Here is a 55,653-nt window from a genome sequence, read left to right on the forward strand (position 1 = left end):
GATGCAGCATTACAATTACCCGAAGGCAAACATCCCCAGACACTCGCTCTGGCAAAACAATGGCAACAACAGACCGATACACCTCAGCAGTACATCAACACTGCGTTAGCATTTTTTAAAAACGATGGGTTTGTGTATTCATTAAGCCCGCCAAGATTAAATGGCGACACTGTCGATCAGTTTTTATTCAACACCAAAGAGGGTTTCTGCGAACACTACGCTGCCAGTTTTACTGTGCTAATGCGAGCAGCAGGCATTCCGGCACGTATTGTCACGGGTTATCAGGGTGGAGATATTAACCCGGTTGATAATATTCTCACTGTGAGACAACGTGATGCCCATGCCTGGAGCGAAGTCTGGCTACCCGAGCGAGGCTGGGTAAGAATTGATCCAACGGCCGCTGTGTCACACCAACGTATTGAACAAGGCATCGAACAGCTATTACCGCCTGGCAGACAATCACCTGCAATGCTTGGCAATCACAGTCAACTCGTCGCGGCATGGAACAGTCTCAAAAATAACTGGAACGCATTTAACACCGCCTGGGACATGTGGGTTGTGTCTTTCGGGCCTGAACGCCAGCTTGAGTTGTTATCCAAATTGGGCATGAACAATCCCAACTGGAAGAAAATGACGCTGGTCTTGACGATCTTATTCGTTTTCACCGGACTCATTATGATGTTGGGTGTCTGGTTTAAACGTTCACCTGATGATCCAGCTGTTGCCTTGTATCAGCAATTTTGTAAGAAATTAGCTAGAACGGGCATAACAAAAGCCGACTACGAAGGCCCACAAGATTTTGCCCAACGCGCTCAAGTCGCCTTACCCAAGTATCAGCAGCAAATTGAGAGCATTACCACCCAATTTACAACTTGGCGCTATCGCCAACAAGACGATCAAACACTGGCCTCATTACGTGAAGAAGTAAAGGCATTTAACCCCAAGCACTAACTGTCTTTGCCAAGCTGCATGAATTTACGGAAAATAGACAACCTTAATTTGTTGGTTTCAAGGAACACGCATGGCACATTCCAATCCCCTGTTCGAACGCACGCATATTCTGATTGGTGATGAAGGCATCGAAAAGCTGCAAAACAGTCATATTTTTCTGGCGGGCATTGGTGGTGTCGGTTCCTATACAGCCGAAGCCTTAGCTAGAATGGGTGTAGGTAAAATGACACTGGTTGACCATGACGTAGTTTCCGGCTCGAACATGAACCGCCAACTTGTTGCGCTACGTTCGACTGTGGATGTATTAAAAGCTGACGTCATCGCTGATCGTATTAAAGATATTAACCCGGACTGTCAGGTCACCTTAATCACCGACTTTTTAACACCAGAGTCGATCCCCACCGTATTATCACAAGGCTATGACGTGGTGATAGATGCAATTGATAGCTTAAGCAGTAAAGCTGCTTTATTAGAGACCGCATGGCGTAATGAGATGACGGTTTTTGCCAGCATGGGTGCCGGTGGTAAGCTCGATCCTACTCAGGTTAAAACCGGTGATTTAATGGATACATCCATTTGTAAACTTGCCAAACATCTGCGTGGGCAATTACGTAAACGTGGTGTTGGCAGAGGCATTCAGACGGTGTATTCATTAGAAGCCCCTCTTCCTCCGCTACCACCAGAACCTGTCAGCCGTGGTCGGGCCCGCGCGGTAAATGGGACGGTCAGTTATATGCCATCTATCTTTGGCTTAACCTTAGCAGGCCTTGTTATCAATCATATTATCGGTGACTCACGACGTGTCTGATCCGACGGATGTTATTAACTGCAATGACTTTATGTTGCAGCAACTACACACCCTACTCAGCAAATACGGCTTGGAAATAGAGAAAGTCTCAGCAGATGAAGCCATTCCAGGCAGTTTTTTTGGTGAACGTGAAGCCGGTTTAATTGGCAATAAACTCATCGTCCGTTCTGACACCCCGGTTCATTCTGTCTTACACGAAGCTGGTCACTATATCTGTATGGACCCAGAACGTCGTGCCAACTTACACACTGATGCCGAAGGTGATTACGATGAAGAAAACGGCGTCTGTTATCTGCAAATTCTATTAGCGGGTCATATGCAACAAATGGGCCAAGCCCGTATGCTCAGAGATATGGATCGCTGGGGTTATACCTTTCGTCTAGGCAGTGCCAAGGCCTGGTTTGAACAAGATGCCGACGACGCTCGTCAATGGTTGGAAGACTTCAATATTATCGATTCAGCACAACAGCCCACATGGCAGGTTCGTAGCACATAATCATTCACGCTCTTACCTGTTTCTCTTTTTATATCAGTACTTTTAATAAGATTGTAGAGTTGAACAACTTTCTGTACAGGTATTGAATTTTTATCTATACTTGTACAATAAATTGTACATATTAAGGTGTGATATGAAAGTTGTTTCTTTTACAGAAGCGCGTAATAGTTTGAAGGCTGTTTTAGATCGAGTTATCAATGATGCCGACACCACAGTTATTTCACGTCGAGACTCTCAGGATGCGGTGGTAATGTCATTAGATTATTACAATAGTCTAATGGAAACCGTTCATTTACTTCGTTCCCCCGCAAACGTTGAGCATCTGAATAAATCCATTGCTCAGTATAAACAAGGAAAAGTTGCAGAACGGAAATTACTGGATGAGTAAACGACTGCTGACATGGACAGATGAAGCATGGAATAGCTATTTATATTGGCAGACACAAGACAAAAAAACGCTCAAACGAATCAATAAGTTGATTGCTGATGTTAAACGCTCCCCATTTGAAGGCATAGGAAAACCAGAGGCCTTAAAAGAAAACTTGTCTGGCTTTTGGTCACGGAGAATCGATGACATCAATAGATTAGTCTATGCCGTCGATAACAGTGCTATAACTATTATTTCCTGCCGCTATCATTATTAACGGCTATACCGAAAAGAAAATCATCAATCGTTGGGTTTCGCTAACGCTTTACCCAACCTACACAATAAAAAAACTCTCTTTCGTAGGTTGGGTTGAAGCATGAAACCCAACAAATACAACCACTTCAAAAATCTGATTTTCACTGTACACTGACTAATATCCAAACTTAACTATGGCACTTACAGGAGGCACAATGAGTACGCCGATTTCTTCACCCGTCACTGATTTACTTGAAGCTCAAGGCATTGCGTTTGAGGTGATTGAAATCCCCTTAACCGAAGACAAAAAACCGGTGCGTAATCTGGAAGAGCTGTTAAGCAGTCAGGGTCATGATCCGAAGTCTGTGGTGCGTAGTCTGCTGTTTAAAACCGGCTCTGATAATTATGTGCTGCTGGCTGTCGCCGGAGGTGGTCGTGCTGATTGGGGCATTTTAAGAAAGCATCTAGAAGAGCGAAAACTGCGTATGGCCGAGTTTGATGAAGTGCCAGAAGCGACTGGTTACGTAGTAGGTGCTGTGCCACCGATTGCTTTGCCTGACAGCGTCACTGTGTTACTCGATGAGAGTGTGACAAAATTTGATAATGTCGTGATTGGCAGTGGCGTCTTAGGTTACGCCTTGGGCTTAACCTCAGCTGACTTACAAAAAGTGATGGCTGATGTCGACCGCGGCACATTTGTGAAAGAGTAAAGACTCGCTATATAAAAAGGCTGACATCATGATGATGTCAGCCTTTTTTGTATGATGGCATCTACTCCCCGTCGTCGAAGTCACCTTTATATTTCGGGTTAGGTTTAGCTGACTTCGAACGCTTATCTCCTTTTTCCTGATGTGAATGAGAGTCTGGCTGCTCTTCTTGTTCAGTTTCACCATGTGATAACTCTTTCACTTCAAGTTCATTCACCATGCGCAAAGGTGCCGCTGGCGCTTTACCCTCTTTGTCCTCACCAAAGTAAAGAGTGAGGTGTGGGAATGGAATTTCGATACCCGCAGCATCCAGATGGCGTTTAACCAGACGGTTATAGGCTCGACCAATACTCCACTGACTACCAGGTAGCGTTTTGATTCTGACTCGAATATTCACCGAGCTATCTGCTAGAGCTGTTACCCCATGTACTTCCAGCTCATCATCAAGAATTTGAGAGCGTAATTCATCATCAGACATCAATTCTGCAAAAGCTTCACGTAATTTGATGATGACTTGATCAGTATCTTCCCTATAAGCCACACCATACTCACCGAGATGATATGCAAACTCTCGCATATAGTTGGATACCGTCCCCACTGATGAGAATGGAATAATATGGAATGTACCAGACAAATCACGTAAGCCCAGCGAACGAATAGTCAGCTTTTCGGCTACGCCAGTAATACCATCTGCTGTGACCACATCACCTGTATTAATCGCATTTTCTAGCTGGATAAATATACCGGTAATCACATCTTGAACCAGTTTCTGTGCACCAAAGCCAATGGCTAAGCCCATTACACCTGCACCAGCAATCAGCGGTCCAATATTGATACCCACTTCAGATAAAACGATCATAACGGTCATCACCGTAATGGTGATAGCAACCGCATTCCTGAAAATAGTTAACAGCGTTTTCTCTCTAGCACTGGGCATATGACCGCTATCTTCAGGATTGAGACGATGCTCAATCCAGCTGGCCAGCACAATCCATGTCAGCATTGCAGCTGACACAATTAAGAAAATCGAAATGGCTGAGGTGATGACGTGCATTCCCGTCGCAGAACTCATCCAGTTCGCTAAATTCACAATGCCCCAGGCATCCAGAATGGCACTGATAACCAGCACAACAACTATCAACTTGAAGACTTTAAATACACGAGGCAGCTGCTCATTAATACGATTCTCGGCATTTGCCAGGTGCTGCTTAAAGGCTTTTGGCAGAGTAATGCCATGTTCAGAGGCCATATCCAACAAAGCAATCACCCCGATACCGACCAGAACAGCTACAACTGTTTTTATCGTCGCTAACAGAATAATCGGCAAGGCCTCTTCTGATTTAACTAAAAGCCCTGTACCCAATACCAGAAAATAGATAGATGCAAACCAATGCCAAGTCTTGGCTAAGACCCGTAAGGTGACATCATTCACACTAAAATGGCTATGTTTGGCTGTAGCGATTAACTGCTCTTTCACCGTATTTTTCTTTTTAAAGACCACGCTTAGAGCAAAAATAATGGTAAAGAGAACAATAAGAAGATTGGCTAATTGACTCAGACTTTCTGAAATCGACATAGCCAGAAATGGCACAATAAACAACGTGCCGTAACCAACTAATGACACGATGATAGAAAAGAAGCTCGACCAGTAACGAGCGGTTTCCGTGGAAATAGAGAGTAAGCGCAAGCCTTCATTTCTTGCTGCAAATATAGCTCTAATCAGTACTTTGGTAAGCTCAACTGCCAGGAAGATATTTAAAAACAGCGTTTCTGAAACAGCAATATCACCTACTTTTCCTACCGCTAACAAAGCAACGCCATACCCCGCCAGCCAAGCTAATGCCACTACAGCAATATCTACAATTGTTGCAATGATGACCGCGGTTACTTTAATGATAACAGCATGTGTACTATGCTCACGCATAGCGAAATTGTTGGTACTGCGAAAAATAAACCGAGCCAGTATTCTGAATATAATAAAACTCAGAATAGTTGCTGCAGCAACAATCGCTGTAGTGATGAGATCCTTAAACCAACCTTGAGTCGTTTTATCAGATCCTGTCCAGATAGAGGTAATCGCATCCCAACTACCTTTAAGGGTGGACATCATGGTTTGAACAACCGACTGACTTTGCTCTGCAATAGCCGCGGCAAGGGAATCCTCAGACTTTTTATCTTCCGCTTTTTTTCGCTATTCGATGACTCTTTGTCATTTTGCTTATCAGCATTGTCTGACAAATTGTTTAATTCTTCGATTAACTTATCACGCGTTTCAGGATTCTCAATTAAGTTGGCTAAACTTCGGTAAACATCGGCTTGTGATTCACCCGATTTTGGATTCTGCAAGCTTGTAGAAGATGGAGCAGCATTCGCCATCGATTGCGTTGGTGAAGCCAAACCCAGCAAAAATACAGTGAGAAGTAATACCTGGGGCAATAAAAAATACGTTCGGACGTTTGGCACAAAGTTCTCCTGAAGTTAAGCCAAATTATATATTGCGAAAAAGATAATGGCTGGCAACCATAACAACTCAGCACATCAGACACAAATTAGAACACACTCATGACTATCAATAAATGTGGTGATTGAATTGAATGTCAGGCTGGTAGAATAGAATCAAAAATAATCTATCCTCTATTTTCTATCAAAGATTCTTTTCAGACAGGACTTCTTATGGACTCTGATATCCGACTCAGTTATGCCGGGTTGTTAAAAAATCATTTTGGTCTGATTGCTGCTGCTTATCTGGCAGTGTTTACCGGTAATCTTGGACAAAGCTTTTTTATTGGTTTATTTCGGACTGATATCAGCGAATATCTTAATATATCTGCCGGTGAGTTTGGCTCTATCTACGCGGTGATTACGATGATCAGTGGCTTTTTGGTCATGCACTTTGGTCCAAAAATCGACTGGATAGCGCCGCGTCGTTATGTACTTAGCGTGCTTATTGTTTTAACGATTGGCGTATTAATGCTCACCTTATCCCCTTGGTGGGGCTTATGTGTGTTTGGCTTAGGCTTGCAGCGCTTATGTGGACAGGGATTGATGACTCATTTTGGCAGCACACTTGCCGGACGTGAATTCTCTACTAATCGAGGTAAAGCACTGGGGCTTGTCACGCTGGGCATGCCAACAGGTGAAATTATATTACCGCCTATTATTGCTTTAATGGCTGTCAGTTTTAGCTGGCAGCAGGTGTGGTGGAGTATTCTTGCCGTGCTTATTGGGCTCTGGGCTTTACTGATTTTATTTGTTGACTGGCCTCCTGCACCACGTCAAAAGAACGAGCATAAACAACATAAAGACGCAGGACCCAGCCCTACCCGTGATCTACGTTTCTGGTTATTACTGCCAATGCTGATGGTATTACCCATTACCCTGACAGGCATTTTTATCTATCAAGCTCAGATGACAAAAGATTTACTCGCCAGCCCGACGACATATGCTTTGGCCTTAACAGGATTAGGTATCGCTCGTTTTCCCGGAGCGTTATTAGGGGGCGTTGGATTGATGAATACGGTGCCACCACGTTGGCAAAACTTTACCTGATTCCATTTGCTTTAGCCTTATTAATTGCCGCTACCGTTGGTGGAGATATGGGTATCTGGATTTTAATGCTTGGGGCTGGCACAGCATTAGGTATGTCTTCGCCGATTGGGGATACGTTATTGGTTCGACTATGGGGCCGAGATCACTTAGGTCAGGTGCGTTCGTTGAAGTCGGCTTTTTTAGTGTTTTCTACTGGTATCGCACCGGCATTTTTGGGTTTTATGATCGATGCTGGCGTGACTTTCCAAAGTATCTTGTTAGGCATGCTGACTTTCCTGATCATGGCCTGGATATTGGCACAAGGGCCGATAAAGGAAGCACATCAAAGTTCGGAGATATAATTTTTTCATTCTACAGTTTTTCCGTTATTATCAAATCAACCTTAAATGACCTTGCGTAAATTAAGGTTTATTGTTCCCATTTAAATTTAAAAACAAGGAAAGTAGATGAAAAAAGTATTATTTGCTGCTGTTTTGATAGCAGTAACATTCCTATCTGGTTGCGCTTCTGTTCCAATGGAAAGCAAAGAAAACAGCGATCTGGCAAAACAATTCAAGTCTCCCTCAGAAGGTAATTCAGGCTTGTATGTTTATCGCTCAGGTAGTTTTGGAGGCGCACTCAAAAAAGACGTATGGGTTGATGGAGATTGCCTGGGTGAAACTGCTCCAGACATGTTCTTTTACAAAGAAGTAAAAGGTGATGAGCAGCATAAAATTGCTACCGAATCAGAGTTCTCACCTAACGACTTATTGTTGAATACCGAAACTGGCAAAAACTATTTCATTAGACAGTATATGAAAATAGGTGTTTTTGTGGGTGGTGCCGGTGTAGAACTTGTTGATGAAGAAAAAGGCAAAAAAGACATTAGCTCTTTAAACATGGCAAAAACTGGAACATGCAGTAAATAATCTTAAAAACCAATGAGAGATATTCTTTCTCTCATTGGCTTCACTATTAACCCGTTCTAAGGACAGGTATAACCACCATCTATCACCAAATCTGTGCCAGTCATAAACGAAGACTCATCAGACGCCAGAAAAATCGTACCGTAGGCAATTTCATGAGGTTTACCAAAGCGTTTCATCGGCACCATTGAGATAAGAGCGTCCCATTCTTCTTTTGGCACACTGCTTTCAAATAAATTGGTATCGAACATACCGGGACAAATGGCATTAACTCGAATATTGTCGCCAACAAATTCCAACGCCGCTGACTTGGTCATTAATCTGACAGCAGCGTTCGTACTCTGATAAGCCGTCGATACACCTGCTCCCGCAATGCCATAGATAGATGAAAAGTTAACAATAGAACCACCGCCTGCGCGTTTCATGGCCGGCACGGCCGCTTTCATTCCTAATAAAACGCCGAGTTGGTTTATATTGACTATCTGGTAAAACTTTTCGACAGTATGCTCAAGTAAGCCTGCGTGATAATAAATGCCAGCATTATTAACCAATACATCCAGACGACCAAAATGCTTTTCGGTTTCTGCAACAGCATCTTCCCAGTCTTGTTCCTTGGTCACGTTGAGGGCTACGGCAATCGCTTCTCCCCCGCTCTGTTTGATTTCCTCAACCAGCTTAAGCGTTTTGTTCCACAGAGCATCGGCAGCTTGTCCATCGGCAATGATCGGATCCTGCTTTAAATTAGCTGCCACAATTTTGGCACCTTCTTTTGCCATCATCCGAACCTGCTCACTACCGAGTCCGCCGCCAGCCCCTGTTATTAAAATGACTTTATTGTCTAATCTGCCCGCCATGATTGTTTCCTCTACTCTTTTGAAAGAATGAAAAGCAATGAAATACCTTGCTTGTTAGAAACATCGTAGAAAGGATAAAAAAGTGCCGCAAGACGGCACTTTTCAGAGACTTAGTTACTTAAAAGTAACCTTTGCTAGGCAATATCGATGAGGAAAAAGTACTAACCCCAGACCGGGCAATAGCTAGAGCTGATCTCAGCTCTCATCAAGAACGCTGACTAATAATTGGCGAATTGCTTCAGGCTCAAACGGTTTATCACAGATAGCGGTCACACCTGCGGCTTTGACTTCACCTAAACGGGCAGCATCGTCATCGCTGGTGACCATGATGATAGGTAAAAATGCATTATTGAGCTCTTGACGGACATATTCGACTAATTGCTTGCCATCCATATTCGGCATATTCAGGTCGGTAAAAATCAAATCAAACTCATTATTTTTAATGACTTCTGCTGCCGCTGCACCGTCATTCGCTTTGGATATAATCGCCATTCCTAGGTTTTTCAGTACACGGGTAATATGGTTTCGGGCAGTCAGACTATCATCAACCACCAGCACTTTCAGTTCCTGGATATCATAGTTTTCCAGTTCCAGTCTGGCAGGTTCCATAAAGTCGATAGTGGTTGCCAGGGCTTTTTCTAAATCCTGGCTATTAAATGGCTTCGGTAGCATCGCCACAATACCAGCCTGACGGACATCATCCAGCTCTTCAAAACGCGTTTCGCTTGATACCAGCATGAAGTATGTAGTGGTTTCATTTTTGAACTTGCGAGCGAGGGCAATCAGCTTTGCAGCCTCCATATCAGGTAAATGCAAAGCACTGATAACTAAATCAGGCGGATATTGCATCATGATTTTTAATGCTTCCATCCCCGTTGCAACACCTTCAATGTTATACACACCTGCCTGCTGAAGATGGCTAACAATAATTTTGCGTTGAGTGGCAGAAGGCTCCACCAGCACAATAGATAAATCCGACAAACTCACTGAAGCCATATGCTCAACTCCGTTGTTTAAAGACTGGCTATGGCTAAAATATACCAAGAAGTGCCGAGTAGTGCTCGATAGATGACTTATTTCCATAAGTTATCACTGACATTATCAAATTTTTTTCACACTGGCTTTTATATTATCAATCACTCGCCTATGCTGTATGCGTCAACTGATAAAGGAATGTTATGCCTGAAGATCTGCACATCAAGATTCGTAATTTGGAAAAATCTGATTACCCTCAGCTCAAACTATTGATGGATAAAATTTACGATGATATTGGTGGCGCCTGGCCGGAACATACTATTTTCAAACTGATTGATGACCTACCTGAAGGTCAGATTTGTATCATTGATCATGACACTATCATTGGGGTCGCTCTGTCAGTACAGGTGAATTACCAACGCTTTAGTAACCCACATACCTATGATGATTTAATCAGCAAAAAAGAAACCATTCTGAATAATAAAAATGGTGATGCTTTGTATGGGCTGGATGTCTTGATTCATCCTGATTACCGAGGCTATCGTCTGGGAAGGCGTTTATACGAAGCGCGCAAAGAGTTATGCAGACAACATAACCTGAGAGCAATTCTGGCCGGTGGTCGTATTCCAAACTATCATCAATATGCTGAAGAAATGACGCCCGCTGAGTATTTTGAAGCGGTTAAAAACAAACGTATTTATGACCCCATTCTGACCTTTCAATTATCGAATGACTTTCAGGTCACGCGCCTATTAAAACAATACCTGCCTGAAGATGAAAAGTCTCAGGGTTACGCGACTTTGCTGGAGTGGCGCAATATTTTTTATGAACCTGAAAGCACGGTGATTGAAACCCGTAAAACTCAGGTTCGCATTGGTGCCATTCAATGGCAGATGCGTGAAGTTGAGTCTGTTGAAGAATTGTTAAGTCAGGTCGAATATTTTATTGATGCCTTATCGAGTTATAAAAGTGACTTTGCCCTGTTTCCTGAGTTCTTTAATTCCCCGTTGATGGGACTTAGTCCCGACCAACGCAATCAGACCGAAGCGATTCGTTTTTTAGCGAGCTTTACTGAACGCTTTAAAACAGAAATGTCGCAAATGGCGGTCAGTTACAACATCAATGTGATTACAGGTTCCATGCCGTTATTAGAAGACGATGTGCTCTATAACGTCAGTTATCTCTGCCGTCGTGATGGCACGATTGAGAGACAAACTAAGGTGCATATCACCCCTCATGAACGGCGCGACTGGGTAATTGAAGGTGGCGACCAGTTACAGGTCTTTGAAACAGATGCAGGGCGTGTTGGCATATTGATTTGTTATGACGTCGAATTTCCTGAACTGGCTCGTTTGTTGGCACAACAGGATATGGATATTCTTTTTGTACCCTACTGGACTGATACCAAAAATGGTTATCTACGTGTTCGTCATTGTGCCCAGGCACGTGCCATTGAAAATGAATGTTATGTGGTGATTTGTGGTAGTTGCGGTAACTTACCTCAGGTAGAAAATCTGGATGTCCAATATTCTCAGGCGGCCGTGTTCTCCCCTTCTGATTTCTCCTATCCACACGATGCCGTGATGGCAGAAACCACACCGAATACCGAAATGATCATGTTTTCAGATTTGGACTTGGATAAACTCAAGTTGACTCGAAGTGAAGGCTCGGTGAATAACCTAAAAGACAGACGGACTGAACTCTATACGCTCAATTGGAATGGGAAAACCAAATGAAGGAACATCCCATCATCAGACAGATCAAAGCAGCAGACCAAGCCATCATGGCGGAAGACTTTGATAGATTATTAGATATTTACACTGGCGATGCGGTGTTAGTAGTACAACCCGGCATGAATGCGGTGGGCAAAGCTCAGATTTGTCAGGCATTTGAAAAAATTGCTGTTTACTTTCTGCATGGCTTACAGGTCACACAGGAAGCGTTAGAGATTTTAGAAACTGGCGATACCGCCCTCGTATTGGCGAACACCATTATCTCTGCGCCTGATGCTGAACCGACCACAAGACAAGCCACATATGTATTTGTCAAAAACAGCGATGATATCTGGCGATGCGCCATTGATAATTCATACGGACATGCCATTCTTCAGAGCAAATAACAGCGTTTTATTTTATTAATACGAGGCTAAAATGGAATTAGAAACACAAACACCTCAAACCGTTATGGAAACGGATAGCAACCCTGCTGCAGGGGATCAAGCTTATTTTTCGGTATCCACAACTAAGCTAAAGTGGCTTTATCTCGCCACATTCGGTTTATATGGTATCTACTGGTTTTATAAAAACTGGAAACTTCAGCAGCCTTATATCGATGACAAAATCATGCCTGTCATGCGTGGCATATTCTCTATTTTTTGCTCATGCATTAACGAAACGCATCAAGCAAAGTATGTTACGTCAGGATATTCCCGAGAATAAACACCTCTTGCAACCATGTTTGTTTTACTGGTCGTTCTTGGCAACCTGGCAAGCACCTTGGCTGATAACCAAGTCGTGCCGCCATATTTCAATATTATCTGGTTGATAATGTTCTACCTCAGTGCTTATCCGCTGATAGAGCTACAAGATAAAATCAATATGCTGAAAGACGATCCTATTGGCAGTATCAACTCACGCTATGACTGGAGAGGATACGGTGCCTTACTTATCGGTGGCGTGCTATGGCTGCTGGCTATACTTGGTGCGGTTGCCCTGATTGCCCAAAACTAAACGGAGACATCATGACATTAGAGAACATCTACCATTTAGCCTTTACCGGTTTATTTATCATTTTATTAACTCTGTTAATCCAGTGGTTTATAGCCAGTAAATCCAAAGCCTCTCAACCCGGTGCTGTGCCTGGGAAAATTGATGACAACCTAAGTCACTCCTCTTTTGTTTTCCGTGCTCATCGAACCTTTATGAACTCACTCGAAAACCTGCCTTTGATGCTCGGGACGTCTTTTATGGCGATTCTTATCGGCGCTAATGCCCTATGGACAGGTATTTTTATTTGGGTATTTGCCATCGCCCGAATTTTTCATATGGCGTTATATTACAAAATTGCCACTGAAAAAAATCCAAGCCCAAGAACACTCTTTTTCATGATTGGTCTATTGGCGAACGTTGCATTGCTGGGCTTATGCGCTATAACGCTTATCTAGCCTAAAGTTATTGAGGCCTTCAAATTAATCCTTGTTAAAACCTTGAGACTCGACAAAATATAAAATATTGGTAAATATGCAATGAAACGATAATTTCAAGCCCATACGTAGACGAGTTTTATGATAATGAGAGACACCATCCTCCAAGGCTTAGAAACTGAAATAGCCCTGTCAGAAGCGTCAGAAATTACTAGCAACCTCAGCTATATTTTGTCTGTTATCCGTAAACATCTGGACATGGACGTCGCGTTCATATCAGAAATTACTGATGATATGAGAAAAATCGAAATCGTTGATACTGCTTATCCTGATTCACCGCTCACCCCTGGGCACGCCGATCCAACCGAACACACTTATTGCCAGAGAATTATTGAAGGTGAACTGAACGAAGTTATCCAAGACACATCAAAAAACCATATAACTAAAGTGATGCCTATTACTGAAGAGTTGCAAATTGGTAGCTACCTAGGCGCCCCTATTGTGCTGAATGATGGTGAGGTTTACGGCACGTTTTGCTGCTTCAGCCATACACCAAACGATAGTCTGAATGAACGAGATCTGGCGCTCATGAAAATATTTGCTGATATTGCTGCACGCCATATTGACAAGCAATTGCACAAGAAACAAGAAGACAACCAAATAAAAAAACGCATCACCGAAGTATTAAATAATCATGAGGTAAAAACCGTCTTCCAGCCTGTATTTCATGTGGACCAACAAAAAGTCATCGGCTATGAATGTTTATCGCGTTTTACCAGTACACCCTATCTCACTCCAGATATCTGGTTTCAGCAAGCAGAATCGGTTGGCTTAGGGGAAGAACTTGAAATCATGGCTATTGAGGCTGCCATTGATAAGATGAGTGCTTTCTCTAACGACACCAGTTTCTCATTAAATATTTCACCTGAATACGTGATAAATGGTGCTGTTGAGCGCGCATTAACTCAACATATTCTGGACAAAAAAATTGTCCTTGAAGTCACAGAACATGCTCAGATAACAGACTATCGCGCATTCAGAAATGCTGTCGAGTCATTACGTAATCAAGGTGTACGTCTTGCCATTGACGATGTCGGGGCAGGCTATTCCAACTTCCAGCACATACTTGAGTTGGGTGCAGATATCATCAAATTAGATATCAGCCTGATCAGAAATATTGATACCGATACGTCCAGAAAAGCACTTACCGCCGCATTAATTGCTTATGCCAAAGAAACTGCCTGTGAAGTGTTAGCCGAAGGAGTAGAAACTGAAGAGGAATTCCATGAACTGGTGCGGCTTGGCATTAAAAAAATACAAGGCTATTTCATCAGTCAGCCGTTAGATTTAGAACAAGCGATTCATTTTCAATGCCCTGAGTTTAATTAAAAGACACAGTACATACGATGTCTTTTACTTTTAGATGATACATTTCATACCAACCAATCTCGTAAAGAGTGATACTCATTTCAATCTCTGAAAGCTTGTTTTGTTTTCAATGCCAGAGCGACCAGAGATAGCATTACCGGTACTTCGACCAACACGCCAACAACTGTCGCCAAGGCTGCACCAGAATGCAGGCCGAATAAGCTAATCGCCACGGCCACCGCCAGCTCGAAGAAATTGGACGTGCCTATCAAAGCCGCTGGTGCGGCCACATTAAACGGCACTTTCCATAAATAAGCCCAGCCATATGCAATAGCAAAAATACCGTAGCTTTGAATCAACAACGGAATAGCAATCAAAGCAATAACTAAGGGTTTGTCCAGAATAGTTTCAGCCTGAAAACCAAATAGTAAAACCACCATCGCCAATAAACCCATGATTGAATAAGGTTTTATGGTTTGTGTGAAACGCGCTATTTCATGATGTTCCTGACTACTATCAAGAAGTTTACGCGTGAGATAACCTGCGATTAATGGTATGACCACATACAAGACCACGGATAAAAATAAAGTTTGCCACGGCACAATTATATTGGTCATATCCAATAAAAATGCAGCAATGGGTGCAAAGGCAAAGACCATAATCAAATCATTGATGGAGACTTGTACTAAGGTGTAATTCGCATCCCCTTTGACCAGTTGGCTCCAGACAAACACCATTGCGGTACATGGGGCTACACCCAACAAAATCATCCCAGCGATGTATTCTTTTGCTGATTGCGGATCAACCCAACCTGCAAATAAAATCTCAAAAAATAAAATACCGAGTCCGGCCATGGTGAAGGGTTTAATGAGCCAATTCACCACCAGCGTCAGACATAATCCTTTTGGTTTTTTGCCAACATCTTTAATCGACGCAAAATCGACATTGACCATCATTGGATAAATCATTAACCAGATAAACACAGCCACGGCTAGGTTTACATTGGCATATTGCCATGCAGCTACTGTTTGAAAGACGCCTGGAAATAACGACCCAAGGCCCACACCTGCCACAATACAAAGGCCCACCCAAACGGACAGGTAGCGTTCAAAAAAGCCTATCGCTGAAGTCGACTCCTGCTTCATACCCATTCCTTCTTGATACATGTTTTTAATAATTGAAAAGCCTCATCAAAAGCCGCGTCTAGCGCCGCGGAAGTGCCTTGTACTTTTGCCGGATCTGGCGTGCTCCAATGTAGTTTCCGGTACTCACCATAAAAAATTGGACATATTTCATCAGCGGCCTGATCACAAACGGTGATAACGTAATCAAAAGACTGACCAGCAAACTCATCCAAGGATTTACTGACAGGACTTCCCGGGGCAATGCCATGTTTTCTTAGTGTCTCAATCGATTTGGGGTGAACATACCCTGCGGGCTGACTGCCCGCACTCATAGCATGATATTCCTCACCTTTGAGATGGTTAATCAATGCTTCCGCCATGATGGACCGACATGAGTTTGCTGTGCATAAAACCAATATCCTTTTCATTTCAACTCTCTGTTTTATCGGATTGAGGTTTACAACAATCAACCAGTTCCACAACGGCACAGTCAATATTGTCAGCCTGATGTAATCGGGCCATATCACTGCTGCAACAATCTTGAACCATAAAGGCGATCAACTCTCTCATCTGTTCAAAATTAGCGAGGTAAATGATCGAACGGCCTTGTTTACGTGACGAAACTAATTTAGCTTGGCTCAGGTGAGTCAGATGGAATGATAAGGTGTTGTGTGGAATACCCAGTGCATTACTGATAGCACCGGCAGCCATTCCCTGCGGACCAGCTTCAACAAGTAATCTGAAAGCTTGGAGGCGTGTTTCCTGTGACAGGGCATCAAAAGCGCTAAGTGCATTTTCTATTTTCATATGTCGATAGTATTCGACATATATTTTTTACGTCAACACTTATGGACATATTAGTAAAACAGGTGGCCATGTTAGAGTAATAGTTATATTGACGTTAAGACTTCAGGAGGAAAGCGATGAGTAAAACATTAGTTATTGGTGCGAATGGCCAGATTGGAAAACAACTGGTCAAATTACTCTGCGCTGAGAATAGTCCTGTTAAAGCCATGATTCGACATTCACAGCAAGCCCCTTTTTTCAAGACTTGGGGGCTGAAACAATGATTACTGATCTGGAAGCACCGCTACCTGATGATGCCTTTGCTGACTGCGATAAAGTCGTTTTCACAGCGGGCTCAGGAGGAAAAACTGGAGCAGATAAGACCATCTTGATTGATCTATGGGGCGCCGTAAAAGCTATCGACATGGCAAAGAAACATAATATAAAACAATTTGTTATGGTAAGTGCCAGAGATGCCGGTAATCCTGAAGCAGGCACCGAAGCGATAAAACACTACAATATCTGCAAACACTTTGCTGATGAGTATTTATTAACCAGTGGTGTCCCCTACACCATCTTGCGACCAGGCAAACTGATTGATGATAAGGCGACTGGCCATATTTCCACACAACGAACAGGTCATGCTGATAAAGACGTGATTACTCGAGCTGACGTAGCCGCCTGTATTCAGTTTTGCCTGAAGCATACTGAATCCATCAATCAGATTGATGAACTCTATAATGGTGATGAAACGATCCAGGATGCCTTTATCAATAGTGTGTCAGGGCGACTAGGATAATCTTACCAACCCGTTAAAAAGCGACTGTATGTACCGATACATCGCTTAATAACATAAGCTAATGTCAGGCTAATCAATATTGTGAGCGGAAAGGTAATAATAAATTGAACCAATCCGCTCATCTGTTCCAGATGGGGTAACCTCTGATACCCGACTAAGGCAATCAATACCCAAGGATGAATAAAATAAATGGCAAAGCTAGCATCAGCTAATAACCTCAACAAAGGATTCTGAGGCTGATGTTCGCTCAGTTTTTCTAGCAAAGATAAAAAGAAAAAACATAAAACTATCTTCTGCAAAATCAGGATATCTAAGCCATCAAAGGTAAATGGATGTAATTTATGCAGATTGCCAAAGCCGGGATAAACCATCGCTTGAAGTATCGCCAACGATACCACTGTGATTCCGAGAATGAATGCCTTGTTATGTAGATATCGCTGCACAGATTCGCAATGCATCGAGACCAGAATGCCTAATAAATACATCGGTAAAAAATACATAACGGCATGCCACGGAGACAAATTACCTGCTGGACGATGGACAATCATTGCCAATATTAAAGCGATAATGAATATTACCAAACGCGTTTTTAGACTCTGGCGAATGTAACTGATAAACAAAGGCGACATCAAAAATATCAGCATAATAAAAGGAATATACCAATAAGCAAATGACGTTCTGCCTGTCCAAAGGTACAAGCTAATCATGCCTATATAATCTTGCCAGTCCGTCAGGGATGACACGCCTAACTCTTTTGCATCCGGTAGAGAAATACCTGAACTTAAATAATAAATGAGTGCTAGGGAGGATAAGAACAGATAAGGCGACAAGACATTTTTAACTTTCTTCAGCATGAACGAGCTATATTCAAACTGCCTGTAAAAAATATGATGAAAGAAAAAACCAGAGATAAAGACAAACAGTGGTGAGCCGCCCTGAATTAAATTCGCTATGACTCTTTCATCAAAACTGGTGATGGATTTGTAGCTAATAGAATGTCCGGCAACGATGCATAATATGGCGATAGCTCTGAAGTAATCAAAGGCAATCAACCTCATCTAATCAGTTACCAACAACATCAGTAAGAACATCAGCTTATCATTCTTCTAAAGATAGAAGATGAGAACAATACACCAAATCATCATGAGCAATATGATTTATTGATATCCCGTATAGAAACCTGCTGTTATCTATTTTTTGGCCTCTAACTTTGCCATAAAATCAACTTTGGGTATGGGTTTACTTAACAGATAGCCTTGATAAAAATCGCATCCATTTTCAGCCAGAAAATTAAATTGCTCTGGTGTTTCCACACCTTCGGCAACAACTGACATAGACAGACCTTTTGCCAAGGCCATTACTGCTTTTACGATTGCCTGACTGCTTTCACCTAACTCAATATTTCTGACAAATTGTTGATCAATTTTTAGCGTATTAAGTGGTAGTTCCTGAAGGTATGATAAAGATGAAAATCCGGTGCCAAAATCGTCCATCGCTAAACTCATTCCTGATTCTCGTAATGCAGTCATTCGCTGAATACAGATATCTTTGTTGGTTAAAGCGACGCTTTCGGTAAGTTCTAACTCAATATAATTAGGGTTTGTCTGAGTTTTATCCAATATCCCAAGCAGATGGGAAATAAGATCATCTCTATTAAATTCTACTGCCGATAAATTGACCGCAATGGGAACAATAGTCAGATTTTTATCACTCAATTCATTAATAAGATCGCAACACTGCTCAAACACCCAGCGACCAATATCTATAATTAATAATGACTGCTCAGCAATGGGAATAAACTTGGCTGGGGATACCATGCCAAGTTCAGGATGCATCCACCTAATTAATGCTTCAGCACCAACTATTTCCTGTTCGCTATCGAATTTCGGCTGAAAATAAACGACTAATTCATTATTATCTAATGCCTGACGCAAATCATTTTCCAGCTTGAGATTTTCAACGGCTGTTGATGTCATTGCCGACTGATAAAAGTGGAAATTTGCTCGACCAGCTGATTTCGCGTGATACATAGCCGCATCAGCGTGTTCTAAAATAGCGTCAGGGTTATTACCATCATCTGGAAAAATGGCTATACCAATACTTGCCGAGATGTGCAATGTTTGTCCATTGATGTGGTATGGCTCAGCTAATGTCGATATTAGTTTCTTAGCAATATGGCTAGAGATGGAAACAGATGCTTGTTCGTCATCAAACTCGGTTAGCAGAATAACAAACTCATCGCCACTCACTCTAACCGCCAGGTCAGTCTCTCTGCAATTGTTTTCAAGGCGCTTGGCAACATCTACGAGTAAATTATCACCGGCAGCATGTCCCATCGAATCGTTGATACTCTTAAAACGGTCAAGATCAATAAATAGCACACAGAAATTAGTTTCATCTCGCTTGGCTCTGGCCACAGCCTGTTTCAAATATTCATTTAAAACACGGCGGTTCGCTAATCCTGTCAGTCCGTCATAATGCGCCTGATTATAAAGTTTCTCTTCCCAGGCGGCATTAGATAAAGCTACAGCAATTCGATCGCCGAAGTTTCTCGCCGTATTTTTCACCTCATGAGTGATAGCTGACAGTTGATGATAGGCAAAACCAACGATAGCCGTTAGTTGTTCGTTAACAATCACTGGCACCACGAGATAATAAAAATGCTGCTCTTGCATTATTTTTCTAATGTACGAATAAGCGGGCAATTCACTACTGGCAAGAATAAAAATACGGTTTTGTTCAGAAATCAAATGTTGATAGTCCTCATGACTAAGGACACTGGGCTTATCTACAATTTGAGTCGGCTGTAGACCAACGCGGAAATAAAGCTTTTCAATCGCCAATGAGTTGGGTTTAACACTTGCGATGGCCATCATATCGACACCAAGTGTTTCAGGTAACCGAGTCATAGCCGTTTCTACCACTTCATTCGCATCTCGAACAGATAAAATCTGTCGGTCTATCTCCCCCATTGTCGACTGAATATCAAATTGAGTTTGAATATGTCGAGTCATGTTGTTGAAGGAGTTAGCAAGAGACTGAAACTCATCTTCACTGTCGACTTTTACCTGATAAGAAAAGTCACCTTTGACTAGCTTTTCGGTGGCTTCCTGAAGAGCTGAAAGAGGTGTTAAATATCGAGAGATTAATTTCGTTACGGAAAGCAACACTACCAAGACAGCAAGCATAATCACAGGTGGATAAAATGATTTGAAATGCGCATTCGCTGACAGCGCAATATCCTCGAGTTGTATTTGAACAATGATGGCATTCGGTGCTTCAAACATATTACGCAGTGGCGTATGCCAAAAACCGGCCAATACACTGCCGTTAACATTATCCTCCCACTTAAATGTACCACTGCTTTTGGACAACACCTCCTGTTGCAATTCTTCTGGTAAGACATTGTGCTCAGCAGTGCTAAACCATAACTGACCATTCTCACCATAGACTAGCAGCTCATTTGCACCCAGCACTTCCTGTTCCCAGATAGAATCCCCTTTGAGGCGGGCCATAAGCAAATGGTCTTGCAGCCCTAGCTGAGGAATGGCAATCCACAATGCAATGGACTCATCCTCATCAACGGCTTTGATAACCGTCCTTCCTAAACTAATCACACGCTGCTCATCAGTGCTGAGTGTGGGAAGTAATATCTGTTCACCTACAATGTATTGATTGCCAGTTGGTTTTGATACAACAATGTGACTAAAGAGCATGCCAATTCGCTCTTCGAGAATGGCGGAATCATGTGCCAGCGTTAATTTTGGAATTCTGTTTTGTAGTAGTTTAAGTGCGCTCTCAGCTACCACGAAACGGTCAATCAAACGCAAACCATAATCTTTACTGCTTTTGCGTAGCCCAGAAAACGCTTGTTCTTCCAGTTCACCATTAACTTGATAAAACGAGACGATCCCTAAAATGCTCACAGGAATAATCGTGGCTAAAATAAAGGCTAAATAGAGGCGTTTGGCTACGGTATTTTTGCTAAAAAGAGAACGTGTCAGCATGACTTAGCTTAAAAGTCTTCTGCTACGCCGATAAACAAACCGTCTCTCGCAATAATGATGTCATCGAGACTGTCTTTATTGGATATTTGTTTTTTAGTCACCCCGTCTTTGCCTTTGCTATAGAAATCGTATTGGGTGTTAATAGGGTTAAGTTTTTTATCTTTTCTCACTTGGCCTTTAATCCCTGGACCCGCATTGGCAATGTTGAGATATACATATGGATTTCCCCACGGATCATTACCATTGTTAGGTAAGTTACCTAGCTCCGTGATGTCGGCTGGAAAACGATTTGTTTCTGCATAAAATCGTTCAATATAAAAGCGTACTTCGGTTAAGTCAGCAATGGCTAACTGTCTATCCGCTTCCTCTTTATATTGTTGATAACTGGGAACAGCAATCATAGCGAGCACGCCCAAAATAGCGACTACGATCATGAGTTCAATCAGAGTCAAACCCTGATCAAAATGTAGCTTATGTAGTTTCGTGTTAGGAATGACTGAAAGAGTTGAATAAATATTTTTGGTCGTCAAGACTCATTTACCTTCTTGAAATACTCACTTCATCATGAGCAGCAATGACTTTGTTTGACTAATTTTATCTTGTATACAAGATATCGGCTAAACCAAATATTTCTCAATAGTGAGTTTGCTCACAAATTCAGCTGTAAATTATCTATTACCAATATTTCTCAATACTGATTTGGCCTGGATCACGTCGCGAATGTTTTTTCAAACCATGTGTATTGATTAATACATCCATTGTTTCCAAGACCATATCCGGATTACCACACAACATCACCTGACTATCATCTGCATTGATCTTTAGGCCTGTGCGTTTTTCAAAGCGACCATCTTCAACAGCTTGAGGAATACGACCTGATAATACATCCGGTGCGGCCTCACGGCTGACAAAAGGCACATACATAAACTGCTCGCTGTGTGCTGCTTCTATCGCGTCAATCGTCGCCTGATATGTCAGCTCATTTTGATATCTGACGGCATGAACCAATACCACCTTTTCAAATTGCTGCCAGACTTCAGCTGAGTTCAGAATAGAAAGAAACGGACCCACCCCAGTCCCGGTTGACAGTAAATAGAGATGCTTTCCTTCGGGTAACTGATCCAAGGTCATTAAGCCCGCGGCTTTGGGTGCCACAAAAATTTCGTCGCCAGGCTTCAGTTTAGCGAGTCGGGTAGAGAGTAAGCCATCCAGTACCTCAATAAAATAAAAGTCGAGCGGTCTCGTATCAGGACTATTCACCAAAGAAAAAGGTCGGCTGACAAGTTCACCGTCAATCTCCAACGCTAAACGGGTAAATTGACCAGCTTTAAACATGGGATAATCAACATTCAGTCTTAACGAGTGCAATCGATCAGTCCATTGCTTATTTTCAACTACAGTTGCCGTTAACCAGTCAGCCATGGTGGTGTCTCCCTTTTTGTCGAAATGATATAACGTTCTGATTAAGGGTCATGCTACTATCAATTGACCTTGAATACGACGAACATAATCAACATAAACTGAGCCTAAGGTTAACGCTAAATGACCAACCACATCATTGCAGAAGCGACATTAACTGATCTGAATGCCATCACACATTTGTTAACCGTTCTGTTCACACAGGAGGCCGACTTTGAGCCACAGCCAGAGAAACAAATGCACGCGGTCAGTGATATTCTCAGGCATCCAGACAAAGGCCATTTTTTACTTATCAAACATCAGTCAAAAGTGGTTGGCGTTGTCAGTTTGTTATATCTGACCTCAACCGCCATGGGCGGTAAAGTCGCTTTATTGGAAGATATGGTCATTGATGAACAACATCGGGGTAAAGGCTTTGGCTCAGCTTTGTTGAATGCGGCTGTGAATTTTGCCAGACAACAAGGTTGCCTGCGGATGACGCTATTAACCGATGCTGATAACGCCATTGCACAAAAAATGTATCAGGATGAAGGCTTTACTCATTCAGCCATGATTCCGATGCGCTTAATCTTAGACACATAAATAAAAACGTCATGGATGCGATTAATCCCAAATTATTATGGGAAATTTTTAAACATATACAACGCTGGCTAGCAAATCTCAATCGTGCTGGTGAGGCACGTCAGCAACAATCCAGAAAAGCGCTGAGAAATGTGATTATTGCAGCTCGCGAAACCAGTGTTTATGTGAGACAGATACAAGATACGCAACAAACTGACCATGCGACCGAGCGGCATCTAGCCAAATACTGGACGCAACTTGGCTTTGATTTAGAGGATCTGGGACTTAACAAACTCGCTAAACGCTGTCATATCACCGGCAAGCATTGGGCTGACCCTAAGTTTTATACTGATGACTTTCTGGAAAAAGCGGATATCAGTCTGGAGCGAATGGAAACATTAGCAAAACAGATTTTACTGGATATTGATAAACTCTAAACCATGAAATATTTTTTATTTAGCCTGCTTTTTATTGTCTCACCACTGACTCATGCACAAGCACTATGCCCAATGACGAGTGCCGAGGCGCAGCAAAGTTGTTTAGATGAAAAATTACAATCAGCGATTGATCATATGGTGAGTGACTTAACCATCATTAAACGACGCCATGCTGATAACAAGGCATTGCTAAAATCACTGGAATTATCTCAGCAAACCTGGGACGCCTATCGCAAGACACAATGTCTTAATGTGTATCAGACCTGGCAAAAGCATCAAAATCAAACCGCCATGACGGCCAGTTGTGCTATTGAATTGACCAGACAACGCCATCAATTTCTACAGAATTATTACCTGAAGTAAACCTGTTCAAACCTGTGAAAAATATTGGCGTGCCTGCTCCGCATCCAGATGAATCTGAGCAATGAGTTGCTCCAGGCCATCAAAACGCTGTTCATCACGAATCTTGTGTAAGAAAAATACTTGGACATGCTCTCCATATATTTCTCTTTTAAAATCAAACAAATGCACTTCAAGCAAGGCTTTATTTCCACCGATGGTAGGTCGAATACCAATATTCGCTACGCCATTGACCGGCTCTTCATCAATACCAAATAACTGCACAGCAAAAACACCTGTCAGTGGAATTTTATGGCGATGTAAATGGATATTCGCAGTGGGAAAGCCCATCTTGCGGCCGCGCTTATCACCATGGGCGACACGACCACTCATTCTGTATGGGCGTCCTAATAATTTTTCAGCCAATACTAAATCACCGCTGCTCAGAGCATTTCTTATGCGCGTACTACTCACCCGATTTTGATCAATGGCAAAGGTATGCATATTCACAACTTGGAAGCCATATTTTTTGCCGGCTTCCTGTAGCAACGCAAAATCCCCTTTTCTTTCACAACCAAAGCGAAAGTCATCCCCTACGACTAAATATTTGACGTTCAAACCTTCCACTAATAATTTTTGAATAAACAGTTCAGCTGACATCTCTGCCAAGCGTTGATTGAAGCGCAAGACACATAACTGCTGAATGGAATAACAACGCAATGCTTCCACTTTTTCACGAAACCGCGTCAGTCTGGCTGGGGCTTTTTCTGGTACAAAATATTCAAAAGGCTGCGGCTCAAAAGTTATCACTACGGCAGGTAATTTCAGCGTATCGCCTTTCATGGCTAATTGAGTTAATACCGCCTGATGGCCTAAGTGAACACCATCAAAATTACCAATGGTAGCGACACACCCTTGTGGTGAAGCAGGTAAATTATGAAAACCGCGAATGATTTTCGGCATAAGACGTTGTCTACCAAAAAAATAATCAAACACAACAGAGTAACGGCAAATAAAAAAACAATCCAGCAGGCAAGCCTACGCCTATTACCTTATAATAGGCGCAAAATTATTTCGGTCAGAGGCAAGAATGGCAGCGAAACAAAAAAAGCTGGATTATGAAGCTGCAGTTAAAGAGCTGGAAGCATTAGTTGAACGCTTAGAAGATGGCGATATTAGTCTGGAAGAATCCCTTAAACTTTATGAACGTGGTGTATTACTGACGCGTGATTGCCAGGAGTCACTGCAAGCAGCAGAACAAAAAGTACAAATGCTGTTACAACAATCTGGCCAAAGCAATATGGTAGATTTCGACCCGGAAACTGGTGACGCGTGAACGTCAAGTTTCCTCTCGAAGACTGGATGTTAAAACACCAGTCCCAAATTGAATTTGTATTAGAAAAACGTCTTCAGCAAGGTCTAAAGCCGGGATCAGCACGTTTATTCGAAGCCATGCGTTACGCCACATTGGGCGGGGGTAAACGTTTACGTGCGCTACTTGTTTACGCCACAGGACAAGCCATGGGAGCTAAGCAACCAGCCATGGATGTTGCCGCTGCTGCAGTTGAAATGATCCATGCCTATTCGCTGGTACATGATGATATGCCCATGATGGATGACGATGATTTACGAAGAGGTCGTCCAACCTGTCACAAAGCTTATGATGAAGCCACGGCGCTTTTAGTCGGTGATGCCTTACAAACTCAAGCGTTCGAAACCTTGTGTGATGAGACGCTGACGGATAAACAACAAAGTCGTATGATAAAAACACTCAGTCATGCTTCGGGGGCAGCAGGCATGGCAGGAGGCCAAGCCATTGACTTGGAATCCGTTGGAAAAAAACTGGATATCGACGCACTTCAAGCCATGCATAAGTTAAAAACCGGCGCATTAATCCGGGCAAGTGTCTTAATGGGCGCCTTATCAGCAGAACAATACGATGAAACCATACTTGAACACCTTGATCGCTATGCAGACTGCATAGGACTGGCTTTTCAGGTACAGGACGATGTGTTGGATGTGATCACAGACACAGAAACGCTCGGAAAAACGCAAGGTGCCGATATTGCATTGAATAAACCCACATATCCTGCTTTACTAGGCCTCGAAAAAGCACAACAAAAAGCGGTTGCGTTGATAGAAAAAGCACTCACTCACCTTGATGCGTGCCCATTTAACTCAGAAGTGCTGGCCGAATTGGCCCAGTTTGTTGTGAAACGCTCACATTAAGAAATCGACAGAATGGATACAATACTCGCTCATATCAATAGTCCGGATGATCTGCGTCAGCTGGATAAAAAACAGTTGCCCCAGCTGGCCGAAGAGTTGAGAACACTGATTATCGATAGTGTGCAGCAAACAGGCGGGCATATTTCCTCTAATCTGGGCGTTATCGAACTCACTATTGCCCTACATTATGTCTTTGACACGCCAACCGATCGGCTGGTGTGGGATGTAGGTCACCAGAGTTATGTACACAAAATATTGACTGGCCGTCGTGATCAAATGAACACCATGCGTCAGCCTGGCGGGTTATCTGGTTTTCCAAAACGTAGCGAAAGTAACTACGATACATTTGGCGTCGGTCATTCGAGCACCTCAATCAGTGCAGCGTTAGGTATGGCACTGGCAGCACAAGCCAATAACGATCCACGTCACGCCGTCGCAATTATTGGTGACGGCGCGCTTACCGCAGGGCAAGCTTTTGAAGCTTTAGCACACGCTGGTGATTTAAGTGCCAATCTCTTAGTTATTCTTAACGACAATGAAATGTCGATATCAAGAAATGTCGGCGGCATGGCGAATTATCTTGCTAAATTACTTTCGGGAAGCTTCTATGCATCCGCTCGTGAGGGCAGTAAGCGTGTACTTGAAAAGATTCCACCAGCATGGGAAATCGCCAAACGCGCAGAAGAACATGTCAAAGGTATGATGGTTCCCGGCACCCTTTTTGAAGAAATGGGCTTCAACTATATCGGTCCTATTGATGGTCATGACATTGATACCTTGATAGCGACCATGACCAATTTGAAAAAGCGTAAAGGGCCGCAGTTTCTTCATATCGTCACCAAAAAAGGCAAAGGTTATGAGCCTGCCGAATTACATCCATGTAAATACCATGGAGTGAGTCCGGCCAATAGTAAATCTTCCGGCCCCTCCTATACTCAAGTTTTCGGCCGTTGGTTATGCGATATGGCTCGTCTGGATCCGGATTTATTCGGTATTACACCAGCCATGTGCGAAGGCTCGGGGTTGAATCGCTTTGCCGAAGATTTTCCTGAGCGTTACTTTGATGTCGGTATTGCTGAACAACATTCAGTCACCCTCGCCGCTGGTTTGGCTTGTGAAGGCAAAAAACCCGTTGTTGCGATTTATTCAACCTTTCTACAACGAGCTTATGATCAACTGATTCATGATGTGGCTATTCAGAATCTGAATGTATTATTTGCCATTGATCGTGCCGGTTTGGTTGGCGCTGATGGTCCGACCCATGCGGGCAGTTTCGACTTAAGTTTTTTACGTTGTATTCCGAACATGGTCATCATGGCACCCGCTGATGAAAATGAGTGTCGACAAATGTTAACCACTGGTTTTCGTTACAACGGGCCAGCAGCAGTACGTTATCCACGTGGTAGTGGTAACGGTACCACGGTGGAGCCGGCGCTGACCTCACTGGAAATGGGTAAAGCCCGATTAAAACGCCAAGGTGAAAAAGTAGCCATTCTTGCCTTTGGCAGTATGGTCACTGCCGCAGAACAAGCCGCAGAACAGGTCAACGCAACTGTGGTGAATATGCGATTTGTTAAACCCCTTGATACAGACATGATCAAACAAATCGCTGACTCACACGACCTTATTATCACCATTGAAGAAAATGCGGTCATGGGTGGTGCTGGCAGCGCAGTAAATGAATATTTGAGAGAAATGAATCACGCTGTCGCCATAAAACTGATGGGCTTACCTGATTCATTCATCGAGCATGGCGTTCATAGCAGCATGTTAAGTCAGTGCGGTCTGGATGCTGACGGTATTTTGCATACCATTAATCAGCACTTTACGGCATAATACGCTGTCTTCGTGAACGATTCCTGAGTATAATAGTCAACATTATGAGCGCAACGTACACCCTGAAAATTTTGGCCGATTTTGCCTCGGCACATACCCTGAGAGATTATCCAGGTGATTGCAGTCGCATGCATGGCCACAACTGGAAGCTGGAAGTCGAAGTCACTGCCACTGATCTGAATGATCATGGCATGGGCATGGATTTCAAAACTATCAAAACAGCGACTCGTGAGTTGGCAAAAACGTTGGACCACCGATATCTGAATGACATCCCACCATTTGATACCATCAATCCAACGGCTGAAAATATTGCCAGATTTTTTTACCAAAAGCTCAGTGATACCTTAAATAATGATATCGCTAAAGTTTCCGGTGTTACTTTGTGGGAAACGGATCGCGCTTGCGTTAAATACAGCGAGGATAATTGAATGAGCACAACCCCAGCCAGCACTGAGATAAAAGACGAAATCGAAGACGTCCAGAATATCGCCGATCAACGTAAAATTGCTATTGATAAAGTCGGCATCAAAGACATTAAACACCCCGTTAAAGTCAGTGATCGTACGACCGGTGAGCAACATACCATTGCTAACTTTAATATGTATGTGAATTTGCCACATCAATTTAAAGGCACACATATGTCACGCTTTGTGGAGATTTTGAATCAACACGAACGTGAAATTACGGTTAAGTCATTCCGCGAAATGCTTGGTCAAATGACCGAGCGCCTTGATGCTGAATCTGGCTACATTGAAATGAACTTCCCTTATTTTGTAAACAAGGAAGCGCCCATTTCAAAAGTCAAAAGCTTGATGGATTATGACGTCACGTTTATTGGTGAAATCACCGGTGCAACAACCATGATGACGGTTAAGGTTGTCGTTCCTGTCACTAGTCTATGTCCTTGCTCCAAGAACATCTCTGATTACGGCGCACATAATCAACGCTCACATGTGACTTTGACTGTCCGTGTAGAGAGCTTTGTCTGGATCGAAGATTTAATCGATCTTGTTGAGAAAGAAGCGTCTTGTGAAATCTTTGGTTTATTAAAGCGTCCTGATGAAAAATACGTCACTGAACGCGCTTATGATAATCCAAAATTCGTTGAAGATATGGTGCGTGATATCGCAGCAAGATTGAATCAAGATTCTCGTATTACGGCTTACACAGTCGAATCAGAAAACTTTGAATCTATCCATAACCATTCTGCTTATGCATTAATAAGCAAAGGGTTTGATTAATCATTATTGATTGGTTCATCTAAAAAAAGCCTGGTTAACCAGGCTTTTTTTGCTTAATATTTTTGTCTTAGATCAAGACGTTCACCATTGTGCTGAATGTCCAGCTGTCCCAGAAAGGACATGCCGAGTAAGGTCACTGAAGGTTCTTCACCATCTAAGACGACGGCATCAACATTATGCAGTTTTATCTGCTCAAGCTGCACGTAGTCTAGTTTGACCTTATAGCCCACACTCTTGCCTGAAGCCGTCCTTATCCCCACCTGCTGCCCTCGAAGATAATCAATCCCAAGGCGAGCTGCAGTAGCTGAGTTCATGGCGATAGTACTGGCCCCTGTATCGACCAAAAAGCTTGTCGTATAACCGTTTATATTGCCGGTTGCGGTATACATGCCATTGCTTGGCCATAATGTCACTGCTGTTTTTTTCTCAGCTTCAATGTAGTTGCTGCTGATACGATCCCCTAGAGGGAAAGTTTGTTTTTCTCCATTGATTTCAAAAGTGGCCTTATTACTATTGGCAGCAAGCAATTTCAGGCCTTCAGGGCTTGTTTCACCGACACTCAATAAATGTTGATTACCATCCACTTCAACCACGGCTTTGTCTTTAAATAAGCCAACCACCATAATGTCGATATTAACGGCCTCTGCTCGAGCGCTAATTAACAGTATAATAAGCGACACTAATATAACTTTAGCCATGACTTTTCTTTTTAATCAGGTTGTTCACTAATCGCATCATGAGCATTTTCTCCCCTATTACAGTCTCTGGCGTACTGCTGGCTGGCGGCCAATCCCGCCGAATGGGTGGTCAAGACAAAGGCTTGCTTCACTATCAGGGCAGAGCGATGGTAAGCCATGTCATTGATGCTATATTACCGCAAGTTGATGATTTATATATCAGTGCGAATCGACATATTGAAAAATATCAAACTTTTTCGTATCCGGTTATCACGGATAATCTCGCCAATTTCCAGGGGCCACTGTCTGGCATACTATCAGTAATGCAGCAGGTAAAATCAGCGTACTTACTGACCGTACCTTGTGATAATCCGCTTATCAGTGCCCAACTCAGGCAACGTTTAATGGAAGCCTTGTTAGCGACTGGAAGCGATATTGCCGTTGCCCATGATGGCACACAATTACAACCGGTATTTGCGTTAATTCCGCTTCGGCTTAAACAGTCTTTGTCTGAGTTTTTAGCTTCAGGTCAGCGTAAAACCCGCGATTGGTTATATCAACATAAGGTGGTTGAAGTCGATTTTTCTGATCAGGCAGACTTTTTTATCAATATCAATTCACCTGATGAATTAACGCTAAAGCCAGAAATACGCTCAACCAAACCACTTCTGGGCTTTGCGGCGTTCAGCGGAACAGGTAAAACGACTTTACTCACTAAGCTGATACCCGCGCTCAAAGACAGAAATATCCGTGTTGCGGTGATAAAACACGCTCACCATAATTTTGATATCGATAAGCCAGGAAAAGACAGCTATCAAATCCGTGAAGCCGGTGCTGAAGAAATGATTATTGCTTCAGATAAAATGATGGCACTGATGAAAAAAATCATGACGATCTCATCGAGCCCGAATTACAACCATTAATTCAGCGTCTGGATACACGCACCATCGACCTCATCCTTGTTGAAGGCTTTAAACACGAACGTTTCCCTAAAATAGAATTAAACCGCACAGAACTAGGCACACCAACATTATATAAGGATGACCCGCATATCATCGCCGTTGCGTCCGACAATGCCATCGCAAGTGATGGTATGCCTTTCATGCTGGATATCAACCATATACCTGCTATGGTCGACTTTATTGAACAGTTTATTTTTTCATGGAAAAGCTAAATATGGCCGAATTTACCCCACAGCCAAGTTGCGCTGATGATGTTGATCACAATAACTTGACGGTTGAACAGGCTCGCCAGCGTATCCACGACTTATTGTCCCCCATTTCAAGCTGGCAAAAAGTCTCCTTGAGACAGGCACTAGGGCAGGTTTTACACCAAAGCGTAGTATCACCCAGACAGGTACCCCCTTATAACAACTCAGCCATGGATGGTTATGCGTTGCAAAGTGCAGACATCAAAAATGCCCCTTTCTCACTCAACAACGTTGGTGTGGCATTTGCGGGTAAACCCTATCAAGGTCATGTTGAAGCAGGTCAATGTATTCGTATTATGACCGGCGCAAAAATTCCGGATGGTTGTGACACCGTGGTGATGCAGGAGCAAGTTGAATCAGACAATCAAACCATCACCATTCATACAGACGTGAAAGCTGGACAAAATGTCAGACTAGCAGGAGAAGATATCGACTGTGGTGACACGGTTCTACCTGCTGGCCGCCGATTAACACCTGCTGACTTAGGCCTCTTGGCATCGCTAGGCATAGCCGAGATTGTCACATATAGACCACTTCGTGTTGCCTTTTTCTCTACTGGTGACGAGTTATGTGGCTTGGGTGAACACCTGGGTGATGGTCAGATCTATGACAGTAACCGCTACACCCTCTATGGCATGCTCAGTGAGCTCAATATTGATGTCATTGATATGGGCGTTATTCCAGATAATAGAGCCGCTTTAAAAATAGCTCTAGAGCAAGCGGCGGCGGACGCAGATGTTATTCTATCTTCTGGTGGTGTATCGGTAGGTGATGCCGATTATGTCAAAGACATGTTGGCTGAATTAGGCCAGGTCAATTTCTGGAAAATTGCTATGCGTCCAGGACGTCCTCTGGCATTTGGGCAAATTGGCGAAGCCATGTTTTTTGGTTTACCTGGTAATCCCGTGTCGGTGATGGTGACCTTTTATCAATTTGTGCAACCTGCCCTAAAACGTCTGGCGGGTGAATCAGACACACTCCCTATAATCATTGAAGTTCCGTGCGATAATGCGATAAAAAAACGCGCAGGGCGCTTTGAATTTCAGCGCGGCATCTTATTTAGAAACAATGAAGGTCAACTCAGAGTCAGCACAACCGGAGCCCAGGGCTCTGGTATTCTTCGCTCGATGAGCATGGCGAATTGTTTTATTTTACTTGAAGAAAACTGCGACGGACTCAGTGCCGGCAGTCTTGTTAACGTTCAACCCTTTGCAGGTCTGGTATGACAGAATCCACAACCGAACACACTTTGGTCAAACAACAGCGCGAGTTTAATAAACTGCGCAAACGTCTACGTCGCAATGTCGGTCAGGCCATCGCCGACTACAATATGATTCAGGACGGCGATAAAGTGATGGTCTGTTTATCTGGTGGTAAAGACAGCTATACCATGCTCGATATTCTGATTAATCTGAGAGATCATGCACCGATTAACTTTGAGCTTATCGCCGTGAACCTTGATCAGAAACAGCCTGGCTTTCCTGAGCACGTATTACCGGAATATTTATCATCGATTGGTGTGCCATTTCATATCATCGAAAAAGATACCTACAGCATCGTCAAGGAAGTCGTGCCTGAAGGTAAAACCACTTGCGGCATCTGCTCACGCCTACGTCGAGGCTCTTTATATGGCTATGCTCGACAAAATGGCATCACCAAAATTGCTCTGGGCCATCACCGTGATGACATTATTGAAACACTGTTTCTAAATATGTTCTATGGCAGCAAAATAAAAGCCATGCCCCCCAAACTATTAAGTGATGATAAAACCAATATTGTGATTAGACCTTTAGCTTATGCACAAGAATCAGATATTGCGCGATATGCCGAAGCAATGAAGTTTCCCATTATTCCGTGTAATTTATGTGGCTCTCAAGAAAATCTGCAACGTCAGGCCATTAAAACAATGTTGCAGGGCTGGGAGAAACAATTTCCGGGTAGGTTAGAAAATATCTTCCGCAGTATTCAGAATATTTCACCCTCACAAATGGGCGATTTAGATTTATTTAACTTTACCGATCTCGAGCAATTCAGACAGGAACCCACTGGAGAAGAAGATCGCTTTCAGGACGATATTCAGCAGCCTGCTTTGGCAAGATAGCCACAGACTTATCACCAGTTATGAGAAGTATTACAAAACCAATACAAGTATCATCGCTAAGTCATTGAATCTGGTTAACTTGAATATAAGTCATTGATTTATATAAACTTAATAAAATGGTCATTTTTTAACCAAAACCGTCAGCCTTGTTGCGTAAGAATGACTTAGCGATTTTCACAGAAGTTAATCACAGAGTTATCCACAGAAAATGTGAGTAACTCTGTAAGTCATTGATTGCTTCTCTAAGTCGTTATTTTTAGTTTTGCTTCGGTGTAAAATCTTCTGCAAACTCTAATGCATTTCCATCTGGATCACGGCAGAAAAATGCGGCTCTGCCCGACTTGCTTCGAGAAAATTCATAACCCGCATTTTCCAGACGTTCACCCAAGGCTTCTAAATCATCGACTACTAACGCCAAGTGACGATCACGACCACCATGCGCGGGACGTCCTTCAGTAGAGTCAGGGTTGGGTAATACCATCAGATGAATCATCTGTCCTGTATCGCCGATATCTAACCAAGCACCGTCATAAGCAAACTCAGGCCTGCTGGGGTTAAGAGGCAGCTGTAATACGTCGCAATAAAAGCGTAAAGAAACGTCTAGGTCTTTTACTAGAAAACTGGCATGTGCTATCGATTTGATCATATTTCACCTGGATAAAAAACATTTAAAAGCCATAGCGTTAGTTTAACGTCAGGCGGTATGTGACACCAAAAATAACTCAGGCTTTACCTTGCTTAGCCATACCGTAGGCAGCAATAAAAATAAGCGCTCCGCCTAACCACTCTGTTTGGCTCATTTGTTCACTAGTCAACCACCAGGCAGAAATAGCCGCCACCACCAGTTCAGATAACATCAAAATGGCTGAGCGAAAAACCGGCATTCTTGCCAGGCCATATAACACGGCTATCGTCATCGCGGTAAAACAAAGACCACCAAAAACCATGACCGCCAGCCATAAATTGAGGCTGATGTCCGGTACACTTGATTGCTGTAGAACTAATACAAGCCCTGCCACCATAACCACGCCCCAGTAAACAATGGTGGTTTTGACTTCCATAGCCACATCAGCAAGTTTGCGACTTAATACGTTATTCACTGAAAACATAAATCCCGCAAACAAAGCTAACCAGTCAGCCATATCGTTTGGCCAGGGCAGACCTATTTCCGGGTGCCATAACATGATCATCGTGCCTGACATCGCCACAATGATCATCAGCATGGAAACTCGCGAAATTTTTTCGCCTAACCACCAACGACTCAACAACACTGACCAGAGTGGAGACAGATAGAAGAGCAACATGACACGCATCACTTCACCGTGAGTCAGTGCCACTAAGAAAGCAATATTTGTAACGCCTGCTGCGGCAGCAAGCGCCCAAAGACTGGGGGGCCAGTGACCTGAAAAATCTTTTTTCTGTTTGAACAACATGGCTGTGGCCACGATGGCGGCAGCAAAATACATGAGTAAGGTAGACCAAACAACAGGAAGACCTTGTTGTTCGAGTAAGCGCATTGGATACCAAATCAATCCCCACATAGCTGAGGAAAATAAGATACCGAGTACAGCAAGATTAAATTGTTGGTTATTCGTATTTGTCATGGCACACCTTATAACACGAGATTGCTCCAACCCGTTATAATGGTCTGATTTTTTCACTCATTCATTTGGAATTATGAATCCAGAACTGGCAAAACTGCACCCCTATCCTTTCGAAAAGTTGGCTCAACTGAAACAAGGCTGTGTGCCACCTGAAGACAAGGCACATATTGCACTATCGATAGGTGAACCCAAACACCCAACACCAGGATTTATTACCGAAGCTGTCATCACCCATCTTCATGGACTGTCATCCTACCCTACCACCGCTGGTACGAATGAGCTGCGTCATGCCATAGCGACTTGGTTGAATAATAGATTCAATCTGGATGGGCATATCAACGCTATGACTCAGGTGCTTCCGGTAAATGGTACGCGTGAAGCTTTATTTGCGTTTGCTCAAGCAGTCATTGATCGCGACCAAGCACCATTAGTTTTGATGCCTAATCCGTTTTATCAGATTTATGAAGGTGCGGCTATTTTGGCAGGTGCAGAACCTTATTATATGAATTGTTCTGCCAGTCACGACTTTATTCCAGATTTTGATGCGATTAGTGAAGATACCTGGCAACGTTGTCAGTTAATCTATATCTGCAGCCCAGGCAATCCAACTGGCGCTGTCATTGATAAAGCGACTCTGACACGTTTAATTGAGTTGGCACATCAGTATGATTTCGTGATTGCTTCTGATGAATGTTATTCCGAAATCTACCCCGATGAAACGAACCCGCCCGTCGGTTTATTAGAAGCAGCTTATGCGGCTGGTTATACTGACATGAGCCGCTGTGTGGTTTTTCATAGTCTGTCGAAACGTTCGAACGCCCCTGGCTTGAGAAGTGGTTTTGTCGCTGGTGATGCTGATATTCTGAAACAATTTCTACGCTACCGCACGTACCATGGTTGCTCAATGCCACCTGCTACACAGGCGGCCTCCATCACCGCCTGGAATGATGAAGATCATGTTGTTCATAATCGTGAGCTGTATCTGGAAAAATTTAATGCGGTATTAGAAATTTTAGCGCCAGTCATGTCAGTATCTATGCCGCAAGCCGGTTTCTATTTGTGGGCTGAAACGCCCATTGCTGATACGGCATTTGCCAGACAATTATTTGAACAACAAAATGTCACCGTTTTACCAGGCACCTATCTGGGCCGTGACACCACTGCGGGCAATCCTGGTTCGAATCGTATTCGCATGGCGTTGGTTGCCCCGCTGGAAGAATGTATAGAAGCTGCACATCGCATTCGCAGCCTTATTGAAAGTTTATAATTAAATCAATGGAGTAGACACCAATGAGTGATATTCAACAAATTATTGAAGAGGCGTTTGAACGCCGTGCTGAGATTAACCCTGCTAACGCTGATAGCAATGTCAGAAATGCAGTCAATGAAGCATTAACGATGCTGGATAACGGTTCAGCTCGTGTTGCAGAAAAACAAAATGGTGACTGGGTTGTTAACCAATGGCTGAAAAAAGCGGTTTTATTATCATTCCGTTTAAATGACAACAAAATCATGCCTGGTGCAGAAACCAACTATTTCGATAAAGTTGATCCTAAATTTGCCAGCTTCAATGAAGATGACTTTAACAAAGCCGGTGTGCGTGTCGTACCACCAGCAGCGGTTCGTCGCGGATCATACATCGCCCCTGGCGTTGTTTTGATGCCCTCTTATGTCAATATTGGTGCTTATGTTGATTCTGGCACCATGGTCGATACTTGGGCGACGGTAGGTAGCTGCGCTCAAATCGGTAAAAACGTTCACCTTTCTGGTGGCGTAGGTATCGGTGGTGTATTAGAACCCTTACAAGCCGGCCCGACCATCATTGAAGACAACTGCTTCATTGGTGCACGTTCTGAAGTTGTTGAAGGTGTTGTTGTGGAAGAAGGCTCAGTTATCTCAATGGGCGTTTATATTGGTCAAAGCACAAAAATCTTCAACCGTCTGACCGGCGAAATCACTTATGGTCGCATCCCTGCAGGTTCTGTTGTGGTGTCTGGTAACTTACCTTCTAAAGATGGTTCATACAGCCTGTACTGTGCGGTTATCGTTAAACAAGTTGACGAAAAAACACGTGGCAAAGTGGGTATTAATGAATTATTACGTGATATCTAGTATCATTTTACTCAGATAAGATTAGGGGTGAGCAAATCGTTATTGCTCACCCCTTTTTATTTTTAGCCTTATATACATGTGACTACAATGATTCTCTACGGTATTAAAAACTGCGATTCGGTCAAAAAAGCACGACGTTGGCTTGAGGCACATTCTATTGACTATATGTTTCACGATTTTCGTCAGCAAGGTCTTGAAGAGAGCACCGTCAAAGAATGGCTTCAGTCCGTTGACTGGGAGACGTTGTTGAATAAACGAGGTACAACCTGGCGGAAACTGGATGACCCACGTAAGGACAATCTGGATGAAAAAACCGCGATTGAACTCATGTTGGAAAACCCTACTCTGATTAAGCGCCCCGTTTTGGTCAACGACTCAACGACCATAGTCGGATTTAAAGAAGATGTTTATCAACAATTGGTTTAACTTAGATTTTCTTAGCAGAGTTTTGCCCGCTATCATTCCAGGTATCGGCTACGGTAATCACCAATACGGCGTTGATGTCATTATGTTAGGTGGTGCCAGTTTATCATTAACAATCGGTATTCGTTTATAACCTCAAACACAAGAAACGTTCATGTCTGAAACCATACAACTGACCCAAGAATTAATTCGTCGTGACAGTGTCACACCCGAAGACAAAGGCTGCCAGATCATGATAGCGGATCGACTGGCACCTTATGGTTTCCATGCCGAACACATGTGTTTCGACGACGTGGATAACCTCTGGCTACGCCGAGGAAATAAAGGTCCTGTTCTGGCGTTTGCTGGGCATACTGACGTTGTGCCAACAGGCCCTGTCGAGCGCTGGAGTCATCCTCCCTTCGAAGCTAATATCGTCGATGGCATGATGTATGGACGTGGTACGGCTGATATGAAAGGCAGTATTGCTGCCTTTATCACAGCCTGTGAGCGCTTTGTCAAACAACATCCAGATCATCAGGGCAGTATCGCTTTTCTGATTACCAGCGATGAAGAAGGCCCAGCAGTAAACGGCACGGTGAAAGTGGTTGAAACCTTACAAAGCCGTGGGGAACATATTGACTGGTGTCTGGTTGGTGAGCCTTCGAGTACGGACAAAGTCGGCGATATTGTCAAAAACGGTCGTCGTGGCTCTTTAAATGGCCGCCTGAGTGTTATAGGTAAACAAGGTCATATTGCTTATCCGCATCTTGCAGAAAATCCTATCCATCTTCTCAGCCCTGCACTGACCGAATTGTGCAGCATTGAGTGGGACCAGGGCAATGAAGACTTTCCGCCAACCAGCTTTCAAGTGTCCAATATCAACTCTGGCACAGGTGCCACCAATGTCATCCCAGGCACGGCTGAGGTTGTATTTAATTTCCGCTACTCAACAGAAGTCACACACGAAGAGTTAAAACAGCGTGTCCATGCCATATTAGACAAACATGCATTGAAGTATGAGTTGAACTGGGAGCTTTCAGGCCAGCCATTTCGTACCGCAAGCGGTCAATTGTTGGAAGCTGTTCAACAGGCTATTTCTGATGTGACAGGCTACCAGACAACACTCTCGACTTCTGGCGGTACATCAGATGGACGCTTTATTGCGCCCACTGGCACACAGGTGATAGAACTCGGACCGTTGAATGCAACGATTCATCAAATAGATGAATGTGTTGCTACAGCTGATCTTGATACCCTTTCAGATATTTATGAAAGACTGCTCAGTTATCTCCTTGTTGATTAGGCAATGCCGTTGATTCACGCACATCAAAAACGACACTACCTCTATGTGATAGCAACCATTGTGCTGCTGTTACAGTCGTTTGCTGTCTGGCATGATGCTGAACACGCATTCCATCATGCAGAAGCGCAATGTGAGCGCCTAAATGCCATCAGTCATTTCCCGCTTGCTGACGTAGCTACTGAAGTTAGCCTTCATCAGTCTCGAGCCACACTCAGTCTTGAGGTGGACTCTCCTGTAATAACACTGCCGTTCGCGCAGCGCCAATCTTATCTTATCCGCGCCCCACCATTTTTTTCATAGCCTTACCTGATCTCTCTATTTTAATCATGCTACCGATCCGCGAACGTCTGATCTGTAGCTGTAGCTTATGGCTATGAGGAAAGTTTATGAAAAGCAAAAAACTGCTTGTGTTGCTGATGACAGCTGCACTGAGCCCGGTATCACCTGCATTTGCTGGCGATATTGATGATCTTAAACAAGAAATCGCAAAAATGCGTGCTGATTATGAGCAACGTATCCAACAACTTGAAGAACGACTATCTGAAGCAGAAGCGAATACACAGACTGTTGCCAATGAAGTCGCAATGATTCCTGAAGCACCAGCTCCTGTTGCTTCACCCAATAATAGCAATACCTTTAATCCAGCTATCAGTATGGTGTTAAACGGTACGTTCAGCCAGTACCAGAACAATGCTGAGGATTACGCTCTGGATGGGTTTAATGTCCAAGGCGAGGGCGGTTTAGCGGAAGAAGGCTTCTCTCTTGGAGAAAGTGAATTAACCGTCAGCTCAAACATCGATCAACTCTTTTATGGTCAGGCGACTTTGGCTGTACATGAGCATGAAGGTGAAACAGAGCTGGAAATAGAAGAAGCATTTATTGAAACTCTGGGTTTAGGCAATGGCATGACCATTCGTGCTGGTCGCTATTTTGCCCCTATTGGCTACTTAAATGAACGTCACGTACATGCCTGGAATTTTGCTGACGCGCCTTTGATTTATCGTGGCTTATTTGGCAACCAACTTTCAACTGATGGTGTGAAGCTATCTTATCTGTTACCAACAGACTACATGTTTGAAGTCGGTACCAGCGTTGGTAATGGTGATAGCTATCCTGGAAGTGGTGAACACAGTGGCATCGGTGACTGGCTGGTCTATGCGAAAACAGGTGGTGATATTGGTATAGAAAGCAGCTGGCAGGCCGGTATATCTCACTGGCGTGCAAGCCCTGATGATCGTTCTTATGATGGTGGACACCATCATGGTCATGATGACGAAGAAGAAAGTTCAGCCGTGTTCAGTGGTGACACTGATATCACCAATTTATCGTTGGTATACAAATGGGCACCGAATGGTAATTTCCGTCAGGAAAACCTGACCTTGATCGGTGAGTTTATGTATCTGCATGATGATGGCGATATCAGTCATGGCAGTGACGAGTTTGCTCGTTACGATGGCAAACAATATGGCGGCTATGTAGAAGGTATTTATCAATTTAATCCGCAATGGCGCTCCGGCCTGCGTTATGACTGGTTAGGTAGCAAGCACCGTGCGTCGGATGAAGAATTGCTAGCGGATGCGGGTCTAGAAGGTGGTAGAAACCATCCTCAACGTAGCAGTGCAATGGTGGAATACCTCCCAAGTGAATTCAGTCGTATTCGTGCACAAATTAATCACGATCAATCATACGACGATGATGATTGGCAGATGATACTGCAATATACCGTCAGCCTTGGCGCTCATGGCGCGCATCAATACTAGGAGTTCTACATGAAAGCGTTTATTTTTACTTTTTTATTTGTAATGAGCTCGCCAGTATGGGCGCAACTTTCAGTGTTTGCCTGTGAGCCGGAATGGGCCTCTTTAACTAAAGAGTTAGGTGGTGACGATGTGTCTGTTTTCAGTGCAACCAGAGGTTTACAGGATCCGCACTATATTCAGGCACGTCCAAGTTTGATTGCTAAAGCACGCCAGACTGATTTATTGGTATGTACAGGCGCTGAGTTAGAAACAGGCTGGTTGCCATTACTACAACGCAAAGCGGGTAATCCTAATATCCAAAGAGGTGCTGAAGGTTACTTTATGGCTTCTGATTATATTCGTTTACTGGATAAACCCGTCATGGTTGATCGTAGCCAAGGTGATGTTCACGCATCTGGTAATCCGCATATTCAGACAAGTCCTGAGAACATCATCAACGTTGCTAAAGCGTTGACTCAACGTCTCAAGAAACGTGATCCTGAAAATGCTAATAACTATGAACAGCGCTGGCAAGATTTTGAACAACGCTGGCAAGCGGCAATGAACCAGTGGCAGCAAAAAGCAGCTCCCCTCAAAGGTGTGCCTATTGCTGTTCAACATAAAAACTGGATTTATCTAGTGAACTGGTTAGGGTTAAATGAAGTAGCTGTATTGGAAGCTAAACCTGCTGTACCACCGACTGTAAATCAGTTGCAGTCAGTAGTTGAAAAGCTGAAGCAAACACCAGCAAAAATGGTGATTGTCGCAGCCTATCAATCATCAAGAGCGACCGACTGGTTAGTAGATAAAACCGGTATCACGAAAGTGGTACTGCCTTTCACTGTTGGCGGTAATGAACAAAGTACAAATTTATTTGAACTGTACGACAACACCATCGATTTACTTCTAGATGGTGCTAAATGAACCTGATCAATCTTGATTGGTCGCTAATATTGCCTGCCCTCGTGGCAGGCATGTTAGTTCTGACAACACATGTGCCGTTGGGGCAAGAAGTACTGAAGCGTGGCATTATCTTCATCGATCTTGCTATTGCCCAAATGGCCGCACTGGGAGTAATGGCCGCCACCATTTTTATCGGCGATATGCACGGGCCCTGGTTACAAATCAGTGCTGCAGGTAGCGCTCTCACCGCCTCTGTTTTGGTGCTGTGGTTAGAGAAACGGTATCCTCATATTGTAGAAGCCTTGATCGGCTTATTATTTATTCTGGCGGCCAGTGGTGGAATATTACTGGTTAGTCATGCACCCCATAGTGATGAGTTACTTCACGATCTATTAGTGGGACAGATTTTATGGGTGACATCGTCTCAATTGATATGGGTTGCTCTGCTTTATGCTGCCTTGTTAATTGTCTGGTTCACCATGCGAGCACAGCGTAGCTGGCTTTTTTATATTATCTTTTCATTCACCGTCACGGCCTCTGTGCAATTAGTCGGGGTATATCTGGTCTTTGCCAGTTTAATTTTGCCAGCCCTTGCCAGCCGCGGTTTTGAGAAACCCCATCATAAGCTCTTGCTTGGTTATGGTATTGGCTTTTTGGGCTATTCCTTTGGTCTGATATTGGCATTATTGTTTGATGTACCAATGGGAGCGATGACCGTCTGGACCTTATTCGTACTCGTGGTAATAAGTCGCTTTGTTGTGAAGTGGCTAAATAGGCACTAAGTTTGGTAGATTGTTTCAAAACATCAATCAGGAAAGCAGCATGACCGAATCAACACAAGCCAGTCAGAACACAGTTAAACTGGTGTACTTATTATTTATCGCTAATATTCTTATTCAGTTTTTAGGCTTTGTTGCAGTCGTGATTGCCTATATTAATAAAGACGATGCTGCGGCATGGTTACAGTCACACTATCAGTTTCAGATTCGAACATTCTGGATAGGGTTTCTATATTTGTTTATCGGCGTGCTCTTCGCGTTCTTTTTAGTCGGCTATATGGTCTTACTGTTCTGGGTTGTCTGGGTCGTGGTGCGTTGCGTGAAAGGTATGAAATATCTGGATCAACAGCAGCCGCATCCTAATCCAACCAGCTGGCTTTTTGGCTGAGAAATGACAAGACCGGGAGGCCCCGGTCTTTTAGGTTTTATTGGCGATGAAATGCCATTGGACCATTCGCTTCATGTGTCGGCATAACTTCAATCGTCGTCACATTAACATGCTCTGGCGTATTCACCAGCCACCATACCGTGTTAGCAATATCTTCAGCATCTAAGGCGCGGGTGCCTTCATAGACTTTATCTGCACGAGCTTCGTCCGCTTTAAAACGCACTCTAGAAAACTCCGTTTCGGCATTGCCCGGTTCCACATTCGTCACTCGCACATTCGTGCCTAATAAATCAGCCCGTGTCGCCAATGAGAATTGTCTGACAAAGGCTTTAGTACCACAGTAAACATTCCCCCCAGGATAAGGCCAATTCCCTGCTACTGAGCCGATATTGATGATGTAACCTGATTGACGCTCCGTCATCATCGGTAAAACTGTGCGGGTACAGTAAAGTAAACCTTTGATGTTGGTATCCACCATTTTTTCCCAATCATCTAAATTGGTTTCGTGGGCAGGTTCTAAACCTAGTGCCAAACCCGCATTATTTAATAACACATCAATTTTTTTAAATGGCTCTGACAAACTATTAATCGCAGATTCGACGGCTTTTCTGTCGGTCACATCAAAGCAGCAGGTCGCCACTTTATCTTTACCACCCAGCTCCTGCTGAAGATCGTCTAACCGTTGCTGACGTCGACCAGTCAGAATTAATTGCCAGCCATGACTGGCAAATAGTCTGGCACAAGCTTCCCCAAACCCAGAGGTAGCGCCGGTAATCATGATCGTCTTACTTGACATGCAATCGACTCCTTATTTTGATTAATCAGGCACCTTCTGAAAACACAATGGTACGTCGACCATTGATAATAATGCGGTGCTCAATATGTGCTTTCACGGCTCTCGCCAGCACAATACGTTCAATATCTTTTCCCATCATTACCAAATCTTGCGGACTGTTATCATGCTGAACATGTTGTATATCTTGGGCAATAATCGGTCCCTCATCTAACTCAGCTGTCGCATAGTGAGCTGTAGCACCAATAATTTTAACGCCACGCTCATAAGCCTGATGATACGGCTTCGCCCCTTGGAAGGCTGGCAAGAACCCGTGGTGAATATTAATAATCCGACCAGAAAACTCGGTGACAAAATCCTCTGATAAAATTTGCATGTAGCGCGCCATGACAATCAAATCAATATCAAACTCTGCCAGCAAACGTTTTATCTCAGCTTCTTGTGCTTGTTTGGTTTCAGCCGTTATCGGTAAATGATAGAACGGTTTATCAAACTGGCGCGCCATATCCTCTAAATCACGATGATTACCAATGATTAGAGGGATATCACATTTCAGCTCACCTTCTAATTCTCTGAGTAACAAATCGTATGGGCAGTGAGAAGCTCTTGTCACCAGTAAAGCGACTCGATAAGGCTCTTCGCTGTAGCGAACGGACCAGTTTAAGTCGATAGTGCTTGCAAACTGGCTGAACTCGGCTTCCAGTTTTTGATGATTAAAATGACCATCATCTTCCAGCTTAATTCGCATGAAATACTGGCCAACTTCAGTATCTGTATATTGCTGGCAGTGCAAAATATTAAATTGTCTTTCGGCAAAAAAGCTGGTGATACCAGCGACTAAACCTTTTTGGTCTTTACACTGAATAAGGAAAACAATGGCGCTCATGAGGGTTTCCTAAGAAAATAATACGGAAAAAAGCTAAATCCTAGCACTGTCACAAGGCTTTATGAATATTCATCATATTTGTCATTACGACCTTTGACTTTATCTCGTGGGTATTTAGCTGCATTTTTTTGCATTTTGCTTTTAATGACTTGATTCAAGTCGATGTCTAAGTCATGACAAAGATAAGCGAGATAAACAGCAACATCGGCTATTTCGTCCTCTAAATCTTCACGTTTATCGGAGGCTAATCGTTGTTGAACTTCTTCAGCACTCTTCCATTGAAACCATTCCAGTAACTCAGAGGCTTCAATAGATAATGAGATGGCGATATCTTTGGGATTATGAAACTGCTCCCAATCTCTTTCACGGCGAAACTCAATAAGCTGCTTAAATAATTCCGGCTCAATCATTCTGCAAGAACTCCTCTACCACCTTTTTAAACTGTTGTGGTCGTTCAGCCTGAACCCAATGACCTGCCTTTTCTATGCCATTAAATTCTGCATGAACAAACTGTGAAGAAATCTGTTGCCGATCCTGCTCAGTGACATAGTCTGATAATTCACCATAAACAAATAGGCTTGGCATGGTGAATGTTATGTCCTCACACACGGCAGCCATTAACTCTGGATAGTTCGCTTTTAACGCAGGCAGATTAATCCGCCATTGAAAAGCCTCGTCTTCAGAACTTAAATTCATCAGTAGAAACTGACGAACAGCCTTATCAGGAATAGATTGAGCCAATGCATCATCGATTTCACCTCGGCGGGCAAACTGAGACAAATCGAGCGCCATCATGGCATCCATCAGTGGTGTATGCGCACTGAAGTATTGACGTGGCGCTATATCTACCACAATTAATTTAGATACTTGCTCTGGATACATGCCCGCAAACATCATCGCTACTTTGCCACCAAGAGAGTGACCAAGAATAGATACTTGCCCTAACTCCATGGCCTCACACAACTCTTTGATATCTTCAGCCATGACAGTGAAATTCTGCTCATCGCTGTGTGGGGAACGACCATGATTGCGTAAATCAACGCTAATAACCCGATAAAAACGTGAAAAATACTTTGCCATACTGCGCCAGTTATCCGCAGAGCCAAATAAGCCGTGGATAATAATTAAAGGCGTACCTTCACCACTTTCTTGATAATGCAATTTCATTGATAGCTTGTTGAAACGTTATAATCGAACAATTTAAATAAACTGGAGCCTGATGTGGAAGACGAAACAATTTTGGTGATGCTAGTGAAACAATATGCCGATAAATTTGGCATTACCTTCAGCTCAAAATATCTTGATGATCCTGATAAGAAACAATTACTGATCACACTGATACAAGAAGCCAATGCGGGTAAGCGCGGTCCAGTCACTGACGACGATCTACAATAAAAAAAGCCACCGAAAGGTGGCTTTTTTCTTTAATCATCCAGTTTCTCGAACACCAGACAGGCATTGGTTCCACCAAAGCCAAAACTGTTCGACATTACTGTCGTCAGTCCAGCGTTATCCACGCGTTCCCGAAGAATAGGCATGCCTTCCGCTTCGGGATCTAATGTTTCAATATTGGCTGATGCAGCAAGAAAATCATTTTCTAGCATCAACAGACTATAGATGGCTTCCTGAACACCGGCAGCACCTAAAGAATGACCTGATAATGATTTTGTTGAGCCAACGGCAGGCATATCCGCGCCAAATGTCTTTTTAATAGCGCCTAGCTCGGCTAAATCACCTACAGGCGTACTGGTACCATGTGCATTGATGTATTGCACTTTGCCGCGACTCGTAGACATCGCCAGCTGCATACAACGCATCGCGCCTTCACCTGATGGGGCCACCATATCATAACCATCTGATGTAGCACCGTAACCGGTCAGTTCAGCATAGATTTTGGCACCACGTGCTTTGGCATGTTCGTATTCTTCGAGTACGAGTACACCACCGCCACCAGCGATAACAAAACCATCACGGTCAGCATCGTAGGCACGCGATGCTTTTTCTGGCGTATCATTATATTTGGTGGATAAAGCGCCCATTGCATCAAATAAAGAGCTCATTGACCAATGTTCTTCTTCCCCACCACCAGCAAAGACAATATCTTGTTTGCCTAGTTGAATTTGCTCCATAGCCGTACCGATACAGTGTGCACTGGTCGCACAAGCGGATGACATAGAGTAATTGACCCCTTTAATTTTGAAAGGCGTGGCAAGACAAGCTGAGGTTGTACTACCCATCACTTGGGTAACGCGATAAGGCCCAATACGTTTTAAACCTTTTTCACGCAGGATGTCGGCTGCTTCAACTTGATTCGAAGAGGAAGCACCACCGGATCCCATAATAAGACCAGTTCGGATATTCGACACCTGCTCCTCGCTTAACCCCGCATCGGCGATCGCTTGCTCCATGGCGATGTAGGCATAAGCTGCAGCATCGCCCATGAAACGTAATGTTTTACGGTCTATATATTCTTTAAAATCAATATCGATGGTACCCGCAACATGGCTACGAAAGCCCATATCCGCATATTCTTGTTTGAAGCGAATACCTGAGCGGCCATGGCGAAGAGACTCTGTCACTGTTTGGGCATCAAGTCCTAAGCAAGAAGTGATACCTAACCCTGTAACGACAACACGTTTCATTATGACATCCTAAAAATCATCGGTTGATGTAAACAGACCAACGCGTAAATCTTTTGCAGTATAGATATCGCGCCCATCCACAGATACCGTGCCATCAGCAATAGCCAGAACTAGCTTGCGTGCAATAACACGTTTTAAATCAATACGGTAAGTCACTTTTTTGGCTGTTGGTAAGACTTGTCCGGTAAATTTCACTTCACCTGAACCTAAAGCCCGTCCTCGACCTGGGTTACCATCCCAAGCTAAGAAAAATCCGACTAGCTGCCACATTGCATCCAGGCCTAAACATCCTGGCATGACCGGATCACCGGGGAAATGACAATCAAAAAACCAAAGATCAGGATGAATATCCAACTCGGCAATGATTTCGCCTTTACCGTAAGCGCCACCCGTATTTGCAATATGAGTAATGCGATCCATCATCAGCATATTGGGTATAGGGAGTTGGGCATTGCCAGGACCAAACATTTCGCCGTGTCCACATTGCAATAATTCTTCGTATGTAAATGATGATTGCTTACTCATGAATTCTCTTAATTATCCCGCCAATTGGGCCCCGTATAATACCACGATCGTTTCTAAACCAGAAAAAAACGTCATTCCCATATATATAAAAAAACCACGGTTACGACCGTGGCCAAAATAATCAATAAATTCTAATTTACTGTTGTATAGCAATAGTTTGTGCAGTTTCAGGGGCTTTAATATTCAAGCCTTCCAACAGAAGGCCCATACTGTTCAAAATACGATACTGCGCATACAACTCATCATATGATGTATTCACCAGTGCTGTCTCAGCTCTAAACACTTCATTTTCAGAATCTAATAAATCGAGCAATGTGCGCTGTCCAAGGCTGAATTGTTGTCTGTAGGCATCACGTGACTTTCTACTTGAATCAACATGCTGCTGTCGGTATGACATCTGGCGCCTGACCGTCTCCCAAGCATTCCATGAGAGTCTGGTGCTCTCTTCCACTTCACGATAAGTGTTATTACGGATTTCAGCGGCCTGGTTAATAAGAAAGGCGGTTTCCTCACGTCTCGCAGAGTCACGGCCACCATTGAGTAAGTTATAACGCAACCTGAGCATAGCTGTAACGTCTTTATCTGTGCCCACTTGACCATCGATATTATGATCAGCACGAGTGCCTACTTCCAAATGTAGATCTGGGTAAAAAGGCGCTTTCGCTGTGGCATGCTGTGCTCTGGCTGATTCTAAGTCAAAGTTTGCTAGTCTCAATGTTGGGTGATGATCAACGGCTTTAGCGATAGCCTCTTCTAAATTATCAGGGATAAACTCACCTGGTACTTCCGGCTGCTCCAGTGACTCCGGTGCTTCACCAACGACTCTGATAAACGCGGTTTCAGCATCCCGCAATTTACTTTCTTCTTCCATTAGATTGGCTTCTGCCAACGCCAGACGACCCAGGCTCTGGTCCATATCCGCACCACGTCCAACCCCGCGTTCACTTCGTAAAACGATTTGATCATGTGTTCTTTGGTGAGCTTCAAGGTTGGTCTGAGCCAATTCGACAATATTTTGTTGTCGCAACACATTCAGATAGGCATCAACAGCCTCCAGGCCGGTATTCTCAGCAGCACTGTACACCGCTGAGGCGCGTGAGTTAGTCCTGTACTCTTGTCTCAACACTTCATTTTTGGTTTCCATACCATCGAAAAGCATTTGACGAAGTTGTAAGCTGGCTTCATCTCTATTTAGTCTGACTTCACCACGACCTGAAGAACGCGTATTAGGATTATCCGTCATTTCCCAACCAGTACCTAATGCGAGATCAAGCGTTGGATAATAACCTGCACGGGCTTGGTCAACTTCTTTTGAAACAGCCTGTCTTTCGCTCGCTGCCGCTAAAATATCAGGATTAGACTCGATAGTTGTCATCACTGCACTCTGCAACGTTTGAGCTGATACACTCGATATCATTACCCAAAGAGGTAGAGTTAAAACTAAATTTTTCTTCATCACTTCAAATCCTAATCCTCTTCAGTCGGAGCGTAATACGCTCACTGACTGACCTAAGCTTTATTCCATTGTGCTTAAAAATGACATGGTGTATTAAAACATAACATTTTGTCGTTTGATATAACTAACGCAAATCTCTGAAAAATATAGCCAGTGACAACCTATCCGGGATATTCATCTTTTGGAAAATGGCTGTTAAATGTGCTTTGACGGTTCTTTCTGTAATGTTCATTGTTCTGGCGATCATTTTATTTGTCGCCCCGTGACTCACTAGCTCAGCGACTTCTAATTCTTTCCGGGATAAGCTATCGAGTTTTTGCTGCTGTTCGCTTGAGAGTGTTGGCGCATGATTTAGCTCATCAATCAGACCGGCAATCACATGACGCTCGACCCAGACTTCACCCCTCTGAATTAATTCAATTGCTATCAGCAACTTATCATCCAGTAACTCTTCCTGAAAATAGCCTCTGGCCCCTTGCTTTAAAATGGATATCTGTTCCAATACAGACAATTTTGGACCTAAAATAAGCACCCGCACACGTTCTGCGCTGGCGTCACTTTGACTAAATAAAGATTGAGCCTCACTATTTAGACAGCTCAAGTGACATAAAATAAGATTCGGTTTTTTCTGAGCAAGTGCCGCCTGTGCTTCATCAACACATGAAAAATCATGCACATCATATTGCTCAGACAAAATCTGTTTGATGTGCACAAGTTGATTTGCATCTTGACCGATGCAATAAAGCATTGGGTTGTCTGCCTTCACTGGCATGGTGGGCATGGTCGGATTAATCAACGTTCTCTCATTGCCTCATTTTTAGCTTTGAGTATCGGTTTAAACAAATAATCCAGCACTGTTTTTTTACCCGTAAGAATATCAACTGTCACAGTCATACCTGGAATAATCTCTAATGGACCTTTACTACTCTCTATATAGCTTTTATCTGTTCTTAAATAAATCAGATAAAAACTCTCTCCCTCATCATTTGTAATTGTATCAGCACTTATTCTCTCTAATGTAGCAGGAAGTCCACCATAAATGGAAAAATCATATGCCGTCAATTTCACCATCGCTTGTTGGCCTGGACTTAAAAAAGCAATATCCGAAGGGCGGATATTGGCTTCAATTAATAAATTATCTTCCACTGGCACAATTTCAACCAGATCCATTCCTGGTTGTATAACCCCACCAACGGTATTAATTTTTAACTGCTTTATCTTACCCTTCACAGGCGAACGCACCAAGGTACGCCTCACTCTATCCTCCTGAGAAGTCGTTGTTTCTTTGGTTATGGCTAATTCAGACTGTACCTCACTAAGCTGAGATGCTGCTTCTGATTTGAATCTCAGCGTCGTATCTTTTATTTTTTGCTTAGCTTCGTTAAGTGTTGACCGGATACGAGGAATCGCTAACCTGGTCGTTTCCATTTCGCCACGTAAATCATTGGTCGCTCGCTTAAGTCTTAATAATTCAACTTCAGATATAACGCCCACAGAGACCAATGGCTCAGACATTTCCAACTCTTGGCGGCTCAAATCGTAACTGGTTGTCAGCTTATTGAGCTTCGCCTGGTTTTCTAGCAGCTCTTGCTGTCGTTGTTTTACCTGTTGCTCAAGAACATCAATATTACTTTGTAATTCAAGTTGGCGTGATTGATAAAGTGCGCGTTCACTAGCAGCTAAGGCAGGTTGTTGTTTTAGGACTTCTTCAGGTAATTCTAATGGTTTGCCTTCCATTTCGGCCGTCAATCGTGCTTTACGAGCTAGTAACTCCCAGTACTTTAACTGGGTTTCACGAAATGACGAGGAAAACCGCGTATCGTCAATCTTAAGTAATACATCATCTTTATTGACGATGTCTCCTTCATGTACCAGTACTTCAGAGAGAATACCACCTTCCAGATTCTGTATGACTTGAACTTTACTGGATGGAATTACTTTGCCCTGCCCCCGCGTCACCTCATCTAACTCTGTAATACTGGCCCACCAGAAAGCGCAGATGAAAAACAGTGCTGTAAGCAGTAGTAAAGAGTGACCAACTCGAGATGAACTTTCCAGTGAAGCGGCACTGACTTCTGACATGAACTCCAGATCGTCTGAATGCGTTTTTTTGAACCAAGCCATAACTAGCCCTTACTCACTTTAATATGACCATTTTTAAGGGCAGACAGAATTTGTTCCCGGGAGCCATCGGCAACAATATTCCCTTGATCCATCACGATCACTCTATCAACTAAACTCAAAAGTGAGGCTTTATGAGTCACCAGTAGAAGGGTCTTATCCTCAATGTGCTCTGCTAATTTGGCTTTAAAACGTTCTTCTGTACTGTTGTCCATGGCATTAGTGGGTTCATCCAGCATCACAACAGGTGAATTTAACAACAATGCTCTAGCAACGGCTACGCTTTGACGCTGTCCACCAGATAAACCTTCACCTCTCTCCCCGACAGGCATATCAAAACCCGATGGGTGTCGATTGACAAATTCCGTCACCCCCGCAATGTCTGCCGCTTTTAATACTTCATGATCTTCAGCGAAGGGAGCCACCATGGTGATATTTTCACGAATACTGCCGTAGAACAGTACGACGTCCTGTGGTGCGTAGCCAACATTCTTTCTTAGATCGACAGGATCGACCTGTCGAATATCAGTACCGTCCAACAAAATAGAGCCTTCATTGGGTTCATACAAACCCAACATCAGTTTTTCAATGGTACTTTTCCCAGAACCAATGCGGCCTATAAATGCCACCTTTTCTCCGGCATTAATCTTAAAAGAGACATCTGATAAAGCATCAATGGGTTGTTCTGGATAACGAAAGCTCACCTTTTTAAATTCAATGCCACCCTTGAATTCAGGCCGATGCAGAAACTCTCGTCCAGATGGTCTTTCAACAGGCAATGCCATCAAGCTATTCAATGAACTCAACGCCGCTTTAGATTGATGATAGCGAGTCAATATACCGGCTAACTGTGCCATCGGAGCTAATGCACGGCCTGTCAAAATAGTGCTGGCAATTAAGGCCCCCATAGTGATTTCATTTTCTGTAATTAAATACACACCAAACACAACAACGGTGATGGATGCCATCTGTTGCAGGAAGGAAGTAAAGTTGATCGCCGTGGCAGATAAAATACGAGCGCGTTGGCTGTATTTAGTCATAAAACCAACCGTCTGCTCCCATTTACGCTGAATAGGAGTCTCTGCACCAATACTCTTGATAGTCTCCAAGCCGGTAAGCGTTTCAATTAATGTCGAACTTCTCTGTCCGGAATGCCTGAATAAATGTTGAATCGTTTTTGATAAAGGGAACTGAATAATCAAACTCACCAGTATCGTCAGAGGTATGACGGCTAAAGGTATATACGCGACAGGCCCTGCTACCAGCCAGATAACAGCAATAAATAATAATGAAAATGGCAAATCAACCAAGGTTGTCAGTGTCGCCGATGTAAAAAACTCTCTGAACGACTCGAACTCTTGCATACTGTTAGCGAATGACCCGACAGAATTCGACCGCGCGGACATTTTTACCGCCATCACTTTTTCAAAAATGGTGGCGGAAAGAATCACATCTGCTTTTTTACTGGCTATATCAATAAAATACGCACGAAGTGTGCGCAGTAATAACTCAAAGACAAATACAGTGGCGACACCAATGGCTAATACCCAGAGTGTTTCTGTGGCATTATTTGGCACAACACGGTCATAGACATTCATCACAAATAACGGTGAAGCCAGAGCAAAACTATTCACCAGGATGGATGCAATAAATACTTGGCCGTAGATGGGCCAGAAACGCAAAATTGTGCCCCAGAACCAATGTTCAGCACGCGGTATAGCAGAGAATTCTGTTCGTTTATCAAAGTGATGAACAGGTTTGATAAAGATGCTGTATCCCGAATACTGCTCTGCTAGTTCATCAAGAGACAGCTCGGACTCCCCTTCACCTGTTTCAGGGAAAATAACTTTTGCTTTTGTTTTGTTGATTTCAAGAAGAATGCAGGCATTCGCATTGTCCAATAAAAGGATGGCTGGCAAAACAAGATTTGAGATTTTTGTCAGTTTTCTCTTCACTATGCGAGAAGACAAGCCCGCGCGGTCTGCAGCGCGACTGAATAAAGAGGGTGAAAGTTTATTATCAACAAGGGGCAAACCAGCAATCAATGATTCTGGACTATGTGGTTTATTAAGAATTTTGGCGAGAACCGTCAAGCAGGCCAGTAACGGATCATCATGAGTACGGTAGCTATCCTGAGCATCCCACTGCTCTTTTTTATTTGTGTTGATGACAGACTCCGTATACATCTTCTTAACAATAGTGAGTTAATAAACTTGATGAGTTTCACAGTTTTTTAGTTTACTGTAAAGCACATCACGCCATAATGTGCTATGGCATTACATTAATGGGGTCATGAATAGATATGGTTTATGTAGAAAGAGATGAAACAGCTAACATCATTGCTGTTTACGATAACCCTCAAGCTGGCGCAACAGAAAAGCTATCAATAAACTCTGACGAACTGGTCGCGTATTTAACACAATCAGAAAACAAAGCAGATAGTCTGTCTGCGCTTAACGCATCAGACTTATCTTTGATCCGGGTGTTGGAAGATTTGATCAATACCTTGATAGACAAACAAGTCATATTATTTACAGATCTGCCTCTCGCTGCGCGCGAGAAATTGGCTACGCGAGAAAAAATCAGGGACAAGCTCAACAGTCTCGAAAATCTGATGAGCGATGACCCCGGATTGCTCTAACTTTTACGGCTTTTACGCGGAGGACGCTGTTTTCTTTGAGGTGTGTTTTGTGCCGCACTTTTAACGGCTTTATCACGGTAAGGATTGTCACTGGTTTTAAACTCAATCATCACCGGTGTGCCCTGTAACTTTAGAACGTCTCTGAAGGTATTTTCCAGATAACGTTTATAACTGTTCGGCGTTGATTCAGTCTGATTTCCATGAATGATGATTCTAGGCGGGTTTTTTCCGCCTAGATGAGCATAACGGAATTTGATACGACGACCTCGGACCAGTGGCGGTGGATGATCAGCAACCGCATCTTCCAATACCCGAGTCAGGCGTGAAGTAGGGGCTTTTATCATGGCAGACTGAAATGCTTGTCTGACTGATTTGAATAAGAGGCCGACACCACTGCCATGTAATGCTGAAATAAAATGCGTTTTGGCAAAATTCAGAAAAGGTAACCGACGCTCGATATTTGTCGTTACCCATTCACGTTCACTTTTTTCCAGGCCGTCCCATTTATTAACAGCAATAACGACAGCACGCCCACTTTCAATAATCAGTCCTGCTAAATGCAGATCCTGCTCGACGATGCCTTCATGCGCATCCAGGACTAGCATCACTACATTGGCATCTTCTAAGGCCTGTAAAGTTTTTAATATACTGAACTTTTCAAGTTTTTCAGAGACTTTAGAGCGACGTCTGACACCTGCTGTATCAATCAATGTGTACTTGACGCCATCTTTTTCAAATGGAACATGAATACTGTCGCGGGTTGTGCCAGGTTCATCGAATGCCACCACGCGCTCTTCACCTAGCAAACGGTTTATCAGCGTAGATTTACCCACATTAGGTCTGCCCAACACTGCCAGTCGGATTTCATTCTCATCAAATTGCTCAGGTTCATCGGCCTCCAGCTTCTCAACCGCTGGGATGCGATCTTTGATTTCGGCTAACAGCGCATCAATACCTCTGCCCTGAGTTGCAGAGATAACCTGAGGCTCACCCAGACCTAGTGCATAGAATTCGGCAGAGATAATTTCACGACGTTCACCTTCCGTTTTATTTATTACAAGACAAACGGGTTTGCCGTCGTTTCGTAAAAGCTGGACGACATCGGAGTCAGTAGGCATCAGTCCTGCACGACCATCGACGATGAATAAGATGAGATCCGCTTCATCAATCGCCAGTTTTGCCTGTTTACGCATAAGATCAGACATATTGTCTGTTTGATCGGTAAGGCCACCGGTATCAATCAGGATAAAATCATAACCAGGCTCTTTCGCGGTACCGTAGATACGGTCACGCGTCAGACCAGCGTAATCCGCTACAAGCGCATCACGGCTTCTTGTTAGCCGGTTAAATATGGTCGATTTGCCGACATTCGGACGACCAACCAACGCAATTACTGGTTTCAATTTTCAGGTACTCTCAAAGCGGAAAGACTGCCATCAGCTGCAGTAACATAGACAATGCCATTGATAACTAATGGTTTGCTGTAAATTGGACCATCACTCAGTTGCTGACGTGAAACAAAGCGACCATCATCTCTCGCTATCCAGTGAATATATCCTTCAAAATCACCTACGACAATGTAATTACCCGCAATCGCAGGCGCGGTTACCTGACGTCTAAGTAATCTTGTCTGACGCCACAATGCATCACCACTACCATCCTGGACAGCCCAGACATAACCTTGGTCATCTGTCACATATACAGCGTCTCGGTAAGCGGCATCCAGCCCGATTTGTGATGACATATCACGTGACCATGACACACGACCAGAATTGATATCTACAGCAGCCAATTGTCCCTGGTAAGTCACAACGTAGGCAGTATCTTCAATCACTACCGGGTCAGCATCAATATCAACTAAACGTTCCAGCTCGGTTCTGCCACGTGGAATAGCGATACTCTTTTCCCATATCACTTTACCGTCGTTCAATGTCAGGGCGACCAATTTACCGTTGTCATAGCCAGCAATGACGGTATCACCAGCAATCACAGGTCTTCCGGCACCACGTAAACTGAGTAAAGGGACAGCGCGCTGGTATGACCAAATGACCTTACCATCATCTGCAGAAATACCCGTGACACGTCCATCAGAGGTACGGCTCACAACAATACCATTTGCTGAAGTCGCCGGAGCCAACACTTCACTAGTTAATTGTGTCCGCCACAACTCTTTGCCATCGGCTTCGTTCAAAGCAACCAGCAAACCTTTATCT

67 protein-coding genes (2 of these 67 cut by a window edge) are annotated in these 55,653 nt (G+C 43.4%); 40 read left to right on the plus strand and 27 right to left on the minus strand.

All coding sequences use genetic code 11. The features are described from left to right. From QUE24_RS03745 to QUE24_RS03770, 6 genes are all read left to right on the plus strand, one after another. Window positions 1–951, plus strand: partial view of a transglutaminase TgpA family protein gene (locus QUE24_RS03745; protein ID WP_286305315.1) — the 3' end only. Its footprint begins 1,098 nt before the window's first position; only the last 951 of its 2,049 coding nucleotides appear in the window; the start codon falls outside the window, past its left edge; its stop codon occupies window positions 949–951. A 70-nt stretch (window positions 952–1,021) separates the two neighbouring features. Beyond that, window positions 1,022–1,759 carry a tRNA threonylcarbamoyladenosine dehydratase gene (locus QUE24_RS03750; protein ID WP_284451802.1) on the plus strand — a complete coding sequence of 246 codons (738 nt, stop codon included), beginning with the start codon at window positions 1,022–1,024 and terminating at the stop codon, window positions 1,757–1,759. Continuing rightward, on the plus strand, window positions 1,752–2,255 hold the full coding sequence (locus tag QUE24_RS03755) for a hypothetical protein (protein WP_286305316.1): 504 nt from the start codon (window positions 1,752–1,754) through the stop codon (window positions 2,253–2,255). Before QUE24_RS03750 ends, QUE24_RS03755 begins: the two co-directional genes overlap by 8 nt. Before the next feature lie 133 nt (window positions 2,256–2,388). Further along, the gene (locus QUE24_RS03760; protein WP_286305317.1) at window positions 2,389–2,643 is read left to right on the plus strand and encodes a type II toxin-antitoxin system Phd/YefM family antitoxin; all 255 of its coding nucleotides are present in this window, start codon (window positions 2,389–2,391) and stop codon (window positions 2,641–2,643) included. Continuing rightward, on the plus strand, window positions 2,636–2,899 hold the full coding sequence (locus QUE24_RS03765; protein WP_286305318.1) for a Txe/YoeB family addiction module toxin: 264 nt from the start codon (window positions 2,636–2,638) through the stop codon (window positions 2,897–2,899). The genes QUE24_RS03760 and QUE24_RS03765 overlap by 8 nt, the downstream gene beginning before the upstream one ends. A 193-nt stretch (window positions 2,900–3,092) precedes the next feature. Continuing rightward, on the plus strand, window positions 3,093–3,587 hold the full coding sequence (locus QUE24_RS03770; RefSeq protein WP_286305319.1) for an aminoacyl-tRNA deacylase: 495 nt from the start codon (window positions 3,093–3,095) through the stop codon (window positions 3,585–3,587). 61 nt (window positions 3,588–3,648) lie between these two features. Here the strand turns inward: QUE24_RS03770 and QUE24_RS03775 are convergent, their stop codons facing one another. Together QUE24_RS03775 and QUE24_RS03780 are read right to left on the minus strand one after the other, a co-directional pair. After that, the gene (locus QUE24_RS03775) at window positions 3,649–5,694 is read right to left on the minus strand and encodes a mechanosensitive ion channel domain-containing protein (protein ID WP_286305320.1); all 2,046 of its coding nucleotides are present in this window, start codon (window positions 5,692–5,694) and stop codon (window positions 3,649–3,651) included. Continuing rightward, window positions 5,691–6,047 (minus strand): hypothetical protein, encoded by a 357-nt coding sequence (locus tag QUE24_RS03780; protein ID WP_286305321.1) that lies wholly within the window; start codon window positions 6,045–6,047, stop codon window positions 5,691–5,693. The genes QUE24_RS03775 and QUE24_RS03780 overlap by 4 nt, the downstream gene beginning before the upstream one ends. A 210-nt stretch (window positions 6,048–6,257) precedes the next feature. Between QUE24_RS03780 and QUE24_RS03785 the strand changes: the two genes are divergently transcribed. The 3 genes from QUE24_RS03785 (at window position 6,258) to QUE24_RS03795 (ending at window position 8,041) form a co-directional block, all read left to right on the plus strand. Further along, the gene (locus QUE24_RS03785) at window positions 6,258–7,133 is read left to right on the plus strand and encodes an MFS transporter (RefSeq protein WP_286305322.1); all 876 of its coding nucleotides are present in this window, start codon (window positions 6,258–6,260) and stop codon (window positions 7,131–7,133) included. Further along, window positions 7,115–7,474: a hypothetical protein gene (locus QUE24_RS03790; RefSeq protein WP_286305323.1), complete on the plus strand. Its 360-nt coding sequence runs from the start codon at window positions 7,115–7,117 to the stop codon at window positions 7,472–7,474. Before QUE24_RS03785 ends, QUE24_RS03790 begins: the two co-directional genes overlap by 19 nt. Before the next feature lie 105 nt (window positions 7,475–7,579). Then, window positions 7,580–8,041: a DUF2846 domain-containing protein gene (locus tag QUE24_RS03795; RefSeq protein WP_286305324.1), complete on the plus strand. Its 462-nt coding sequence runs from the start codon at window positions 7,580–7,582 to the stop codon at window positions 8,039–8,041. 56 nt (window positions 8,042–8,097) lie between these two features. Here the strand turns inward: QUE24_RS03795 and QUE24_RS03800 are convergent, their stop codons facing one another. Both QUE24_RS03800 and QUE24_RS03805 read right to left on the minus strand, forming a co-directional pair. Beyond that, a complete protein-coding gene (locus tag QUE24_RS03800; RefSeq protein ID WP_286305325.1) occupies window positions 8,098–8,892 on the minus strand; it encodes an SDR family NAD(P)-dependent oxidoreductase in 795 nt (264 codons plus the stop codon). A gap of 195 nt (window positions 8,893–9,087) precedes the next feature. Further along, window positions 9,088–9,888 carry a response regulator gene (locus tag QUE24_RS03805; protein WP_286305326.1) on the minus strand — a complete coding sequence of 267 codons (801 nt, stop codon included), beginning with the start codon at window positions 9,886–9,888 and terminating at the stop codon, window positions 9,088–9,090. Between the two features lie 182 nt (window positions 9,889–10,070). On the opposite strand from QUE24_RS03805, the gene QUE24_RS03810 reads away from it, so the two are divergent. The 6 genes from QUE24_RS03810 to QUE24_RS03835 all read left to right on the plus strand — a co-directional run bounded on the left by QUE24_RS03810 (window position 10,071) and on the right by QUE24_RS03835 (window position 14,398). Beyond that, a complete protein-coding gene (locus tag QUE24_RS03810; protein ID WP_286305327.1) occupies window positions 10,071–11,603 on the plus strand; it encodes a bifunctional GNAT family N-acetyltransferase/carbon-nitrogen hydrolase family protein in 1,533 nt (510 codons plus the stop codon). Beyond that, window positions 11,600–11,986, plus strand: coding sequence for a YybH family protein (locus tag QUE24_RS03815; protein ID WP_286305328.1), 387 nt, complete (start codon window positions 11,600–11,602; stop codon window positions 11,984–11,986). Before QUE24_RS03810 ends, QUE24_RS03815 begins: the two co-directional genes overlap by 4 nt. 31 nt (window positions 11,987–12,017) lie before the next feature. Next, window positions 12,018–12,305 carry a hypothetical protein gene (locus QUE24_RS03820; protein WP_286305329.1) on the plus strand — a complete coding sequence of 96 codons (288 nt, stop codon included), beginning with the start codon at window positions 12,018–12,020 and terminating at the stop codon, window positions 12,303–12,305. Window positions 12,306–12,320: 15 nt separating this feature from the next. Further along, the gene (locus tag QUE24_RS03825; RefSeq protein WP_286305330.1) at window positions 12,321–12,596 is read left to right on the plus strand and encodes a hypothetical protein; all 276 of its coding nucleotides are present in this window, start codon (window positions 12,321–12,323) and stop codon (window positions 12,594–12,596) included. Window positions 12,597–12,607: 11 nt separating this feature from the next. Further along, complete coding sequence (locus QUE24_RS03830; RefSeq protein ID WP_286305331.1) at window positions 12,608–13,030, plus strand: MAPEG family protein; 423 nt, start codon at window positions 12,608–12,610, stop codon at window positions 13,028–13,030. Between the two features lie 126 nt (window positions 13,031–13,156). Next, window positions 13,157–14,398, plus strand: a complete 1,242-nt coding sequence (locus QUE24_RS03835) for a sensor domain-containing phosphodiesterase (RefSeq protein WP_286305332.1) — start codon at window positions 13,157–13,159, stop codon at window positions 14,396–14,398. An 80-nt stretch (window positions 14,399–14,478) separates the two neighbouring features. On the opposite strand, the gene arsB is transcribed toward QUE24_RS03835, so the two are convergent. From arsB to QUE24_RS03850, 3 genes are read right to left on the minus strand one after another with little or no spacing between them, the layout of a single operon-like run. Then, entirely contained in the window at window positions 14,479–15,522 is a 1,044-nt protein-coding gene (gene arsB / locus QUE24_RS03840) for an ACR3 family arsenite efflux transporter (RefSeq protein ID WP_286305333.1), read from the minus strand. Continuing rightward, window positions 15,519–15,881 carry an arsenate reductase ArsC gene (locus QUE24_RS03845; protein WP_425541681.1) on the minus strand — a complete coding sequence of 121 codons (363 nt, stop codon included), beginning with the start codon at window positions 15,879–15,881 and terminating at the stop codon, window positions 15,519–15,521. The genes arsB and QUE24_RS03845 overlap by 4 nt, the downstream gene beginning before the upstream one ends. A 49-nt stretch (window positions 15,882–15,930) precedes the next feature. Continuing rightward, window positions 15,931–16,308, minus strand: a complete 378-nt coding sequence (locus QUE24_RS03850) for an ArsR/SmtB family transcription factor (RefSeq protein WP_286305335.1) — start codon at window positions 16,306–16,308, stop codon at window positions 15,931–15,933. A 116-nt stretch (window positions 16,309–16,424) separates the two neighbouring features. Between QUE24_RS03850 and QUE24_RS03855 the strand changes: the two genes are divergently transcribed. After that, the gene (locus QUE24_RS03855) at window positions 16,425–16,571 is read left to right on the plus strand and encodes an NAD(P)H-binding protein (RefSeq protein ID WP_286305336.1); all 147 of its coding nucleotides are present in this window, start codon (window positions 16,425–16,427) and stop codon (window positions 16,569–16,571) included. Beyond that, the gene (locus tag QUE24_RS03860; protein ID WP_286305337.1) at window positions 16,568–17,086 is read left to right on the plus strand and encodes an NAD(P)H-binding protein; all 519 of its coding nucleotides are present in this window, start codon (window positions 16,568–16,570) and stop codon (window positions 17,084–17,086) included. Before QUE24_RS03855 ends, QUE24_RS03860 begins: the two co-directional genes overlap by 4 nt. Window positions 17,087–17,088: 2 nt before the next feature. Here QUE24_RS03860 and QUE24_RS03865 read toward each other — a convergent pair whose 3' ends face one another. The 4 genes from QUE24_RS03865 to QUE24_RS03880 form a co-directional block, all read right to left on the minus strand. Further along, window positions 17,089–18,144: an acyltransferase gene (locus tag QUE24_RS03865; protein ID WP_286305338.1), complete on the minus strand. Its 1,056-nt coding sequence runs from the start codon at window positions 18,142–18,144 to the stop codon at window positions 17,089–17,091. A 132-nt stretch (window positions 18,145–18,276) separates the two neighbouring features. Continuing rightward, window positions 18,277–21,093, minus strand: coding sequence for an EAL domain-containing protein (locus QUE24_RS03870; RefSeq protein ID WP_286305339.1), 2,817 nt, complete (start codon window positions 21,091–21,093; stop codon window positions 18,277–18,279). Window positions 21,094–21,101: 8 nt separating this feature from the next. Further along, on the minus strand, window positions 21,102–21,623 hold the full coding sequence (locus QUE24_RS03875) for a type IV pilin protein (RefSeq protein ID WP_286305340.1): 522 nt from the start codon (window positions 21,621–21,623) through the stop codon (window positions 21,102–21,104). Between the two features lie 145 nt (window positions 21,624–21,768). Further along, window positions 21,769–22,515, minus strand: a complete 747-nt coding sequence (locus tag QUE24_RS03880; protein WP_286305341.1) for a ferredoxin--NADP reductase — start codon at window positions 22,513–22,515, stop codon at window positions 21,769–21,771. 120 nt (window positions 22,516–22,635) lie between these two features. Between QUE24_RS03880 and QUE24_RS03885 the strand changes: the two genes are divergently transcribed. From QUE24_RS03885 to QUE24_RS03895, 3 genes are read left to right on the plus strand one after another with little or no spacing between them, the layout of a single operon-like run. Then, window positions 22,636–23,094, plus strand: a complete 459-nt coding sequence (locus QUE24_RS03885) for a GNAT family N-acetyltransferase (RefSeq protein WP_286305342.1) — start codon at window positions 22,636–22,638, stop codon at window positions 23,092–23,094. Window positions 23,095–23,105: 11 nt separating this feature from the next. Continuing rightward, the gene (locus QUE24_RS03890) at window positions 23,106–23,510 is read left to right on the plus strand and encodes a hypothetical protein (RefSeq protein ID WP_286305343.1); all 405 of its coding nucleotides are present in this window, start codon (window positions 23,106–23,108) and stop codon (window positions 23,508–23,510) included. Between the two features lie 3 nt (window positions 23,511–23,513). Continuing rightward, window positions 23,514–23,873, plus strand: coding sequence for a lysozyme inhibitor LprI family protein (locus QUE24_RS03895; RefSeq protein ID WP_286305344.1), 360 nt, complete (start codon window positions 23,514–23,516; stop codon window positions 23,871–23,873). A 6-nt stretch (window positions 23,874–23,879) separates the two neighbouring features. On the opposite strand, the gene ribF is transcribed toward QUE24_RS03895, so the two are convergent. Then, the gene (ribF, locus tag QUE24_RS03900; RefSeq protein WP_286305345.1) at window positions 23,880–24,812 is read right to left on the minus strand and encodes a bifunctional riboflavin kinase/FAD synthetase; all 933 of its coding nucleotides are present in this window, start codon (window positions 24,810–24,812) and stop codon (window positions 23,880–23,882) included. Window positions 24,813–24,939: 127 nt separating this feature from the next. Here ribF and QUE24_RS03905 point away from each other — a divergent pair, with 127 nt between their 5' ends. The 5 genes from QUE24_RS03905 to folE2 are packed head-to-tail and all read left to right on the plus strand — an operon-like array spanning window position 24,940 to window position 29,155. Next, complete coding sequence (locus tag QUE24_RS03905) at window positions 24,940–25,185, plus strand: exodeoxyribonuclease VII small subunit (protein ID WP_286305346.1); 246 nt, start codon at window positions 24,940–24,942, stop codon at window positions 25,183–25,185. Between the two features lie 26 nt (window positions 25,186–25,211). Beyond that, window positions 25,212–26,078 carry a (2E,6E)-farnesyl diphosphate synthase gene (gene ispA / locus QUE24_RS03910; protein ID WP_286306067.1) on the plus strand — a complete coding sequence of 289 codons (867 nt, stop codon included), beginning with the start codon at window positions 25,212–25,214 and terminating at the stop codon, window positions 26,076–26,078. Window positions 26,079–26,090: 12 nt separating this feature from the next. After that, a complete protein-coding gene (dxs, locus tag QUE24_RS03915; RefSeq protein WP_286305347.1) occupies window positions 26,091–27,914 on the plus strand; it encodes a 1-deoxy-D-xylulose-5-phosphate synthase in 1,824 nt (607 codons plus the stop codon). A gap of 44 nt (window positions 27,915–27,958) precedes the next feature. Then, on the plus strand, window positions 27,959–28,342 hold the full coding sequence (gene queD, locus QUE24_RS03920; protein WP_286305348.1) for a 6-carboxytetrahydropterin synthase QueD: 384 nt from the start codon (window positions 27,959–27,961) through the stop codon (window positions 28,340–28,342). Next, window positions 28,343–29,155 (plus strand): GTP cyclohydrolase FolE2, encoded by an 813-nt coding sequence (gene folE2 / locus QUE24_RS03925; RefSeq protein WP_286305349.1) that lies wholly within the window; start codon window positions 28,343–28,345, stop codon window positions 29,153–29,155. Window positions 29,156–29,208: 53 nt separating this feature from the next. On the opposite strand, the gene QUE24_RS03930 is transcribed toward folE2, so the two are convergent. Continuing rightward, the gene (locus QUE24_RS03930) at window positions 29,209–29,853 is read right to left on the minus strand and encodes a retropepsin-like aspartic protease family protein (RefSeq protein ID WP_286305350.1); all 645 of its coding nucleotides are present in this window, start codon (window positions 29,851–29,853) and stop codon (window positions 29,209–29,211) included. A 38-nt stretch (window positions 29,854–29,891) separates the two neighbouring features. Between QUE24_RS03930 and mobA the strand changes: the two genes are divergently transcribed. The 4 genes from mobA to ttcA are packed head-to-tail and all read left to right on the plus strand — an operon-like array spanning window position 29,892 to window position 33,143. Continuing rightward, window positions 29,892–30,755 (plus strand): molybdenum cofactor guanylyltransferase MobA, encoded by an 864-nt coding sequence (mobA, locus tag QUE24_RS03935; RefSeq protein WP_286305351.1) that lies wholly within the window; start codon window positions 29,892–29,894, stop codon window positions 30,753–30,755. Between the two features lie 32 nt (window positions 30,756–30,787). After that, window positions 30,788–31,006 (plus strand): molybdopterin-guanine dinucleotide biosynthesis protein B, encoded by a 219-nt coding sequence (locus QUE24_RS03940; protein WP_286306068.1) that lies wholly within the window; start codon window positions 30,788–30,790, stop codon window positions 31,004–31,006. Between the two features lie 2 nt (window positions 31,007–31,008). Then, on the plus strand, window positions 31,009–32,268 hold the full coding sequence (moeA, locus tag QUE24_RS03945) for a molybdopterin molybdotransferase MoeA (RefSeq protein WP_286305352.1): 1,260 nt from the start codon (window positions 31,009–31,011) through the stop codon (window positions 32,266–32,268). Further along, the gene (ttcA, locus tag QUE24_RS03950; RefSeq protein WP_286305353.1) at window positions 32,265–33,143 is read left to right on the plus strand and encodes a tRNA 2-thiocytidine(32) synthetase TtcA; all 879 of its coding nucleotides are present in this window, start codon (window positions 32,265–32,267) and stop codon (window positions 33,141–33,143) included. Before moeA ends, ttcA begins: the two co-directional genes overlap by 4 nt. A 256-nt stretch (window positions 33,144–33,399) precedes the next feature. Here ttcA and QUE24_RS03955 read toward each other — a convergent pair whose 3' ends face one another. After that, on the minus strand, window positions 33,400–33,789 hold the full coding sequence (locus tag QUE24_RS03955; protein WP_286305354.1) for a VOC family protein: 390 nt from the start codon (window positions 33,787–33,789) through the stop codon (window positions 33,400–33,402). Between the two features lie 76 nt (window positions 33,790–33,865). Next, the gene (locus QUE24_RS03960) at window positions 33,866–34,747 is read right to left on the minus strand and encodes a DMT family transporter (RefSeq protein WP_286305355.1); all 882 of its coding nucleotides are present in this window, start codon (window positions 34,745–34,747) and stop codon (window positions 33,866–33,868) included. A gap of 73 nt (window positions 34,748–34,820) precedes the next feature. On the opposite strand from QUE24_RS03960, the gene dapC reads away from it, so the two are divergent. From dapC to QUE24_RS04005, 9 genes are all read left to right on the plus strand, one after another. After that, complete coding sequence (gene dapC / locus QUE24_RS03965) at window positions 34,821–36,014, plus strand: succinyldiaminopimelate transaminase (RefSeq protein WP_286305356.1); 1,194 nt, start codon at window positions 34,821–34,823, stop codon at window positions 36,012–36,014. 23 nt (window positions 36,015–36,037) lie between these two features. Next, entirely contained in the window at window positions 36,038–36,859 is an 822-nt protein-coding gene (dapD, locus tag QUE24_RS03970; protein ID WP_286305357.1) for a 2,3,4,5-tetrahydropyridine-2,6-dicarboxylate N-succinyltransferase, read from the plus strand. Between the two features lie 87 nt (window positions 36,860–36,946). Beyond that, window positions 36,947–37,285, plus strand: a complete 339-nt coding sequence (locus QUE24_RS03975) for an ArsC family reductase (protein ID WP_286305358.1) — start codon at window positions 36,947–36,949, stop codon at window positions 37,283–37,285. A gap of 151 nt (window positions 37,286–37,436) precedes the next feature. Continuing rightward, a complete protein-coding gene (gene dapE / locus QUE24_RS03980; protein ID WP_286305359.1) occupies window positions 37,437–38,567 on the plus strand; it encodes a succinyl-diaminopimelate desuccinylase in 1,131 nt (376 codons plus the stop codon). 3 nt (window positions 38,568–38,570) lie between these two features. Further along, window positions 38,571–38,867, plus strand: a complete 297-nt coding sequence (locus QUE24_RS03985) for a hypothetical protein (protein WP_286305360.1) — start codon at window positions 38,571–38,573, stop codon at window positions 38,865–38,867. Between the two features lie 86 nt (window positions 38,868–38,953). After that, window positions 38,954–40,327: a hypothetical protein gene (locus tag QUE24_RS03990; RefSeq protein ID WP_286305361.1), complete on the plus strand. Its 1,374-nt coding sequence runs from the start codon at window positions 38,954–38,956 to the stop codon at window positions 40,325–40,327. 9 nt (window positions 40,328–40,336) lie between these two features. Further along, window positions 40,337–41,230 carry a metal ABC transporter substrate-binding protein gene (locus QUE24_RS03995; RefSeq protein WP_286305362.1) on the plus strand — a complete coding sequence of 298 codons (894 nt, stop codon included), beginning with the start codon at window positions 40,337–40,339 and terminating at the stop codon, window positions 41,228–41,230. Next, window positions 41,227–41,991 (plus strand): metal ABC transporter permease, encoded by a 765-nt coding sequence (locus QUE24_RS04000; RefSeq protein WP_286305363.1) that lies wholly within the window; start codon window positions 41,227–41,229, stop codon window positions 41,989–41,991. Before QUE24_RS03995 ends, QUE24_RS04000 begins: the two co-directional genes overlap by 4 nt. A 40-nt stretch (window positions 41,992–42,031) precedes the next feature. Then, window positions 42,032–42,376, plus strand: coding sequence for a DUF4870 family protein (locus tag QUE24_RS04005; protein WP_286305364.1), 345 nt, complete (start codon window positions 42,032–42,034; stop codon window positions 42,374–42,376). A 37-nt stretch (window positions 42,377–42,413) separates the two neighbouring features. Here the strand turns inward: QUE24_RS04005 and QUE24_RS04010 are convergent, their stop codons facing one another. From QUE24_RS04010 to QUE24_RS04025, 4 genes are read right to left on the minus strand one after another with little or no spacing between them, the layout of a single operon-like run. After that, window positions 42,414–43,172: an SDR family oxidoreductase gene (locus QUE24_RS04010; RefSeq protein ID WP_286305365.1), complete on the minus strand. Its 759-nt coding sequence runs from the start codon at window positions 43,170–43,172 to the stop codon at window positions 42,414–42,416. A gap of 25 nt (window positions 43,173–43,197) precedes the next feature. After that, entirely contained in the window at window positions 43,198–44,055 is an 858-nt protein-coding gene (purU, locus tag QUE24_RS04015; RefSeq protein WP_286305366.1) for a formyltetrahydrofolate deformylase, read from the minus strand. Between the two features lie 59 nt (window positions 44,056–44,114). Beyond that, window positions 44,115–44,465, minus strand: a complete 351-nt coding sequence (locus QUE24_RS04020; RefSeq protein WP_286305367.1) for a nucleotide pyrophosphohydrolase — start codon at window positions 44,463–44,465, stop codon at window positions 44,115–44,117. Beyond that, entirely contained in the window at window positions 44,458–45,222 is a 765-nt protein-coding gene (locus QUE24_RS04025) for an alpha/beta fold hydrolase (RefSeq protein ID WP_286305368.1), read from the minus strand. Before QUE24_RS04025 ends, QUE24_RS04020 begins: the two co-directional genes overlap by 8 nt. Before the next feature lie 54 nt (window positions 45,223–45,276). Between QUE24_RS04025 and QUE24_RS04030 the strand changes: the two genes are divergently transcribed. Continuing rightward, a complete protein-coding gene (locus QUE24_RS04030) occupies window positions 45,277–45,450 on the plus strand; it encodes a hypothetical protein (RefSeq protein ID WP_007145891.1) in 174 nt (57 codons plus the stop codon). Between the two features lie 29 nt (window positions 45,451–45,479). Here QUE24_RS04030 and fabB read toward each other — a convergent pair whose 3' ends face one another. The 6 genes from fabB to QUE24_RS04060 form a co-directional block, all read right to left on the minus strand. After that, the gene (fabB, locus tag QUE24_RS04035) at window positions 45,480–46,697 is read right to left on the minus strand and encodes a beta-ketoacyl-ACP synthase I (RefSeq protein ID WP_286305369.1); all 1,218 of its coding nucleotides are present in this window, start codon (window positions 46,695–46,697) and stop codon (window positions 45,480–45,482) included. 9 nt (window positions 46,698–46,706) lie between these two features. After that, window positions 46,707–47,222 carry a 3-hydroxyacyl-[acyl-carrier-protein] dehydratase FabA gene (gene fabA / locus QUE24_RS04040; RefSeq protein WP_286305370.1) on the minus strand — a complete coding sequence of 172 codons (516 nt, stop codon included), beginning with the start codon at window positions 47,220–47,222 and terminating at the stop codon, window positions 46,707–46,709. 136 nt (window positions 47,223–47,358) lie between these two features. Then, window positions 47,359–48,678: a TolC family outer membrane protein gene (locus QUE24_RS04045; RefSeq protein WP_286305371.1), complete on the minus strand. Its 1,320-nt coding sequence runs from the start codon at window positions 48,676–48,678 to the stop codon at window positions 47,359–47,361. A 124-nt stretch (window positions 48,679–48,802) separates the two neighbouring features. Further along, the gene (locus tag QUE24_RS04050) at window positions 48,803–49,474 is read right to left on the minus strand and encodes a helix-turn-helix transcriptional regulator (protein ID WP_286305372.1); all 672 of its coding nucleotides are present in this window, start codon (window positions 49,472–49,474) and stop codon (window positions 48,803–48,805) included. Beyond that, entirely contained in the window at window positions 49,471–50,802 is a 1,332-nt protein-coding gene (locus QUE24_RS04055) for an HlyD family type I secretion periplasmic adaptor subunit (protein WP_286305373.1), read from the minus strand. Before QUE24_RS04055 ends, QUE24_RS04050 begins: the two co-directional genes overlap by 4 nt. Before the next feature lie 2 nt (window positions 50,803–50,804). Next, the gene (locus QUE24_RS04060; RefSeq protein WP_286305374.1) at window positions 50,805–52,985 is read right to left on the minus strand and encodes a type I secretion system permease/ATPase; all 2,181 of its coding nucleotides are present in this window, start codon (window positions 52,983–52,985) and stop codon (window positions 50,805–50,807) included. Window positions 52,986–53,101: 116 nt separating this feature from the next. Between QUE24_RS04060 and QUE24_RS04065 the strand changes: the two genes are divergently transcribed. Further along, window positions 53,102–53,440, plus strand: a complete 339-nt coding sequence (locus QUE24_RS04065; protein ID WP_286305375.1) for a hypothetical protein — start codon at window positions 53,102–53,104, stop codon at window positions 53,438–53,440. On the opposite strand, the gene der is transcribed toward QUE24_RS04065, so the two are convergent. Continuing rightward, window positions 53,437–54,843 carry a ribosome biogenesis GTPase Der gene (gene der / locus QUE24_RS04070; RefSeq protein ID WP_286305376.1) on the minus strand — a complete coding sequence of 469 codons (1,407 nt, stop codon included), beginning with the start codon at window positions 54,841–54,843 and terminating at the stop codon, window positions 53,437–53,439. The genes QUE24_RS04065 and der overlap by 4 nt on opposite strands. Next, a protein-coding gene (bamB, locus tag QUE24_RS04075; protein WP_286305377.1) for an outer membrane protein assembly factor BamB crosses the window boundary here: on the minus strand, window positions 54,840–55,653 show its 3' portion. It continues 359 nt past the right edge of the window; only the last 814 of its 1,173 coding nucleotides appear in the window; its start codon lies off the right edge, out of view — the gene reads right to left on this strand; the stop codon is at window positions 54,840–54,842. Before bamB ends, der begins: the two co-directional genes overlap by 4 nt.

It is taken from the genome of Methylophaga marina, from assembly GCF_030296755.1.
GTDB lineage: Bacteria > Pseudomonadota > Gammaproteobacteria > Nitrosococcales > Methylophagaceae > Methylophaga > Methylophaga marina.

What these genes read in the sequence shown, in the direction of transcription:
- QUE24_RS03750 (WP_284451802.1), top strand. Translation starts at nt 1,022, where the DNA reads ATGGCACATTCCAATCCCCTGTTCGAACGCACGCATATTCTGATTGGT.
- QUE24_RS03760 (WP_286305317.1), top strand. Translation starts at nt 2,389, where the DNA reads ATGAAAGTTGTTTCTTTTACAGAAGCGCGTAATAGTTTGAAGGCTGTT.
- QUE24_RS03765 (WP_286305318.1), top strand. Translation starts at nt 2,636, where the DNA reads ATGAGTAAACGACTGCTGACATGGACAGATGAAGCATGGAATAGCTAT.
- QUE24_RS03770 (WP_286305319.1), top strand. Translation starts at nt 3,093, where the DNA reads ATGAGTACGCCGATTTCTTCACCCGTCACTGATTTACTTGAAGCTCAA.
- QUE24_RS03775 (WP_286305320.1), bottom strand. Translation starts at nt 5,694, where the DNA reads ATGATGTCCACCCTTAAAGGTAGTTGGGATGCGATTACCTCTATCTGG.
- QUE24_RS03785 (WP_286305322.1), top strand. Translation starts at nt 6,258, where the DNA reads ATGGACTCTGATATCCGACTCAGTTATGCCGGGTTGTTAAAAAATCAT.
- QUE24_RS03795 (WP_286305324.1), top strand. Translation starts at nt 7,580, where the DNA reads ATGAAAAAAGTATTATTTGCTGCTGTTTTGATAGCAGTAACATTCCTA.
- QUE24_RS03800 (WP_286305325.1), bottom strand. Translation starts at nt 8,892, where the DNA reads ATGGCGGGCAGATTAGACAATAAAGTCATTTTAATAACAGGGGCTGGC.
- QUE24_RS03805 (WP_286305326.1), bottom strand. Translation starts at nt 9,888, where the DNA reads ATGGCTTCAGTGAGTTTGTCGGATTTATCTATTGTGCTGGTGGAGCCT.
- QUE24_RS03810 (WP_286305327.1), top strand. Translation starts at nt 10,071, where the DNA reads ATGCCTGAAGATCTGCACATCAAGATTCGTAATTTGGAAAAATCTGAT.
- QUE24_RS03815 (WP_286305328.1), top strand. Translation starts at nt 11,600, where the DNA reads ATGAAGGAACATCCCATCATCAGACAGATCAAAGCAGCAGACCAAGCC.
- QUE24_RS03820 (WP_286305329.1), top strand. Translation starts at nt 12,018, where the DNA reads ATGGAATTAGAAACACAAACACCTCAAACCGTTATGGAAACGGATAGC.
- QUE24_RS03825 (WP_286305330.1), top strand. Translation starts at nt 12,321, where the DNA reads ATGTTTGTTTTACTGGTCGTTCTTGGCAACCTGGCAAGCACCTTGGCT.
- QUE24_RS03830 (WP_286305331.1), top strand. Translation starts at nt 12,608, where the DNA reads ATGACATTAGAGAACATCTACCATTTAGCCTTTACCGGTTTATTTATC.
- QUE24_RS03835 (WP_286305332.1), top strand. Translation starts at nt 13,157, where the DNA reads ATGAGAGACACCATCCTCCAAGGCTTAGAAACTGAAATAGCCCTGTCA.
- arsB (WP_286305333.1), bottom strand. Translation starts at nt 15,522, where the DNA reads ATGAAGCAGGAGTCGACTTCAGCGATAGGCTTTTTTGAACGCTACCTG.
- QUE24_RS03845 (WP_425541681.1), bottom strand. Translation starts at nt 15,881, where the DNA reads ATGGCGGAAGCATTGATTAACCATCTCAAAGGTGAGGAATATCATGCT.
- QUE24_RS03850 (WP_286305335.1), bottom strand. Translation starts at nt 16,308, where the DNA reads ATGAAAATAGAAAATGCACTTAGCGCTTTTGATGCCCTGTCACAGGAA.
- QUE24_RS03855 (WP_286305336.1), top strand. Translation starts at nt 16,425, where the DNA reads ATGAGTAAAACATTAGTTATTGGTGCGAATGGCCAGATTGGAAAACAA.
- QUE24_RS03860 (WP_286305337.1), top strand. Translation starts at nt 16,568, where the DNA reads ATGATTACTGATCTGGAAGCACCGCTACCTGATGATGCCTTTGCTGAC.
- QUE24_RS03865 (WP_286305338.1), bottom strand. Translation starts at nt 18,144, where the DNA reads ATGAGGTTGATTGCCTTTGATTACTTCAGAGCTATCGCCATATTATGC.
- QUE24_RS03870 (WP_286305339.1), bottom strand. Translation starts at nt 21,093, where the DNA reads ATGCTGACACGTTCTCTTTTTAGCAAAAATACCGTAGCCAAACGCCTC.
- QUE24_RS03880 (WP_286305341.1), bottom strand. Translation starts at nt 22,515, where the DNA reads ATGGCTGACTGGTTAACGGCAACTGTAGTTGAAAATAAGCAATGGACT.
- QUE24_RS03885 (WP_286305342.1), top strand. Translation starts at nt 22,636, where the DNA reads ATGACCAACCACATCATTGCAGAAGCGACATTAACTGATCTGAATGCC.
- QUE24_RS03890 (WP_286305343.1), top strand. Translation starts at nt 23,106, where the DNA reads ATGGATGCGATTAATCCCAAATTATTATGGGAAATTTTTAAACATATA.
- QUE24_RS03895 (WP_286305344.1), top strand. Translation starts at nt 23,514, where the DNA reads ATGAAATATTTTTTATTTAGCCTGCTTTTTATTGTCTCACCACTGACT.
- ribF (WP_286305345.1), bottom strand. Translation starts at nt 24,812, where the DNA reads ATGCCGAAAATCATTCGCGGTTTTCATAATTTACCTGCTTCACCACAA.
- QUE24_RS03905 (WP_286305346.1), top strand. Translation starts at nt 24,940, where the DNA reads ATGGCAGCGAAACAAAAAAAGCTGGATTATGAAGCTGCAGTTAAAGAG.
- ispA (WP_286306067.1), top strand. Translation starts at nt 25,212, where the DNA reads ATGTTAAAACACCAGTCCCAAATTGAATTTGTATTAGAAAAACGTCTT.
- dxs (WP_286305347.1), top strand. Translation starts at nt 26,091, where the DNA reads ATGGATACAATACTCGCTCATATCAATAGTCCGGATGATCTGCGTCAG.
- queD (WP_286305348.1), top strand. Translation starts at nt 27,959, where the DNA reads ATGAGCGCAACGTACACCCTGAAAATTTTGGCCGATTTTGCCTCGGCA.
- folE2 (WP_286305349.1), top strand. Translation starts at nt 28,343, where the DNA reads ATGAGCACAACCCCAGCCAGCACTGAGATAAAAGACGAAATCGAAGAC.
- QUE24_RS03930 (WP_286305350.1), bottom strand. Translation starts at nt 29,853, where the DNA reads ATGGCTAAAGTTATATTAGTGTCGCTTATTATACTGTTAATTAGCGCT.
- mobA (WP_286305351.1), top strand. Translation starts at nt 29,892, where the DNA reads ATGAGCATTTTCTCCCCTATTACAGTCTCTGGCGTACTGCTGGCTGGC.
- moeA (WP_286305352.1), top strand. Translation starts at nt 31,009, where the DNA reads ATGGCCGAATTTACCCCACAGCCAAGTTGCGCTGATGATGTTGATCAC.
- ttcA (WP_286305353.1), top strand. Translation starts at nt 32,265, where the DNA reads ATGACAGAATCCACAACCGAACACACTTTGGTCAAACAACAGCGCGAG.
- QUE24_RS03955 (WP_286305354.1), bottom strand. Translation starts at nt 33,789, where the DNA reads ATGATCAAATCGATAGCACATGCCAGTTTTCTAGTAAAAGACCTAGAC.
- QUE24_RS03960 (WP_286305355.1), bottom strand. Translation starts at nt 34,747, where the DNA reads ATGACAAATACGAATAACCAACAATTTAATCTTGCTGTACTCGGTATC.
- dapC (WP_286305356.1), top strand. Translation starts at nt 34,821, where the DNA reads ATGAATCCAGAACTGGCAAAACTGCACCCCTATCCTTTCGAAAAGTTG.
- dapD (WP_286305357.1), top strand. Translation starts at nt 36,038, where the DNA reads ATGAGTGATATTCAACAAATTATTGAAGAGGCGTTTGAACGCCGTGCT.
- QUE24_RS03975 (WP_286305358.1), top strand. Translation starts at nt 36,947, where the DNA reads ATGATTCTCTACGGTATTAAAAACTGCGATTCGGTCAAAAAAGCACGA.
- dapE (WP_286305359.1), top strand. Translation starts at nt 37,437, where the DNA reads ATGTCTGAAACCATACAACTGACCCAAGAATTAATTCGTCGTGACAGT.
- QUE24_RS03985 (WP_286305360.1), top strand. Translation starts at nt 38,571, where the DNA reads ATGCCGTTGATTCACGCACATCAAAAACGACACTACCTCTATGTGATA.
- QUE24_RS03990 (WP_286305361.1), top strand. Translation starts at nt 38,954, where the DNA reads ATGAAAAGCAAAAAACTGCTTGTGTTGCTGATGACAGCTGCACTGAGC.
- QUE24_RS03995 (WP_286305362.1), top strand. Translation starts at nt 40,337, where the DNA reads ATGAAAGCGTTTATTTTTACTTTTTTATTTGTAATGAGCTCGCCAGTA.
- QUE24_RS04000 (WP_286305363.1), top strand. Translation starts at nt 41,227, where the DNA reads ATGAACCTGATCAATCTTGATTGGTCGCTAATATTGCCTGCCCTCGTG.
- QUE24_RS04005 (WP_286305364.1), top strand. Translation starts at nt 42,032, where the DNA reads ATGACCGAATCAACACAAGCCAGTCAGAACACAGTTAAACTGGTGTAC.
- QUE24_RS04010 (WP_286305365.1), bottom strand. Translation starts at nt 43,172, where the DNA reads ATGTCAAGTAAGACGATCATGATTACCGGCGCTACCTCTGGGTTTGGG.
- purU (WP_286305366.1), bottom strand. Translation starts at nt 44,055, where the DNA reads ATGAGCGCCATTGTTTTCCTTATTCAGTGTAAAGACCAAAAAGGTTTA.
- QUE24_RS04020 (WP_286305367.1), bottom strand. Translation starts at nt 44,465, where the DNA reads ATGATTGAGCCGGAATTATTTAAGCAGCTTATTGAGTTTCGCCGTGAA.
- QUE24_RS04025 (WP_286305368.1), bottom strand. Translation starts at nt 45,222, where the DNA reads ATGAAATTGCATTATCAAGAAAGTGGTGAAGGTACGCCTTTAATTATT.
- fabB (WP_286305369.1), bottom strand. Translation starts at nt 46,697, where the DNA reads ATGAAACGTGTTGTCGTTACAGGGTTAGGTATCACTTCTTGCTTAGGA.
- fabA (WP_286305370.1), bottom strand. Translation starts at nt 47,222, where the DNA reads ATGAGTAAGCAATCATCATTTACATACGAAGAATTATTGCAATGTGGA.
- QUE24_RS04045 (WP_286305371.1), bottom strand. Translation starts at nt 48,678, where the DNA reads ATGAAGAAAAATTTAGTTTTAACTCTACCTCTTTGGGTAATGATATCG.
- QUE24_RS04055 (WP_286305373.1), bottom strand. Translation starts at nt 50,802, where the DNA reads ATGGCTTGGTTCAAAAAAACGCATTCAGACGATCTGGAGTTCATGTCA.
- QUE24_RS04060 (WP_286305374.1), bottom strand. Translation starts at nt 52,985, where the DNA reads ATGTATACGGAGTCTGTCATCAACACAAATAAAAAAGAGCAGTGGGAT.
- QUE24_RS04065 (WP_286305375.1), top strand. Translation starts at nt 53,102, where the DNA reads ATGGTTTATGTAGAAAGAGATGAAACAGCTAACATCATTGCTGTTTAC.